Raw genomic sequence first — 57,671 nt, 5'->3', positions numbered from 1 at the left:
TTGTAGCGGTCCATGCGCTGCGACTGCCGGTACGGCGCGTGCGGGCCGCCGACCTCGGGGCCCTCGTCCCAGTCGAAGCCCAGCCAGCGCATCGAGTCGAGCAGCTGGTCGTAGGACTCCTCGGAGTCGCGGGCCGCGTCGGTGTCCTCGATGCGGAAGACCAAGGTGCCCTGGTGGTGCTTGGCGAACGCCCAGTTGAACAGGGCGGTGCGGACCAGGCCCACATGGGGGTTACCGGTGGGCGACGGGCAGAAACGTACGCGGACGGGTGCGCTAGCCACGCTTGACAACCTTGTTGGTGAGAGTGCCGATGCCTTCGATGGTGACGGCGACCTCGTCGCCGACGCCGAGGGGGCCGACCCCTGCCGGGGTGCCCGTGAGGATCACGTCGCCGGGCAGCAGCGTCATGGCCTCGGAGATGTTGACGATCAGATCCTCGATGGAGTGGATCATCTCGCTGGTCCGGCCGAGCTGACGCTGCTCGCCGTTCACGGTGAGCTGGATGGTGAGGTCGGACGCCTGCCGGAGGTCCAGGTCCGTCTCCACCCAGGGGCCCAGCGGGCAGGAGGTGTCGAAGCCCTTGGCCCGGGCCCATTGCTTCTCGCGCTTCTGCACGTCGCGGGCGGTGATGTCGTTGGCGCAGGTGAAGCCGAAGATCACGTCCTTCACGCGCTCACGCGGGACCTCTCGGCACATACGGCCGATGACGACGGCCAGTTCGGCCTCGTGGTGGAGGTCCTCGGTGAAGGAGGGGTACTGGATCTCGTCGCCGGGGCCGATCACCGAGGTGGAGGGCTTGAAGAAGGCGAACGGGACGTCCGGGACGTCGTTGCCGAGTTCCTTCGCGTGGTCGGCGTAGTTACGGCCGTACGCCACGACCTTGTTGGGGAGCACCGGCGGCAGCAGCCTGACCTTGCTCAGCGGCACCTTCGTGCCGGAGAGCTCGAAGTCCGCGAACGGGATGCCCTTGATGATGTCGAGGACGAGCTCGTCCGGCCTGTCGCCCTCGACCGCGCCGAAGGCGACGTTCCCGTCGATGGAGAATCTGGCGATGCGCACGGGATCTTCGCGCCCCTCACTGAGAACTGGTGTGCGTGTCGGTCGCCCGGACGGCCCGCGAGCCGACGCTGGACGCTCCAGGCTAACCGGTGAGGGGCTCGATCATCGGTCGGCGGGGCGCTCTACTCGGCGGCGGCCGCCGCGCCGACGGGGGCGTCCATCAGGATGGTGCGCCGCGGGTTGGCGGTCTGCGCGGGGAGGTCGACGGAGTGCTCCGGCTGCTGCGGGATCTGCAGTTCGTCGGCGTCCTCGAGGTGCGCCAGCGTCGTGCGCCGCGGGTTGGCTATGGTGCGGAACATCATCGTCGTCTTCACGGTTGTACCGAGTCCTGTCGTGACGAAGCGCCGGGGCGGGCCTGATGACGGCCTGCGGTCCGGCGCGGGTTGGCAGAATCATCCCTCTTGTAAAGCGTCAGGCTAAACATGCGATTCCCGCGAGATGCCGTGAAGACCCGCTGATCGGTATGTGAGTTTGCTCACGGGGCGGCGGATAATTCGGTCAATTCAGACCGGCAATTCAACCCGTCGAAACGGACATTGCACCCCTGAACCAATCATTCCGCTCCTGATCATGGCGACTGGGACACCTCTCGCGCACGAGTCACTCGCGGGCATAAGTCCGTTATGGGCGAGATTAGTTTCCACTCCTGGTAATCTCACCCTCACGTCGCGTCACGTATGTCACGGCTCGACCTCGGGCCTTGTTGGAGATCCTGCACTGTGCTGGAATTCCACGGACCGCCGCAGGATCGAGCCGGCGCACAGGGGGCGCATCGAGCGCCGACGTGGCGGCGAGAAGGGGGAGCCAGCGCCGGTCACTCACGACCATCAGGGAGCGTGTTCAGGACGCTCCCTAATACGCCGACACCGTGTCCGTCCGTTCACGCGGAAGGGCGCCTGGTCCAGAGGTTGCGACGCTAGTGCAGGGACGTTTCAAGAGGGATGGCAGCGCTTCGGCGGAGCCGGAGCACGGCGGGGCCGACCGAGGTCCCTCGCCCCAGCACGCCCAGAACCCGGGCCCGACCCAGTCCGTCGACGGTGGTGAGCGCTCCGGGCGCCCCGCCGTGTCGGCGTCGCCCGGTGCGGCGACCCCCACCCCACCCGCCAAGAAGCCCACGAAGAGCCAGGTCGGTCCGGGCTCGCGAATAGCCCTGCGCAACTGGCGCATCTCCACGCGTCTGGTGGCGCTGCTGACGCTCCCGGTGGTCGCGGCCACCTCGCTGGGCGCCCTGCGCATCAGCGACAACATGGACGACATCCAGCAGCTCGACAACATGCGGCTGCTGACGGACATGACCAAGCGGGCCACCGAGCTCGCCGCGGCGCTCCAGGAGGAGCGCGACCAGTCCGCCGGTCCGCTCGCGCACGGCGCCAAGGCGACCGACTACACGGTCAAGGGCTACCGGGACAAGTCGGACCGGGCGATGAAGAGCTTCATCGAGGCGTCCGAGGAGATCGACAACACCAGCAAGGACGGCAACCTCAAGGGCGTCCGCGACAACCTCGTCCAGCTGGTCGGCGACCTGAGCGACATCGCCAAGATCCGCAACACCGCCTACGAGGCCGAGAGCAACTCCACGCAGACGGTGGAGGCCTACCACCGGCTGATCACCAACCTGCTCGGTCTCTCCCAGGACATGGCGGAGGCCACCAGCAACCCGGAGATGATCCAGAGCACCCGTGCCCTGGCCGCCTTCTCCACCGCCAAGGAGTACGCCTCCATCCAGCGCGCGGTCCTCGCCGCGGCGCTGCCCGCGAACGACCGCTCCGTCGGCGACCTCTCCGAGAACGACCGGCTGTACGCCGAGTCGGCCGTGACGAGCCAGCGCTCGGAGCTGAAGAGCTTCCGCAGCATCTACGGCACCCAGGCCGCCGCCGACCTGCTGAAGTCGATCGAAGAGGGCAACCCGACGATCACGGCGAGCGACAAGTACGCCAACCGCGCCCTCGGCAACCCGAACGCACTGGTCGACCTGGAGAAGCGCTCGTACAAGGACTGGGTGGACGACAGCACCACCAAGATCCAGGGCATGCGCGCCATCGAGACCACGCTGCTGGAGGAGATGGAGCAGAAGGCCCGCGAGCTGCGCAACGAGTCCGAGCGCGAGGCGATCATCTCCGGTGCGCTGATCCTGCTCGTCCTCGGTGTCTCGCTGGTCGGCGCCTTCGTCGTCGCCCGCTCCATGATCCGCTCGCTGCGCCGCCTGGAGGAGACCGCCACCAAGGTCGCCCAGGACCGGCTGCCCGAGCTGGTCAAGCAGCTCTCCGAGTCCGACCCGCAGGACGTCGACACCTCCGTCGAGTCGGTCGGTGTGCACTCCCGGGACGAGATCGGCCAGGTGGCCGCGGCCTTCGACGACGTGCACCGCGAAGCCGTACGACTCGCCGCCGAGCAGGCCCTGCTGCGGGGCAACGTCAACGCGATGTTCACCAACCTCTCGCGCCGCTCCCAGGGCCTCATCCAGCGTCAGCTCTCGCTGATCTCCGAACTGGAGTCGCGCGAGGCCGACCCGGACCAGCTGTCCTCCCTGTTCAAGCTCGACCACCTCGCGACGCGTATGCGCCGTAACGGTGAGAACCTCCTCGTCCTCGCCGGTGAAGAGCCCGGCCGACGCTGGACCCGCCCGGTCCCGCTGGTCGACGTGCTCCGCGCCGCCGCCTCCGAGGTGGAGCAGTACGAGCGCATCGAACTGGCCGCCGTGCCGACCACCGAAGTGGCCGGCCGTGTGGTCAACGACCTCGTGCACCTCCTCGCCGAGCTGCTCGAGAACGCGACCTCCTTCTCCTCGCCGCAGACCAAGGTCAAGGTCACCGGTCACGCGCTGCCCGACGGCCGTGTGCTGATCGAGATCCACGACACCGGTATCGGCCTCTCCCCCGAGGACCTCGCGGCGATCAACGAACGGCTCGCCTCGCCGCCCACCGTGGACGTGTCGGTCTCCCGCCGCATGGGTCTGTTCGTGGTCGGTCGACTCTCGCAGCGGCACGGCATCCGCATCCAGCTGCGCCCGTCCGACTCCGGTGGTACGACCGCGCTGGTCATGCTGCCCGTGGACGTCGCCCAGGGCGGCAAGAAGCCCGCTCCGGGCAAGCCCGGCCAGAACGGCCCGGGTGCCTCCGGCGGTCCGGCCGCCGCGCAGGCCGCCGCCGGTGTGGCCGCCGCGCGTCGTCAGGCCCAGGCCGGTGGCGGCTCCCTCGGCGCGGGTGCGCCGGGTGGCGGTGCTCCCGGCGGTGCGCTCGGTACCGGTGCCTCCGGCGGTGGCCGACTCGGTGCCGGTCAGGGACCGCGGGCCGCGCTGCCCGGACGTGACGGTGGGCCGCAGGGCGGACCGGGTGCGCCGCGTGGACCGCAGGGTCCGGGCGCTCCGTCGCAGGGACGGCCGGCTCCGGCCGGCGCCGGCGCCGGGTACGGTGGCCAGGCTCCCGGTGCCCCGCAGGGCATGCAGGCCGCGGGCATGGGCATGGACGCCTTCGGTGACAGCCAGTTCGGCGGGAGCCGTGGCCCCAGCACTGGGCAGTCCCGCCCGGGCCCGGAGAGGCCGCAGTCGCCGCCTCCCGGCGGTGAGAAGGGCCGTCGTGGCCGCCAGCCGCAGCTGCCGCCGCGCGGTGGTGCGCGTGCCGAGCTGCCGGGCGGCAACCAGCGCCCCAGCTGGAGCGACGAGAACGCAACTCCGCCGGTGCCGCGCGCCTCGCTCGACACCCCGCGCGGGCACGACGAGGACCCGTCGCAGACCTCCCGGATGCCGCGCGTCGACGACCGGCAGGGCCCCGGCTCCACCTCGGAGTTCGCCCGCCCGGACTTCGACGCCGCGTCCCCCGGCAGCTACAACCCGCAGAGCACCGGCCAGTTCGTCCGCTCGGACGTCTTCGGTGCCCCGGGCTCCCAGACCGGCCAGTTCGGCGGACCGCAGGCGTACGACGGCAGCTCCACCGGCCAGCACGCGCTGCCCGACCGCCAGAACCCCGAGTCCACCGGCCAGTTCGAGCGGCCGCAGGTGAACGGCACCTACGGCGGCAACTCCGGCCTCGTCCCCCCGGCGCAGCCCCCGGCCCCGCCGCGTCCGCAGCAGCGGCCCGCGCGTCAGGAGCCCGAGGCCCTGCCGCCCGCGACGGGTCCCGGTGACGGGCGTACCCCGCTGTACGACACGCTGGAGACCAACTGGTTCCACGGCAGTCAGCAGGGACGTCAGCCCGGTTCGAACGGCTCGGCCCCGGCCCCGGCTCCCCGCCAGGAGCCGCAGGCCCCCGCGGAGCGGCCGCAGGCCTCCGCCCCCCAACGTCCCGCGTCGACCGCCTGGCGCAGCTCGCCGAACGACGACCTCGTCCGGCAGGCTGAACGCGCCAGGCAGCCGGCCGCGGGCGGCGTCACCACTTCCGGCCTGCCGCGCCGGGTGCCCAGGGCGAACCTCGTCCCGGGGACGGCTCAGCAGCAACAGCACCAAAGCGGTCCGCAGGTCTCGCGTACGCCTGACGACGTTCGCGGCCGGCTGACCAATCTCCGTCGGGGTATCGCGCAGGGTCGCCAGGCCGGCACCGGCCAGACCGGCAGCTTCCCGAGCCCCACTCACCAGCAGGAGCGTTAGTTGAGCCAGATGAGCCAGGCGGCACAGAACCTCAACTGGTTGATCACCAACTTCGTGGACAACACCCCCGGTGTGTCCCACACCGTCGTCGTGTCCGCCGATGGTCTGCTGCTGGCGATGTCGGAGGGATTCCCGCGCGACCGTGCCGACCAGCTGGCGGCCGTCGCGTCGGGTCTGACGTCGCTGACGGCGGGCGCCTCACGGATCTTCGACGGTGGCAATGTGGCCCAGACCGTGGTGGAAATGGAGCGGGGGTTCCTTTTCCTCATGTCGGTCTCGGACGGTTCGTCCCTCGCCGTCCTGGCACACCCCGAGTGCGACATCGGCCTCGTCGGCTACGAGATGGCGCTGCTGGTCGACCGCGCGGGCGCGGTGCTCACACCCGACCTGCGCGCCGAACTGCAAGGCAGTCTGCTCCACTGATCTCCCCGGATCCAACCCGTCTCACCAAATCACCGTCCGGCCGCCACAATCCCCCCACTGGCCCTCACCCAGACGGCTTGACTGACCGACTTGCTGTCCCAGCCCGGAGGATTCATGACCCCGCCCACCGCCTCTCATGATCCGTACGCGGAGCCGTACGAGGATGAGGGCGACCAGCCGCTGGTACGTCCGTACGCGATGACCGGCGGCCGGACCCGGCCGCGCTACCAGCTGGCCATCGAGGCTCTGATCAGCACCACGGCAGACCCGGCAGCACTCATGGGGCTCCTTCCCGAGCACCAGCGCATCTGCCACCTGTGCCGTGAGGTGAAGTCGGTCGCGGAGGTCTCCGCGCTGCTGTCCATGCCGCTGGGTGTGGCCAGGATCCTCGTCGCGGACCTGGCCGAGGCCGGCCTGGTCGCCATTCACCAGCCGGGCGGCGACGAGAACAACGGCGGCGCTCCGGACGTGACGCTGCTCGAAAGGGTGCTCAGTGGACTTCGCAAGCTCTGAACCAGGCCGGGCGACCACCTCCGCGAAGATCGTGGTGGCTGGTGGCTTCGGCGTGGGCAAGACCACGTTCGTGGGCGCCGTCTCGGAGATCAACCCGCTGCGCACCGAGGCCGTCATGACCTCGGCGAGCGCGGGTATCGACGACCTCACGCACACCGGGGACAAGACCACCACCACGGTGGCCATGGACTTCGGCCGTATCACCCTGGACCAGGACCTGATCCTGTACCTCTTCGGTACGCCCGGCCAGGACCGCTTCTGGTTCATGTGGGACGACCTCGTACGCGGCGCCATCGGCGCCGTCGTGCTGGTGGACACCCGCCGTCTCGCCGACTGCTTCCCCGCCGTCGACTACTTCGAGAACAGCGGCCTGCCCTTCGTCATCGCCCTCAACGGCTTCGACGGGCATCAGCCCTACACGCCGGACGAGGTGCGCGAGGCGCTGCAGATCGGCCCGGACGCGCCGATCATCACGACGGACGCCCGCCACCGGGCCGATGCCAAGAGTGCGCTGATCACCCTGGTCGAGCATGCGCTGATGGCGCGGCTGCGGTAGCGCAAGTCGATAGCGCCATACGGCAGTTGTCGTAGATGTGCCGGAGCCGACTGTGGCCTTTGACACGGTCGGCTCCATTGTTCATAACGTTTCGGCAGAGGAATCGGGTGGTACGGCCACTCGTCGCGGTCAAGCGGTCTCGCTGCGCGTACGAAAGCCCCGTCTTTTGACGGGGCTCGCTCTTTATGACCGTTTTATCTAGGGCTTACATCGCTCGGAATCTTCGTCTTCCACTGTTTGGAAGAGCGCAGGCCGTCGTGCTGGAATGCGAGAACTGCCCAATAGTCAAAGACGTACTCGTGAGTACTGCGTACTACTCGATGGCGAACTGGGCTCTGAGACACTGCGGCACATACGTAGGTGCCGACCCCGCCGGAAGGTTGTTGGTCGAGTGAGGCGAAGCAAGAACAGTCCCGAGCCGTCGGCCCGGGGCAACTTCACCCCGCCGCCGCGCGGAGCGGCGCCCGCCCCTGTGCCCGGATCGGAACCATCGGCGGCGCCCGCCCCGAGCGGCGGCCGTCTCTCGCCGCGCAACTGGCGCGTGCCGACCCGGCTGAACGCGATCCTGCTCATACCCGTGCTGGTCGGCCTCGTCATGGGCGGCTTCCAGGTGAAGAGCTCGATCGACACCTGGCAGGAGGCCGAGGACGCGGAGAACACCGCGCGTCTGGTCGCCGCCGCCTCCGCCTACGGCGACGCCCTGCTGGTCGAGCGCGACACCTCCGCCGCTCCCCTGCTGCAGGGCAAGGGCGAGGACGACCCGACGGTCGTGAAGGTCCGCGCCGCCACCGACAAGGCCGCCGACGCCTTCGACGAGGCCGCCCAGAACATGCCGGACCGGCCCAACCTGGAGCGCCGTCTGTCGCGCTTCCGCGAGGTCGAGCCGGACCTGACCGACCTGCGCGCGGCGGCGTACACCAACAAGCTCAGCGGTGTGCAGACCGAAGAGGGCTACGTCGAGGTCGAGCACCGGCTGCTCGAGTTCTCCAACGAGCTGGGCCTGGGCACCGGAAACATCACCAGCTACGGCCGTACGGTCTACGCCATCTCGCTCACCAAGGGCGCGCTCTCGCTGGAGCGCTCCATCGGTATGCACATGCTGGTCAAGCCCGGCCCCAAGGCCGCGGACCTGGCCAGGCAGCGCGTCGCCCTCTCCTCGTACGCCTACCTGGAGGGCATCGCCATCCAGGAGTACCAGAGCGGTGGCACCGAGGCGGACATCCAGAAGCTGGACGACGCCACCAAGGAGATCAAGGCCGAGGGCGCCGCGATGGCCACGGCGGCCAAGCAGAAGAACCCCGACTACGTGCCGCCGCCGTCCGACCCGGTGAAGATGGTCGGCGCGCTGGCGCAGCTCAGCTCCACGGACACCAGCGAGCGTGCCGCGCTCGCCCAGCAGGGCATCACCGCCGAGAACTGGTGGGCGGTGAACACCCTCAAGTACAACGCCTACCGCGACATCGAGAACGACCTCGCGAACACCGCGGTGAACGAGGCCGCCACGATCTCCGACGACGCCAAGCGCGACGCGCTGATCACCGGTGCGGTCGTCGTGGTCGCCCTGCTCGCCGCGTTCATCCTGGCCGGCATGGTGGCCCGCCAGATGTCCCGCGCGATGCGCCAGCTGCGCAACGCCGCCTTCGGCATCGCCGAGCAGCGCCTGCCGATGCTGGTCGACCAGCTCTCGCGCACCGACCCCGGCCGGGTCGACACCCGGGTCGCCCCGATCCCGATCAACACCCGCGACGAGATCGGCGAAGTCGCCCGTGCCTTCGACCAGGTCCACCGCGAGGCCGTCCGGCTCGCCGCCGAGCAGGCCCTGCTGCGGGGCAACATCAACGCGATCTTCACCAACCTGTCGCGCCGCAACCAGTCGCTGATCGAGGGCCAGCTGACCCTGATCACCGACCTGGAGAACAACGAGGCCGACCCGGACCAGCTGGAGAACCTCTTCAAGCTGGACCACCTCGCGACCCGTATGCGCCGCAACGGCGAGAACCTCCTCGTCCTCGCCGGCGAGGAGCCCGGCCGCCGCTGGGACCAGCCGGTCCCGCTGGTCGACGTGCTGCGCGCCGCCTCCTCCGAGGTGGAGCAGTACGAGCGCATCGAGCTCTCCGGCGTCCCGGAGGCCGAGATCCACGGCCGTGCCGTGACCGACCTCGTGCACCTGCTCGCCGAGCTGCTTGAGAACGCGACGACGTTCTCCTCCCCGCAGACCAAGGTTCGTGTGACCGCCACCCGTCTCCCCGACGGTCGGATCATGATCGAGATCCACGACAAGGGCATCGGCCTGACCGCCGAGGACTTCGCGGACATCAACCACAAGCTGGCCAACCCGCCGACCGTCGACGCCGCGATATCCCAGCGCATGGGCCTCTTCGTGGTCGGCCGGCTGTCCGACCGGCACGGCATCCGCGTCCAGCTGCGCCCCTCCGGCGAGCAGGCCGGCACCACCTCGCTGGTCATGCTCCCCGACGCCATCACGCACGGCGGTGGCGGCGAGCAGCAGCCCGCCCAGGACGAGTTCACCGTCTCGCAGATCATCCCGGAGCAGCAGGGCTTCCAGGGTGAGAACTTCAACCAGCAGCCGCTGCGTACGGCCGCCGAGCTCGGCTTCGACGACAGCCGCTACGAGGTCCCGGACGACATCCGCGACCTGGACCCGGTCGGCCGCTCCCTGATGCGCGAGGAGCGCCGGGCGGCCCTGGAGGCCCAGTCGCACGGCCAGCCGAACCCGGAGACCGCCGAGCTCCAGGCCTACGCCGACGACTTCCCCGGCTCCGGCCAGGGCGGCTACGACAACGGCCCGAACGGCTTCGTCGAGCAGCCCGGTCCCTACGACCGGCAGCCGACGTACGAGGAGCAGCAGCAGACGGCGTACGACGAGCCGCAGGCGCCCGCGTACGACGAGCAGCGCCAGGCGTACGACGACACGTACTACGCGCCGAACGGCGGCCTGCAGCGGAACGACACCTTCTCGTCCGGCGGCGGCTACCCCGAGCCCTCCTATCCGGAGCCGGTCCGCGAGGAGCCCGTGGCCTCCGCCCCGGAGAGCTTCCCGGCCTTCGAGCAGCGGCGTCACCAGGACGACTGGCCGCAGCAGGACGGCTACCGCAACGGCTACCCGGACCAGTACGCTCCGCAAGCGGAATCCGCACCGGCCGATGACGCGAACGATCGTGACCGCGTAGGCTTCGACCGTCCGGGACCGGCCCCCGCCGCAGGTCACACCATGACCGACGCCGGGCTGCCCCGCCGCGGTGCCGTCGGCGGGAACGCCGCCAACGGTTCGCGGCCCGCGCGGCAGGAACCGCCGGCCCCCACGCCGGAGAGCAACGGCGACAGCAGCTGGCGTTCACAGAACGACGACCGCTGGCAGCAGGCGTCGGCGCTCCGCAAGCCCAAGGCGGGCGGGGTCACCTCCTCCGGCCTGCCGCGGCGCGTGCCCAAGGCCAATCTGGTCGAGGGAGCCGCCGCAGCCACCCCCCAGGGCGGCCCACAGGTCTCCCGCGCTCCCGAGGACGTCCGGGGCAGGCTGAGCAACCTGCGCCGGGGTGTCCAGCGGGGCCGCAGTGCGGGAAGTGAAACGACGAACGGTCAGGGCTTCAATCCTGACAGCACCTACAACCAGGAGCGTTAGTGTGAGCCCGATGAGCCAGGCGGCACAGAACCTGAACTGGTTGATCACCAACTTCGTGGACAACACCCCCGGGGTGTCGCACACGGTGGTGGTCTCCGCCGACGGACTCCTTCTGGCGATGTCCGAAGGCTTTCCGCGCGACCGCGCCGACCAGCTCGCGGCCGTCGCCTCCGGTCTGACGTCTCTGACGGCAGGCGCCTCCCGCATCTTCGAGGGTGGCAGCGTGAACCAGACGGTTGTGGAGATGGAGCGGGGATTCCTCTTCATCATGTCCATCTCCGACGGTTCGTCCCTCGCCGTGCTCGCACATCCCGAGGCGGACATCGGCCTCATTGGGTACGAGATGGCGCTTCTGGTCGACCGTGCCGGTACGGTCCTCACGCCGGACCTTCGTGCGGAGCTCCAAGGCAGCCTGCTCAACTAACAGACAGTCGGTGCGTTTTGGCGTCCCGTGGCCGTAAGGTTTCGGGACGCGGCTCCACATGATGGGTGCCAGGCACAGTCGGAGGAGGAGAGAAAGTGGCAACACCCCCAGACGGTTCGTCATCGGGCAACTGGTCGTACGGCCCTGCCCAGGGCCACAACGACGGTTCCCAGAACCGGTACAACTTCCCCTCCCAGCCGAGCCAGCGGCAGCCGTACGCCCCGCAGGGCCCCGGGCCCTCGCCGTACGACCAGCCGCCCGCGCCGCGCATCCAGCCGGTGCAGCCGCAGCGACGCGCCCCTGAGCCGGCGCCCGCCGGGGCGTCGAACAACCCCCTGGTGCGCCCGTACGCCATGACCGGCGGCCGGACGCGCCCGCGCTACCAGCTCGCCATCGAGGCGCTGGTGCACACCACCGCGCAGCCGCACCAGATGCAGGGCCAGCTGCCCGAGCATCAGCGCATCTGCAACCTCTGCCGGGAGATCAAGTCGGTAGCCGAGGTCTCGGCTCTCCTCACGATCCCTCTCGGCGTGGCCAGGATCCTCGTCGCCGACTTGGCGGAGGCGGGACTGGTCGCGATCCATCAGCCCGGCGGCGACGAGAACGCCGGCGGCCAGCCAGACGTGACACTGCTCGAAAGGGTGCTCAGTGGACTTCGCAAGCTCTAGCGGCGGTCCTTCCCGCTCCACCACCTCGGCGAAGATCGTGGTGGCGGGTGGCTTCGGCGTGGGCAAGACCACGTTCGTCGGGGCCGTCTCGGAGATCAACCCGCTGCGTACCGAGGCCGTGATGACTTCCGCTTCGGCGGGTATCGACGACCTCACCCACACCGGGGACAAGACCACCACCACGGTGGCCATGGACTTCGGCCGTATCACCCTGGACCAGGACCTGATCCTGTACCTCTTCGGTACGCCCGGCCAGGACCGCTTCTGGTTCATGTGGGACGACCTCGTACGCGGCGCCATCGGCGCGATCGTGCTGGTGGACACCCGCCGTCTCGCCGACTGCTTCCCCGCCGTCGACTACTTCGAGAACTCGGGTCTCCCCTTCGTCATCGCCCTCAACGGGTTCGACGGGAACCAGCCGTACAACCCGGACGAGGTGCGCGAGGCCCTCCAGATCGGCCCCGACACCCCGATCATCACGACGGACGCCCGCCACCGCGCGGACGCCAAGTCGGCGCTGATCACCCTGGTCGAGCACGCCCTGATGGCCCGCCTGCGCTAGTCGGCACGTTTCGGTTGCGGCCCTCGTTCCTCCTGTGGGAGGGATGGGGGCCGTAAGTCGTTTTCGGGAGGGGCACGGGGATGAGCGCTGAGGTGGCCGCGTTACGGCTGGGGACGACCGTGGCGAGCACAGCCGCGCGGATCTGGCTGGGAGGCAGACGGCGCGAGCAGGAACGCCAGCTGTCCATCGAGGAGTTGGCCCGGGTGCGGGTGCCCGGGGTGAAGTTCTCGCGGAGTGTGAAGCGGCAGTTCGAGCAGATCGCCGACGCGGTCTTCGACCGTCTGGAGCCGTTCCTGGAGCATGAGTTCAGGGCTCTGGAGGAATCTGGCCGGGTGGCGGTCATCGACGCCGTGTGCGACACCTTCGCGGCGGCGGACCTCTCCGACGAGGCACTGCTCGCGGCGGACGCCCAGCCGGCCGAGCTGATCCGCCGGATCACCCGGGCGGTGCGGGCGCCGGTGGGGCTCGGCGAGGCCGAAAGCAGCCTGTACGAGCGGCTGTTCACCGAGTGCGTGGAGTACTACGTCCGGATCGTGCGCGGGCTGCCGGTGTTCGAGGAGCGGGCGGCGGCTGAGCTGCTGGTGCGGACCTCGACGCTGGGCGGCGAGGTGGCCCGCATCCTCGAACGGCTCCCGGACCGCTCCTTGTTCGCCCCCGACGGCACGGACCAGGACACGGCCTTCCGGCGGCGCTATCTGGAGCTGGTCAGCGAGAGCCTGGACGAGGTGGAGCTGTTCCGCCGCGCCTCCGACCGCGCCGCCGCCCAGGTACGGCTTTCGGTGGCGTACGTCAGCCTGCGCGCGACCGGGGACGACGGGACGTGGCGGCGTACGGCGCGCTCGCTGCCCCGGCTGAGGGCCGACATGAGCGACTGGGAGGAAGCGGGCGGCGAGGGCTCCGGGATGCGCGTGGAGGCCGCCCTGCGGGGCTCCTCCCGGGTTCTGCTGCGCGGCGAGGCGGGCTCCGGCAAGACGACCCTGCTGCGCTGGCTGGCGGTCACCGCGGCCCGTGGCGCCTTCTCCGGCGAGCTGACGGACTGGAACGGTCTGACGCCGGTGTTCGTGAAGCTGCGGGAGTACAGCGGCCGCGCGCTGCCCGCGCCGGAGGCCATGCTGGACGGAGTGGCGGCGCCGCTGACCGGAATCATGCCCCGGGGCTGGGTGGAGCGGCAGCTCGACAGCGGGCGGGCGCTGCTGCTGATCGACGGGGTGGACGAACTCCTCGACCGGGAGCGTCGGGCGGTGCGGGACTGGCTGCGGCGGCTGCTGTCGACGTACGCCGATGTGCGGGTGGTGGTCACCTCCCGTCCCGCCGCGGCGGGCGCGGACTGGCTGCGCCGGGAGGAGGTCGCGGCGCTGCACCTGGACCGGATGACTCCCCCGGACCTGGCGGCCTTCGTACGGCAGTGGCATCAGGCGGTACGGGAACTGGGCGACGAGCTGCCGTGCGCCGTGGACGAACTCCCGCAGTACGAGCAGTCGTTGCTGACGAGCCTTAAGGACCGGGCGCATCTGCAGTCTCTCGCCGGGACGCCGCTGCTGGCGGCGATGCTGTGCGCGATGCATCTCAACCGGGGGCGGCAACTGCCCCGGGACCGGATGGAGTTGTACCGCAGCGCACTGCACACGCTGGTCCATGACCGGGACGCGGACCGGAATGTGCCGAGTGCGGTGGACGGCGCGCTGAGCCTGGGCGACAAGCTGATCCTGCTACGTGACCTCGCCTGGCGGCTGTCGGACAACAACCGCAGCGAGATCGCGCTGGAGCAGGCGGCGGTGCATGTGGCCGCGCGGCTGCGGGCGATGCGGCATCTGGAGCCGTTGGACGGCGAGGAGGTGCTGCGGCAGTTGCGCGACCGGGCGGGTCTGCTCCGCTCCCCCGCGCAGGGCCGGCTGGACTTCGTGCACCGGACGTTCCAGGAGTACCTCGCGGCGGAGGAGGCCGCCGAGGAGGACCGGATGGGGAATCTGGTGGGGCGGGCGCATCTGGACCAGTGGCGGGAGACGGTCGTGATGGCGGCGGGGCATGCGAACACGCGCCAGCGGGAGGAACTGCTCGGGGGGATCCTGGACCGGGCGGAGGGGGAGCCTCGATATGGGCGGGTTTTGAGGCTGGTGGCGGCGTCGTGTCAGGAAACCTTGCCTTCGGTGTCGGAGGGGATGGCAGGGCGCCTGGAGGAGGCGATCTCGCGGCTGTTGCCGGCGCGGAGGGAGACGGATCCTCCGGTGTTGGCGGCGGTGGGGCCGAGTCTGTTGCGGTCGCTGTCTCGGTCGGGGGCGGAGCTGACGGAGAAGGCGGCGGTGCAGACGGTGCGGACTGCCGCGCTGATCGGCGGTGTGGAGGCGTTGGACCTGCTGGAGGGGTACACGCGGGATGAGCGCGAGGAGGTGATCAGTGCGCTGATCGACGCCTGGGCCTACTTCGACGCGGACAGCTACGTCGACCGGGTGCTGTCCCGGTTGGCACTCAGCGGCGAGCCCGTAGTGCTCACCCATTCCGCCCAGTGGCCGACTGTGACCCGGCTGAGTTCGCTCACCGATCTGGCCATCGACTATCCCTTCGCGGATTTCGCAGCCGTGACCGAGCTGCCGCCACTGGCCGGTCTGCGCGCCGATGAGCTACGCGGCGAGGTCGACCTTCTGGCGCTGCGAAGCCACCCGGTCCTGAACGTCCTCTCCCTGCTGGGCGACTTCTCGGTGAGCAACCTGCAAGTGCTGGGTGAGCTGGCGGAGTTGAAGTTGCTCTACCTCGACCTCAGCGGCACCCAGCAGGTCGACAGCCTGCCTGTCGGGCCGGAACTCTCCTACCTTGCCCTCTTGGGGCTGGGGGCGGCCACGGACCTCGCCTTCCTCGGCGACTGCTCACAACTGGAGATTCTCCAGTTGTACGCCGACGAGCCATGCATACCCAAGGGCCTGGACGCGGTTGCCGCGATCCCCGGCCTGCGCCTCGGCCTCAACAACATTGATGTCCGCGCCTGGCTGGCGTCCCCGGCATTCACACCCCCCAAGGTCCGTCGGCTCTTCCTCACCGGCTGCGTAATGCCGGACGACCCCGACACCCTGGACTTCCCAGGTACCGAGGTCGTCATCGGCTGAGCTCAGCGCCAGCTGTGCGGCGCCCTGAAGCCCGGCTCGCGCTCCAGGCGGCGCCAGCCGGCCCTCGGGCCGCCGCGGTGGGTCGGCTCGCTGGTCGGCTGGGCGGCGGCGCGGGCCAGGAGGATGGCCGTGATGGCGGCGACTTCCTCGGGCTCGGCGTGGCCCTTCTCGACGCGGATATCAGGGAGGTTCATGGGTGTCAGTCTCCGTGGCTAAGGTTTCCGCAGCGGTACCGGTGGGTTACTGCGGAGGGTTGCCGTGCTTGCGGGACGGCAGGTCCGCGTGCTTGGACTGGAGCATGGCCAGGGAGCGGACCAGGACCTCGCGGGTCTCCGCGGGGTCGATCACGTCGTCCACCAGGCCGCGCTCGGCCGCGTAATACGGGTGCATCAGCTCGGACTTGTACTCCTTGACCATGCGCGCCCGCATGACCTCGGGGTCCTCGGCGTCGGCGATCTGCCGGCGGAAGATGACATTGGCCGCACCCTCCGCGCCCATCACGGCGATCTCGTTCGTCGGCCAGGCATAGGTGAGGTCCGCACCGATGGACTGGCTGTCCATGACGATGTACGCACCTCCGTACGCCTTGCGCAGGATCAGCGAGATCCGCGGCACCGTCGCGTTGCAGTAGGCGTACAGGAGCTTCGCGCCGTGCCTGATGATGCCGCCGTGTTCCTGGTCGACGCCGGGGAGGAAGCCCGGCACGTCCAGGAAGGTGACGATCGGGATGTTAAAAGCGTCACACATCTGGACAAAGCGCGCAGCTTTTTCCGATGCCTCGATGTCCAGGACACCGGCGAGGGACTGGGGCTGGTTGGCCACGATGCCCACCACCTGGCCGTCGAGCCGGGCGAGCGCGCAGATGATGTTCCGCGCCCAGCGCTCGTGGACCTCCAGGTACTCGCCGTCGTCGACGATCTCCTCGATGACCTTGGCCATGTCGTACGGCCGGTTGCCGTCCGCCGGGACCAGGTCCAGCAGGACGTCCGACCGGCGGTCGGCGGCGTCCGTGGACTCCACCCGGGGCGGGTTCTCACGGTTGTTCTGCGGGAGGAGCGAGAGGAGGTAGCGCACCTCGGCGATGCACGTCTCCTCGTCGTCGTAGGCGAAGTGGCAGACGCCGCTCGTCTCGGCGTGCACGTCCGCGCCGCCCAGGCCGTTCTGGGTGATCTCCTCGCCGGTGACAGCCTTGACGACGTCCGGGCCCGTGATGAACATCTGCGAGGTCTCGCGGACCATGAAGACGAAGTCGGTCAGGGCGGGCGAGTAGGCCGCGCCGCCCGCGCACGGGCCCAGCATCACGCTGATCTGCGGGATCACCCCGCTCGCCTTGGTGTTGCGCTGGAAGATGCCGCCGTAGCCGGCGAGCGCCGAGACGCCCTCCTGGATACGGGCGCCGGCGCCGTCGTTGAGCGACACCAGCGGAGCGCCCGCCGCGATGGCCATGTCCATGATCTTGTGGATCTTGGTGGCGTGGGCCTCGCCCAGCGCGCCGCCGAAGATCCGGAAGTCGTGCGCGTACACGAAGACCGTGCGGCCCTCCACCGTGCCCCAGCCGGTGATGACACCGTCGGTGTACGGCTTCTTGGCCTCCAGGCCGAAGCCCTGGGCCCGGTGCCGGCGCAGCTGCTCGACCTCCCGGAAGGTGCCGGGGTCCAGGAGCAGCTCGATGCGCTCCCGGGCGGTCAGCTTGCCCTTGGCGTGCTGCGCCGCGGTCGCCTTCTCGCTCGGGCCGGCCAGCGCCTGCGCACGGATCTCGTGCAGCTCCGCCGTCCGCCCGCGGGCGTCGATCGGCTCACCCGGTGCCTCATCCAAAACGGTCATGTAGCGACCTTACGAAGGACGCGCGGGAAAGCGAGCCGTTGACTCCGTACAGTCCTCGGACCCTTTTCCTGGTACCCCTGAACAGAACCATCACCGGATGCAGCCTTTCCGACTGCTCAGAGGGCTTGCGGGTTGTGGGGGTCGTACAAAGCCGTCAGGCGAGAGCCACCTCACATCGGTGGGTCGCACATACCATCCCCGGAGTGATACGGACCCTCAGCCGGCGTCCGGTCGCGAGGATCTCGACCGAGTCGTCCGCCCGCAGGATCCGGCGTACGGGATGGTCCCAGACGATCTCCAGCGGCTCACCCGTGCGGGGCGGCTCGCTGACGCAGAGCGTAGCGGTACGGCCGTCGCGGCGGAGCAGGACACTCGCCCCGGAGGTGGCGGTGAGCGGGCCCGCCGTGCCGGGCTCCCAGAAGTTGGCGGCCGTCACCCCCAGAGCGGGCACGGCGACGGCCTGGCAGGCGGCGTCGTTGGCCAGGACCGACAGCCACCCCCGGTCGGCGGCGCGGGCGGCCACTTCGGCGCGGCGGGCGCCGGGCATGAGCAGATAGACGTAGGCCGCGTCGGTCGGGTCCGTGCCGTGGTCGAGCCACAGGGTCTGCCAGCGGCGGGTGCGGCGCTCGGTCGTGCTGGTGGTGTTGATGTCGGCCCAGGCGCCGGTGCGGTCCTCGCGCAGGGTGCGCAGTGCGCCGTACGGCACCACCCAGCCGCCATGGCCCTCCAGATGGGCCCAGCGGAGGCCGCGTACGAGGGCCTGGGTGCCGCCCTCCCCCAGGTTGCGGTTGTCGACGACCGTCTCGACGGGGACGCCGTCCGTGCAGGTGATCCCGGCTCCGAGGCAGACGATGGCGTCCTCGGCGCAGAACCACGACTTACGGGCTTCGAGGGTCGAGCCCAGCCCCTTCAGGTGCTGCCCGATCGCCGCGTACTCGCCGTCGGTCGTGCCGCCGACCCAGCGCACGGCGGGCTTGGGCTCGCCCCACTCGCCGCCCGCCTTGTCGGGGAGGCGGCGGGTGGAGACGGTGGTCCCGGGGAGGCGGTACCAGTCGACGGTCGGCCAGTACCAGTCGGTGTACTGGTCCCCCAGGCCGTCCGCCCACCAGGAGAGCATTCCGGCGCCGGTGTGCCAGCCGCGCGGGTTCTCGCCGTTGCCGCACTCGTAGTGGGCGATGCGGTCACTGGCCATGGCGATGCTCGCGACGAAGCGGGGCCGGCGGTGGACGGCCCGGTCCATGGCGGCGAAGAGGTGGTGGCCGGTGGGTTCCGGGGCCGCGGGGACCGACTCCGCCGCCACCGCGTGCAGTCGTGCCAGGTCGGCTGTATCGAACTGACGAGCCGTCAAGATCGGCGTCACCGTGTCCCGTTCGATCCATCCCTTGATCCGGCCGTACCAGCGCTCGCGTTCCGCCGCGCTCGCGCCGCCCGCTGTCGCCAGGAGGGCGATCGCGGCGATGAGGGCCTGGCCGTGGTAGTGGTCGCTGCGCATGACCTGACGGTCGTCGCTCTTGAGGTAACCCCGGCTGATGGCACGGCCGTTGACGGCGTCCATCATCAACCCGTCGTGGATGAGCGGCGCGTAGGCCCGCTCGACGCTGTCCAGGACGATCTGCCTGCCCGGGTCGGTCACCTCCCACTCCGAGCCCGCGAGCAGGGCGAAGAGGCGCCCGAGGCCGTCGAGGAGGACCTGGCCGTAGGTGCCGGAGTAGGCGACCCAGGTGTGCTGGACGAAGGAGCCGTCGGCGTAGAGGCCGTCGCCCTTGGTGACGTACGGGAAGACCGGCGAGAGCGCGTCGCGGGCGAGGGCGATCTTCGCCGGGGCGTGGCCGAGGATGCCGCGCAGGGCGACGCTGCGGCACAGGTCAACGCGGTTGGCGCCGGTGGAGGTGCCGGAGTAGTCGGTGAGCATGGCGTCCGGGATGAAGTGGTCGACGGCGGCGCAGGCGGCTTCCCGTTGGGCCTCGGTGAGGTGGTCGTAGAGGGCGGCCGTGATGTCCATCAGCAGGCGTGGGCTGCCGATCTGCCATTCCCACCAGTTGCCGTAGCGGGTGGTGGAGGGGTTGTAGACGGTGGCGGAGAGGTGGTCGAGGCCGCGCAGCACATCGGCGAGGAGGTCCGGGTCGGCGGTGGATCCGGTGCCCTGCTGGACGTAGGCCTGGGTCATCGTCCACAGCCGGCCGTAGCTCTGGGTGATGCCGGCGGGCGGGTCGAAGGGGTGGCCGGGCCAGAGGGAGGTGGAGGTCGGGGCCATGGTGGCCCGGAAGCCGCGGGCGAGGGTGCCGGTCTCGGCGAGACGGGAGGCGTACGGCTCGGCGGCGGGGTCGTAGCCGGTGCCGAGGACGATGTCGAGCCAGCGGCGGCGGAGGGCGTCGTAGGCGTCGCCGGGCATGGCGTGGGCGGCGGGAGCGGTCGTGGCGAGGAGCGCCGCCGCGAGGAGGACGGCTCGGCGGGTGGGTCGGGTGAGCCCTGTGCGCTGAGTGGTCATGTCCTGGGCATCTACCACCTCACCGTAATCACGCCAACACTTTGGGGATGATGTTGAAAGTCGAACGGAATAGGTCTACGGTCGGTGGCGTTGATGTAGTTCAAGATTCAACATAAGCGGTCGACGTCAGAGATTCGACCTCCGAGACTCGACATCAATCGCTATCGCTATCGCTTCGAAGGAGCACGTCATGGGGAACACCGACCTCTCCGCCCTGACCGGTGACTACACGATCGACACGGCCCACTCCACGATCGGCTTCACCGTCCGGCACGCCATGGTCACCAACGTCAAGGGCAAGTTCGTCGACTTCAGCGGCTCGCTGCACCTGGACGGCAGTGACCCGTCGGCGTCCACGGCCTCCATCGACGTCAAGATGGAGAGCATCGACACCGGCTCGGCGGACCGCGACGGGCACCTCAAGAGCGCGGACTTCTTCAAGATCGAGGAGTTCCCGACGATGACCTTCCGCTCCACCGCGGCGGAGTCCCTCGGCGGTGAGGACTACCGGATCACCGGCGACCTCACGATCCTCGGCACCACCCGGCCGCTCAGCATCGACCTGGAGTTCAACGGCGCCGCGAAGGACCCCTTCGGCAACGAGCGGGTCGGCTTCGAGGGCAAGGCGGAGATCCTGCGCTCCGAGTGGGGCCTGACCTGGAACGCCGCGCTGGAGACGGGCGGCGTGCTGGTCTCCGACAAGATCAAGCTGAACTTCGACATCTCGGCGATCAAGAACGCCTGAGGTATGGGGATTTCCGGGCGCCGGTGAGTTCTGCACTCACCGGCGCTGCGTCAACTCCCGCAGGATCGCGGCGACTTGGCCTTCCCGGGCGCCCGGGGTCCGGGCTTGCAGCAGGCCGAGCATCAGCTGGTAACGCTCCGTCCTGCCGAGCCCCTCGAAGGCCGCCCTGGCACCCGGATCCACCTCCAGCGCCCTCGCCAGCTCACCCGGCACCTCCGCCCTGCTCTGCGACTCGTACGCCGCCTCCCACCGCCCGTCCGCCTTCGCGGCGTCGACCTCGGCGAGGCCCGCAGGACGCATACGGCCCTCGGCGGCCAGTTCCGCCACGCGCCGCACATTGACCATCGACCAGAGGCTGCCGGGCCGGCGCGGGGTGATGCGCTGGGCGTAGTACGTCTCGTCGATCCCCTTGCGCTGCCCGGTGATCCAGCCGTGGCACAGGGCCAGGTCATTGATCTCGGCGGCTGTGACGGAGGGGATACCGGAGCCCTTCTTGGCGACCTTGACCCAAAGGCCGGGGTGCGGGGCGGGGTGGCCGGTCAGCCAGGTGTCGAGGGCGGGGGCGGAGGTGAAGGCGAGGGGCTGGGTGCCGTCGGAGGGGGTCATGGGAGCACGTTAGGCGGGAAAGAGGTCGGATCCTGTCCTAACCGAGCAGGGCTGCCGCCTCGTCACGGGCGTGCGCGATGGGGTCCGGGAAGATGTTCAGGCCGTGGGCGACCAGGGCTCCCTCGTGCAGGAGCAGGAGCGTCCGGCCCAGACGGTCCGCGTCATCCAGGGCGACGGCCCCGGCGAGACGGGTGAACAGGGCCAGCATCCACTCCTTCTGCCCGGCGATGACCGGGAAGGCCGGGTGGGCGGGGTCGCTGATCTCGGCGTGCGCGTTGACCATGCTGCATCCCTTGGAGCCGTGCTCGGCCGACCAGGCGCGGGAGGCGTCGAACACGGCCAGGACGCGTTCACGAGGCGTCATGCCCTCCGCGTCGAGATAGGGCGCGAGGAAGGCCCGCCAGCGTTCGTCGCGGGCGGTCAGGTACTCCACGACGATCCGCTCCTTGGAGCCGAAGCGGTCGTAGAGGGTCTTCTTGGTCACCCCCGCCTCCGCGGCGATGAGGTCCACCCCCACGGCATGGATGCCGCGCTCGTAGAACAGCCGCTCGGCGGCCTCCAGGACGCGTCGGGCGGCGCGCGTCATCATGACCCGCTGCGGCTGCTCCTCGGTGCTCATGACACACGAGTATACCGATCTGTATAGTCTCTGGTACGGAGCCGAGTAGACCGATCTGTTTAGTGGAGATGGTGGGCGTGAACGCTCTGCTGTCGATCGCCTTCGTGCTGTGCTGGAGCTCGGGGTTCATCGGGGCCAAGCTCGGCGCGGGCAGCGCGTCCGCGGTCACGATCCTGATGTGGCGGTTCCTGCCGCTCGCCGTGGTCCTGCTGGTCGTCGCCGCCCTGGTGGGCCGTGCGTCATGGCGGGGTCTCGGCGCGCGGGACGTCGTACGGCAGACCGTGATCGGCGCGCTGTCGCAGAGCGGCTATCTGCTCACCGTCTACTACGCCATCCAGCTCGGCGTCTCCAGCGGCACCACGGCACTGATCGACGGCGTCCAGCCCCTCGTCGCCGGCGCGCTGGCCGGGCCGCTGCTGCGGCAGTACGTCTCACGCCGGCAGTGGCTCGGTCTGTGGCTCGGGGTGGGCGGCGTCGTCATCGTCACCGCGGCCGACGCGACGGCGGCGACCGGCGTCGCCCTGTGGGCCTATCTCGTCCCGTTCCTCGGCATGCTCGCCCTGGTGGCGGCCACCTTCCTGGAGAGCCGCTCCCGGGCACCGGTGCCGCCCGGGGTGGCACTCACCGTCCACTGCGCCACCAGCGCCGTGCTGTTCACGGTGTTCGCCGTGAGCACCGGGGCGGCCGAACCCCCTGCCGAGGCCGCCTTCTGGGGCGCGGTCGTCTGGCTCGTCGCCCTGTCCACCTTCGGTGGGTACGGGCTGTACTGGATCATCCTGCGGCGGTCCGGGATCACCAAGGTCAACGCGCTCATGTTCCTCATGGCGCCGGTGACGGCGGTGTGGGGAGCGCTGATGTTCGGGGAGCCGTTCGGGGTGCAGACCGCTCTGGGGCTGGCTGTGGGGCTGGCCGCCGTCGTGATCGTGCAGCGCGGGGTTCGCGCGACGTCGCCACGGAAAACCGGTGGCTCCGCGTCGCGGGGTGCGCATAGCCTGCCTCCGTGTCCAGCCCCGAGGCCTCCAGACTCCGGCCACCGGCTCTCCGGTGGCTGTTCGTGATGTCGGGCTGATCAGGGCTCGCTCAGGGCTCGTTCCCAACACTCCGCTGCCGGACGGCCGTTCGACGTGCCGTTCTCACTTCGACTTCGGGTTGCGGAGTTTCTTCATGCCATTCGCTCTCTTTCTGCTGGGCGTCGCCGTGTTCGCACAGGGGACGTCCGAGTTCATGCTGTCCGGGCTGGTGCCGGACATCGCGCGGGACCTGGGGGTCTCGGTGCCCGCGGCCGGTGCGCTCACCTCCGCCTTCGCCGCCGGGATGGTGGTCGGGGCGCCGCTCATGGCGGGGCTCGCGAGGCGGTGGTCGCGGCGCGGGGCGCTGCTTGGGTTTCTGGGGGTGTTCCTCGCCGTCCATGTCGTCGGGGCGGTGACCGACAGCTTCGGGGTGCTGGTCGCCACCCGGGTCGTCGGGGCGCTCGCCAACGCCGGTTTTCTGGCCGTCGCGCTCGGCACGGCGGCCGGGATGGTCGCGCCGGAGGCCAAGGGGCGGGCCACGTCCACGCTGCTCGGCGGGGTCACGCTGGCCTGTGTGGTGGGGGTGCCCGCGGGGGCGCTGCTCGGTCAACTCTGGGGGTGGCGTGCGGCGTTCTGGGCCGTGGCGCTGGTGTCGCTGCCCGCGGTCGTGGCCGTGGCGAGGTCCGTGCCCGGCGGCTCGGCCGACTCCGGGCGGCCCGCGCTGCGCGGTGAACTGCGGTCGCTGCGTGACCCTCGGCTGCGGGTCGTGCTGCTGCTGGGCGCGCTGGTCAACGGGGCCACCTTCTGCACCTTCACCTATCTCGCGCCCCTGGTCACGCGGGTGACGGGCCTGGCGAGCGGCTGGGTGCCCATCGTCCTCGCGCTGTTCGGCGCCGGGTCGTTCGTGGGCGTCACCGTGGGCGGGCGTCTCGCCGATCGCCGGCCCGGCGCGGTGCTGGCCGGGGGCGGCGGCGCGCTGTGCCTCGGCTGGGTCGCCCTCGCGCTCGGCGCCGGGCGGCCGGCCGTCGCGCTCGGGCTCGTCCTGCTGCTGGGGGCGCTGTCCTTCGGGGTCGGGTCCACGCTCATCTCCCAGGCGCTGTACGCCGCGCCCGACGCCCCCACGCTGGTCGGCGGATTCGCGACCGCCGCGTTCAACGTGGGCGCGGCACTGGGGCCTTGGCTCGGCGGTACGGCCATCGGGGCGGGCCTCGGCCACCGGTCGCCGGTGTGGGTCAGTGCCGTGCTCGTCGCGCTGGCGCTGGTGACGGCGGGGTTCCGCACGGTGCGCCGTCGCCTCGTACGGGATCGGGACGGGGCGTCCGCGGCGGCCCTTCGGGCCTGAGCCGGCGAGTTCCTGAGCCACCCCGCCCGTGCTCGGCGGGTGGGGTGGCCGGAATCTGCCCCTTGTGGGGGCGCTCCCGCATTCCCATAATCCAGCACAAGAATTGACCGGCGCATGTCAGTAGGCGATCAGCGCGAGCGATCGCCCTTTTGATCTGACATGCCCCCAACATTTCAGCGCTCTCTCCACCTTCGTATGTCCAACCCCCCACGGAAGGCATCACGTTGAAGAAGCTCCTCACCGCGCTCAAGAGATGCGCGGCCCTCGGCGCCGCCGCTCTCGCGATCGTCAGCCTTCAGCCCGTCTCGGCCGCGCAGGCCGCCGACTCGCGTGTCGTCGGCGGAACCCGTGCCACGCAGGGCGAGTTCCCGTTCATGGTCCGGCTCTCCATGGGCTGTGGCGGCGCGCTCTACACCCAGCAGATCGTGCTCACCGCCGCGCACTGTGTGGGCGCGACCGGCGCGAACACCTCCATCACCGCCACCGCGGGCGTCGTGGACCTGCAGTCCACCAGCGGCCGGGTGCAGGTCCGCTCCACGTATGTGTACCGGGCCCCCGGCTACAACGGCGACGGCAAGGACTGGGCGCTCATCAAGCTCGCCCAGCCGATCAACCTGCCGACGCTGAAGATCGCCACGACCACGCAGTACAACACCGGCACCTTCACCGTCGCCGGCTGGGGCGCGGCCACCGAGGGCGGTGGCCAGCAGCGCTACATGCTCAAGGCCAATGTGCCGTTCGTCAGCGACGCCCAGTGCCGTTCCTACAGCGGCTACAGCGGTCTCATCGCGAACGAGGAGATCTGCGCGGGGCTGCCCCAGGGCGGCGTCGACACCTGCCAGGGTGACTCCGGCGGCCCGATGTTCCGCCGCGACGCGAGCAACGCCTGGATCCAGGTCGGCATCGTGAGCTGGGGCATAGGGTGCGCCCGGCCGAACGCGCCGGGTGTCTACACCGAGGTCTCGACGTTCGCGTCGGCGATCGCGTCGGCGGCGTCCTCGCTCTGATGCCTGAGTAACTGTCTCCGGAGTGCCGGGCGCTGCTGCGCCCGGCATTTCGCATTCACCTTCCGGCGTCTGCGAACTCTTTGCGCCACGAGCCGAAGTCGATGTCCGGTGACCCGAACTCCTCCAGCCAGTCCACGAACCGGACCCCGTACTTCCGGCCGCCCTCATCGAGGATCTCGTCCGCCTCCTCCTCGGTGGGCGGGGTCAGGCCGAACGTCTCCTTCAGCCAGGCCACGTATGCCTCGTGTCCGGGACTGTGCTCCTCCTCGGGGTCCGCCTCGCGCTCCTCGTCCCAGGCGGTGAACCACTCGTCGTCCATCGCGAGCAGCCGGAACAGGTCACGCAGCCCCTCGATGACATCGAGGTCGCCCTCGTCGCCGAAGCGGATGACGGGAAGCGTGGCGGGGTCGGTGCGATCGTCGCAGTGCCACAGGGCGTAGAACGAGCCGGAGCCGGTGGCCTGCGCGAAGGGAGTGAGCCGGTCGAGGTGGCCTCGGACCTCCTCTTCCCGTCCCTCCAGGCACAGCCACTCCAGCAGGCCGGCGTCGGGTCGGTCGTAGACGTAGAACTCGAACCCGTCCGAGAAGGCGTCCTCTCCGGGACCGTCGGAGAAGTCCTTGAGCAGGTTCAGTTCGGGTATGGGCGAGTAGGCATCGGTCATAGTGGCTGACGCTATCGCCGGGCACTGACAACGAAGGCCGCCCTCGTCCCTCGCTCAGAAGCCTCCCCCGTCGAACCCGCCCCCACCTCCGAAGTCCCCGCCCCCGAACCCTCCGCCGTCGAAGCCCCCGCCGAAGTCCCCGCTGTCGAAGTCCGCCCCGGAGACGTCGCCGCCCTCGTAGCCCCCGCCGCCGTAGCCGTACCCCGCGCCGTAGTCGGCCGCGTAGGCCGGGCTGGCCATCAGGGAGCCCAGCATCGTGCCGACGAGGAGGCCGGGGAGGAGGCCGCCGCCGAAGTAGCCGCCGGCCCAGGGGCCGTAGGCCGGGCCCGCCTCCCAGTACGGGCGGCGGCCCTGGTCGGTGTCGACCTCGCGGATCACGGGGTCGCGGCCCTCGGACAGACGGGTGCGGTCGGCCGCGCAGACCGGGACCTCGCGGGCGGCGCCGCCGGGTGGCGTCCAGGTCTCGTCGGCCACCGCCGGACCGTGCCGCGGGTCGAAGAAGCAGGGCGGTCGCCGCTCCGGCAGGGGCCGGTGCTCCCGGCGGGCGGCCAGCTGGGTGAGGGAGAACCGGCCGTCCTCCAGGGCTTGGGTGACCGCCTTGACCTCCTCCGGCCTTCGGGCGGAGTCCATCAGGCGTTTCGCCTGGTCGTAGGTGTCCAGGGCACGTTCGTAGTCCGCGCGCATCGCGTCGTCGGCGCCGGGCTCCGCCGGATGGAAGTCCAGGCGGTCGAGTTCCTCGCCGAACGCGGTGATGTCCTCGTCGACGACGACCCGCAGCTTCTCCAGCGCCGCCCGCTGCTCCGCCTCGTGGCGCCGCCGGTTGCGCCGGACCAGCGCGTAGGCGCCCGCGCCGCCCGCCGCCAGCACCGCGCCCGCGGCGATCAGGCCGCTGACATCCACGCCCGAGCCACCGCCGTCGCTCCAGCTGGCCGGCGCCGTGCCGCGCACATTGCGCAGTGCCGAGTCGACGAAGTCATTGAGCTGGGCCTTGGGGTCGCCCGCGCTCTGCACCGAGCCGACCAGGTTGTTCACCGCCCGCTGCGGCATCACCGAGGCGTCGGCCGCCCCGTCGAACCGGTCGCCGACGCGGACGCCGTACAGGCCGGTGACACCGGTCTCGGTACGGAGGTTCAGCAGGAGCTTCTCGGTCGGCTGGTCGGCCGGGAGGACGGCGACGAAGACCGGCTTGTCCGCGTCCTCGATCTTGTCGGCGAGCGCCTCGGCGTCGGCCGACGACAGCTGGTCCGAGGCGGCGGGGTCCACATACACGGGACCGTCGCGCAGCGCCTCGGCGACCTGTGAGAGGTCCGTGGCCGCATGTGCGCCGGGCGCGCCGGCCAGGAGCACCGCCGCGGTCGCGGCGACCGGCACGATCAGCGAGCGCATGAGGCCCCGGACGAGCGGAGTCCTCATACTTCGACGCTACCTGATGGCGCGGGCAAAGGCGCCGGTCGCGGCGGCCGGACCTGACTCATGGTCCATACCTTACTTAGCTCAAGTCTTGAGTTAAGCCTTGACGTGTACACGAGAGCGTCCTTTACTCAGGCCTCGCACGCCCCCAACCCCCACCTCTCAGAAGGGCGTTCCATGAGGAGATCCACTCGGACGCTCGGGCTGCTTCTCTCCGGGCTTCTCATCTCGGCCGGGTTCTCGGCCGCCACCCCCGCCCAGGCCGCGGGCGAGCAGGTCACCGCCTGGCTCACCACGACGGACGACTCCGGCGGGCGCCATGTGACCCGCGGGCTCCAGCCGCAGACGCCGTTCGCCTTCCAGGCGGGCTCGGGCGGCGGCGGCGAGAACATCACCGTGGACGAGAACACCCGCTATCAGTCCTTCACCGGCGGCGGCGCCTCCTTCACGGACACCGCCGCCTGGCTGATGGACGGCAGCGGGGCGCTGACGCAGGCCACGCGGGACGAGGCCATGCGCAAGCTGTTCTCTCCGACGGAGGGCATCGGGTTGTCGTTCCTGCGCAATCCGATGGGCGGGTCCGACCTCGCCCGGTTCGGTTACACGTACGACGACGTGGCCTCCGGACAGACGGACCCCGACCTCTCCGAGTTCTCGATCGGCCATGACCTCCAGGACGTCGTACCGCTGACCAAGCAGGCGCGTCAGCTCAACCCCGGCCTCACGGTGATGGCCTCGCCGTGGACCGCCCCCGCCTGGATGAAGGACAACGGGCAGCTCAACGGGGGCTGGCTGAAGGCGGAGTACTACGGGGCGTACGCCTCGTACTTCGTGAAGTACGTGCAGGCCTACCAGGCCCAGGGCATCCCGATCGCGTACGTCACCGCACAGAACGAGCCGACCTGTTGCTCGGGCTATCCCTCGATGAGCTGGAACGCCGGCGGGCTCGCGTACTTCACCAAGAACGAGCTGCTGCCCAAGCTCCAGGCGGCCGGGCTGTCCACCAAGGTGCTCGCGCACGACTGGAACTGGGACACGTACGACGCGTACGCCGCCCAGACCGTGGACGACGCGGCGGTCCGCAGCCACCCGAACTTCGGCGGGATCGCCTGGCACGGCTACGGCGGTGACGTCGCCAAGCAGACGCAGGTGCACAACCAGTATCCGCAGCTGGACGCCTTCGGCACCGAGCACTCGGGCGGCACCTGGATCGCCAACCAGCAGCGCGAGGACATGATGAACATCATCGACTACACCCGGAACTGGGCGAAGTCGGTGACGAAGTGGTCGCTGGCGCTGGACCAGAACCGGGGGCCGCACAACGGTGGCTGCGGGACCTGCGACGGTCTGATCACCGTCCACAACGGCGACTCCCGGCATGGACAGGTCGACTACACCGTCGAGTACTACACGATGGGCCATCTGACGAAGTTCGTGAAGCCGGGGGCACAGCGGATCGCCTCCACCGCGTCCTCGTCCGTGCCGAACGTGGCGTGGCGCAACCCTGATGGCTCCAAGGCGCTGATCGCCTACAACGACGCGTCGAGCGCGAAGACCGTGACGATCAACTGGGGTTCGCAGCACGCCACTTACTCACTGCCGGGCAAGACGTCGGCGACTTTCACCTGGTCGGGCACCCAGACCGAGGGACCCGCGCAGTCCGGGGCGCTGGTGGGGCTCGCGGGCAAGTGCCTTGACGTGGCGGGGGGTTCGACGGCCAATGGGACGGCGGTGCAGCTCTACGACTGCAACGGTTCGGAGGCGCAGCGGTGGAGTGTGCGGGCCGACGGATCGGTGCGGGCGCTGGGGAAGTGCCTGGACGTCACTGCCGGGGCGGTCGCGGACGGGGCGAAGGTGCAGTTGTACGACTGCAATGGTTCGGGGGCGCAGCAGTGGTCGTACAGCGCGTCCAGTGGGGACGTCGTCAATCGCGCGGCCGACAAGTGCCTCGACGTCACGGACAACTCCTCGGTGAACGGGGCGCGGGCACAGATCTGGAGTTGTACGGGGGCCGCGAACCAGAAGTGGCGTCTTCAGTGACGGATCAGGTGTACGGCTGGCCGACGCCCAGCAGGTTGCCCTCGCTGTCGTGGAACCAGGCGGCGCGCTCCCCGCGGAAGCCCTTGCTCGGGTAGTGCCCCTCGATGTCGGCGATGCCGTCGACGGTGCGCAGGCCGGGCACGTCGACCTCCTCGAACTCGACACCGCGCCGCCTGAGTTCCGTGACCACCGCCTCGACGTCCTCGACCTGCCAGCCCATCTGGGTGAAGGTCCCGGGGGAGGCTCCCGTCGACTGGTACACGGCGAATTCCGTGTCCCCGGCCCGGTACAGCAGTCCGCCGGGCCGTTCGTCGACGGGCTCCAGGCCGAGCTTCTCGGCGTAGAAGCGCCGGGCCCGCTCCAGGTCCTGGGCGGGCAGCCGGGTCGCCGTCCGCCCCAGGGCCAGGAATTTCCTTGCGTCCATGTCCTTGTCGTCCATGGCTCCACTGTGCCGTGGACGACGGCGGCGGGGCGGCGGCGACGTCCGTTCGGCCTACTCCGCCGGCGTCACCCCGGCCCGCAGCAAGCCGTACGTGTACGCGTCCTCCAGCGCCTGCCAGGACGCCGCGATGACGTTCTCGGCCACGCCCACCGTGGACCACTCCCCCGCGCCGTCGGACGTGGAGATCAGGACGCGGGTGGTGGACTGGGTGCCGTGGACGCCCTCCAGGATGCGGACCTTGTAGTCGACGAGGTCGAGCTTGGCGAGCTGGGGGTAGATCTTTTCCAGGGCGACGCGGAGGGAGCGGTCGAGGGCGTTGACGGGGCCGTTGCCCTCGGCCGTGGCGACGATGCGCTCGCCCTTGGCGAAGAGCTTGACCGTGGCCTCGTTGGCGTGGGTGCCGTCGGGGCGGTCCTCGACGATCGCCCGCCAGGACTCGACCTGGAAGTAGCTGAGGGGCTTGCCCTCGACCTCGGCGCGCAGGAGGAGTTCGAAGCTCGCGTCGGCCGCCTCGTAGGTGTAGCCCTTGAGCTCGCGTTCCTTGACGCGTTCCACCACCCGGCCGACCAGCTCGCGGTCGCCGCCGAGGTCGATGCCGAGTTCCTTGCCCTTGAGCTCGATGGAGGCGCGGCCGGCCATGTCGGAGACCAGCATGCGCATGGTGTTGCCGACCTGCTCGGGGTCGATGTGCTGGTACAGGTCCGGGTCGACCTTGATCGCGGAGGCGTGCAGACCGGCCTTGTGCGCGAAGGCGGAGACGCCGACGTAGGGCTGGTGGGTGGAGGGGGTGAGGTTCACGACCTCGGCGATGGCGTGCGAGATGCGGGTCATCTCCGCCAGGTGGCCGTCGGGGAGGACCTTCTTGCCGTACTTCAGCTCCAGGGCCGCGACCACCGGGAACAGGTTGGCGTTGCCCACGCGCTCGCCGTAGCCGTTGGCCGTGCACTGGACGTGGGTCGCGCCCGCGTCGACCGCGGCGAGGGTGTTGGCGACCGCGCAGCCGGTGTCGTCCTGGGCGTGGATGCCGAGGCGGGCGCCGGTGTCGGCGAGGACGGTGGAGACGACGGCCTGGATCTGGGCGGGGAGCATGCCGCCGTTGGTGTCGCAGAGGATGACGACGTCGGCGCCGGCCTCCGAGGCCGTACGGACCACGGATTTCGCGTACTCGGGGTTGGCGCGGTAGCCGTCGAAGAAGTGCTCGCAGTCGACGAAGACCCGGCGGCCCTGCTCACGGAGGTACGACACCGTGTCGCGGACCATTTCCAGGTTCTCGTCCAGGGTGGTGCGCAGGGCCAGCTCGACATGGCGGTCGTGCGACTTCGCGACGAGGGTGATCACCGGGGCGCCGGACGCCAGGAGCGCGTTGACCTGTGGGTCCTCGGCCGCCTTGCCGCCCGCTCGCCGGGTCGCGCCGAAGGCGACCAGCTGGGCGTGCTTGAAGTCGATCTCCTGCTGGGCGCGCGCGAAGAACTCGGTGTCACGCGGGTTGGCACCGGGCCAGCCGCCCTCGATGAAGCCCACACCGAACTCGTCCAGGTGCCGTGCGATGGCCAGCTTGTCCGCGACCGTGAGGTTGATGCCCTCCCGCTGCGCGCCGTCGCGCAGGGTGGTGTCGAAGACGTGGAACGAATCGTCGAGCTCGCTGGTTGCGGTCATGGTGTCAAGGCTCCTGCTGTTGGATCCCGTTGGATCGCGGTCTTTACCGGAATGACCGGCTCCACCGTCCTCCTATGATCCCTCGCGCTCTGCTTCCGGCTGAAGGTGGGCCAGAAAAGCGAAAAACCCCTCGCGGGTGCGAGAGGTCTGCGCGCGGGTCGAGGACGACGGTGTCCACCCGTACCTGGTCGTACGTGGTGGTCACTGCGGACCGGCGCGCCTGCTGCCAATAATCATGGCGAACGAGAGCACGGGGGAAGTCTGGCACAGACCGCCCCCGGGCTCACCGTCCGTCTCAGGATGCGAGCACTGCGTTGATCATCGCAGTCGGCGCAGGAAGCCGTCGCCCACGCCGTTGGTGTCCCCGGGGACCAGGTCGGGCGCGGTCGAGGTGAAGGACAGCAGACGGCCGTCGCGGGTGAAGGCGCTGGGTGCGGCATAGCCCTCGGGCTGCGGTCCGCCGGTGAGGGTGCGGGTGACGAGTTCGGTGCGGTCGGTGCGCAGGTCCCGCACATAGACGTTCTCGATGGTCGGTTCCTCGCCCAGCGGGGTCGTGGTGTGGAAGGCGAGCCTGCGGCCGTCGGGGCTGAGGACGCCGGCGCCGAGCCCGCCCTTGCCCTCGTGGGTCACCCACCGGGTCTTCCCCGTGCGGCGGTCGTAGAGGTACAGCTCCCAGGTGTACGGCGGTGGCCCGGGGACCGTGCTCTCGTCGAAGGAGGAGTACGCGACGAGGCTGCCGTCCGCGGAGAGCGAGGCGCCCACGGGTGAACCGTTGGTGGGGTCGCCCTCGGGTGTGGCGTTCACCAGTTTCTGCTCACCGGTCCGCAGGTCGGCGAGCCACAGCTCGTGGCGTCCGCCGCGCGGGTGGCGCTGCACATAGGCCAGGTGGCTGCCGTCGGCGCTCAGGGCGAGGCTGAAGACGTACCAGTCGGACGGGATGTGGTCGCTGATCCGCTTGACGGCGCCGGTGCGGCGGTCGAGGACGTAGGCGACGTTCTGGTTGTTCGGGTCGCCCTCCATCCGCTGCGAGGAGCCGTCGAAGGCGATGTAGCGGCCGTCCGCGGACATGTCCAGGTTGTCGAACACCCAGGCCGACCCGCCGTCCGGGGCGACGCTCACCCGTTCCGTGCGGCCGGTGCGGCGGTCGTGGACATAGACGTCGCTCGGGTTCCGGGGCGGTTCGGCCCAGTCGACGAGGTTGGTCGCCGAGGAGTCGAAGGCGACATAGCGGCCGTCTGCGCTGATCCGCGCGTAGGAACTGGAGCCGTCCGCCTGCGTCCCGTCCGACGCCACGTTGATCCGTTCGACGGTGCCCCGGCGCAGGTCCCGGACGAACACGTCGGTCCGCTCGTTGGTGTCGCCGGGCACCACCTGGGAGTCCCCGGTGACGAACACGGCATAGCGTCCGTCGGCACTGAGTCCCGGGCCGCCCGTCCCCTTCTGGAGCTGCTCCCCGGTCGAGGAAAGCGTGATGCGCTCGGTCCGCGGCGTCGTCGGCGCCGGGGCCGCGGAGGTCCCCGACAGGATGACCATCGCCCCCGCGAGCACGGCGACGGCTGTCCCCCGCATGGTTGTGAACAAGATTCCCCCTGTTGTTGCGTGTGTTGCGTGTGGTCTGTCCTGGTCCGGCGGGTTCATCGTCCCGTTCGCCGGAAGACGTCGGACACGCCGTTCGTGTCGTCGGGTACGACGTCCGTGTCGGCCGTGGAGTAGACGACCGCACGGCCCTTGTCGGATATCGCCCCTTCGACGGCGCTGCCATGGCCCACGTAGGCCTGGCGTCCGCCGTGGAGGTCGCGCAGCCACAGGTCCTGCTGCCCGTCCTGGAGCAGGACCCGGCGCCCGTCCGGGCTGACGGCCCGTACGTCGGCGTCGGGGAAGTGCTGGACGCGGCCGGTGCGCAGGTCCCGTATGTACGAGCCGTCCGCCGAGTCCATCGCCAGCGTGCGGCCGTTGGCGCTCAGCTGGACGACGGTGGAGCGGGTGTCGTCGTCGGCCTCGGTCTGGGTGCCGGCGGTGCGGTCGGCGACCCACACGTCGCCGCTGCCGTTGTCCTGGTAGGCGATGTATCGGCCGTCGCCGCTGATGGACGGGTCGTCCATGTCCCGTGCGGAATCGGCCGGGCCCGCGCTGACCGTCTCGCGGGTGCCGGTGACCCGGTCGTAGAGGTCGATCCGGGTCGGGAACTGCGGGTGCCCGGACCAGCGGTAGGCGATGTAGCGGCCGTCCGCGCTGATGGCGGGCGCGTAGGTGCTGTCAGCGCCGCTGCCCTCCCCGACCCGGATGCGGTCGCCCGTGCTCAGGTCGGTCAGGAAGACATGGATGTTGCGGCTGCCCCAGTCGATGTACGTGGCGTAGCGGCCGTCGGCGCTGAGTTCGGGCGTGCTGAGCGCTCGCTCGATCTTGGTGAGATGGCCTGTTCTCAGGTCACGGATGTAGGAGTAGGTGCCCGGATGGGTGATGCCCTCGGGCACGAGGTTGGTCGCCGAGGAACGGAAGCCGACGAAGCGGCCGTTCGGCGTGATCATCGCGGCGGTGGAGGCGCCGTCGGCCTGGGTGCCGTCGGCGGCGGTGCTGATCCGTTCGGTGTGCGGGGCGGGCGCGGCGGCCGCGGTCGTCGCGGTGAGCGCGAGCAGCAGCGCCGCGGCTAAGGAAACTCCGGACACCCGTGCGACTTTGGACATGTTCCCCCCTGTGCTCCCCATGGCCCCCCGGCCCGCGCCGAGGGCTCCCCATGAGGCAAACGCACCATCCGCTACAGGGTCAATCCGCAAAATTGCGTACAACCAGGGCGTGGGCTCAGGAGTCCGCGAGGAGGCTGTCGTCCAGGAACTCCCGTACATGGCGCAGAACTTGCGCCCGGTCCGTGCCGCGCAGTCCGATGGCCACATGGATGGAGAAGCCGTCAAGGAGCGCCCGCAGCCGGGCGGCGAAGCGGTCGGGGTCGATCGTGCGGAACTCGCCGTGTGACACCCCCTCCGCCAGCAGCGCGACCAGGTCGCGGTGCCAGGCGCCCTCGATGGCGGCCTGGCGGTCGCGGGCGTCGTCGTCGGCGTTCTGCGAGCGGTTCCAGACCTCCATCCACAGCGTCCAGTGCGGGTCGCGATGGCCCTCGGGGACGTACAGGTCGACGTAGGCGTCGAGCCGCTCGCGGGCGGAGGCGGTGCGGGTCAGCAGCCGGCCGCGCTCGCCGCCGAGCCGGCCCTCGCTCCACTCCAGGGTCCGCAGCAGCAGCTCGTCCTTGGAGTGGAAGTAGTAGAGGAGATGGCCGCTGCTCATCCCGACCTCGCGGCCGAGCGCCGCCATGGTGAGTTTCTCCAGACCGCGCTCGGCGATCATCTCCATGGCGGCGGCGAGGACCTCGTCGCGGGGCGGCGCCTGCCTGCGCCCACCGGCCATCTGTGCTCCTAGATCTTCGGCTGCTGCTGTGTGATGCAGTGGATGCCTCCACCACCCGCGAAGATCGTACGGGCGTCGACGAGCGTCACCGTCCGCTTCGGGAACAGCCGCCGGAAGATACCGGCCGCGATCTCGTCGCGCGGGTCGTCGAAGCCGCAGAGCACGACGCCGCCGTTGCAGAGGTAGTGGTTGATGTAGGAGTAGTCGGCCCAGTGTCCGTCGGCCTCGAGGACGGTGGGCGCCGGGACCTCGACGACCTCCAGGCGGCGGCCCCGCGCGTCGGTCTGCGCCCGCAGCAGTCCGATGACCTCCTTGGTCACCTCGTGGTCGGGGTGGGCGGGGTCGGGCTGAGAGTGGGCCACGACCACGCCGGGGCGGGCGAACGCGGCGACGATGTCGACATGGCCAAGGGTGCCGAAGCCGTACGGCGGATAGTCGCCGGTGAGGCCGCGCGGGAGCCAGATCGCCTTGCGGGTGCCGAGCCTGGCGTGGATCTCGGCCTCGACCTGCTCGCGGGTCCAGCCGGGGTTGCGACCCGCGCCGAGCTGGACGGTGTCGGTGAGAAGCACCGTGCCCTCGCCGTCGACGTGGATCGCGCCGCCCTCGTTGACCAGCGGCGAGGACAGCACCGGTACCCCGGCCAGGTCCGCGACATGGCGGGCGATCTTGGAGTCGTTCTCCCAGCGGGCCCAGCCCTGGGCGCCCCAGCCGTTGAACACCCAGTCCACCGCGGCCAGTTGACGACCGTCGCTGACGAAGGTCGGGCCGATGTCGCGCATCCACGCGTCGTCGAGCTCCCGCTCCGCCAGGTCGATGTCCGGGCCGAGCAGCGCACGCGCCGACTCGCCCTGCCCAGGCCCGTGCACCATCGTCACCGGCTCGAAGCGGCGGACGGCGCGGGCGACGGACGCCCAGGCCAGCCTGGCGGCCATGAGGTCCTCGGCGTCCTCGAAGGTCGCGTTCGGCCCCGGCCAGGCCATCCAGGTGCGCTCGTGCGGGGCCCATTCGGGGGGCATGCGGTAGGTCATCAGCAGTCCTAGAGGAAGTAGAGGCGGTTCAGGGCGACCGAGTCGGCCGGCTGTGAGCGCAGGGGTTCGCCGTCGAGGGTCACCAGGCCGGTGCGCTGGTCGACATCGACCGTTCCGGTACGGGAGTTCAGGCGCAGATCCGCCGGTCCGATGCCGCGCGTGCCGCGCACGGCGACCCTGCGGCGCCGGGTCGGCATGGTGTCGTGGCCCTGGTCGAGGGCGGCCCGGGCCACGAAGGCGACGGAGAGGTCGGCGGGGGTGGCGCCGTACGACCCGAACTGCGGGCCCAGGACGAGGGGTTCGCAGGTGTCGGTGGCGGCGTTCGGGTCGCCGGTCACGCCGTACGCCGGGAAACCGGACTTGAGGACAAGCTGCGGCTTGGCGCCGAAGTACTCCGGCCGCCACAGCACGATGTCGGCGAGCTTGCCGACCTCCAGCGACCCCACCTCGTGGGCGAGGCCGTGGGCGATGGCCGGGTTGAGGGTCAGCTTGGCCATGTAGCGCAGGACGCGCTCGTTGTCGTGGCTGTCGTCCGGGGCGCCGAACTCGGCCTTCATCTTCCCGGCCATCGCGAAGGTGCGGCGCACGGTCTCGCCGGCCCGTCCCATGCCCTGCGCGTCGGACGAGGTGATGCCGATCGCGCCCAGGTCGTGCAGCACGTCCTCGGCGCCCATGGTCCCGGCGCGGATGCGGTCGCGGGCCATGGCGGCGTCGCCGGGCAGGTCGGTCTTCAGGTCGTGGACGGAGACGATCATGCCGTAGTGCTCGGCGACGGCGTCCCGCCCGAAGGGCAGGGTGGGGTTGGTGGAGGAGCCGATGACGTTCGGCACGCCGGCCATCTTCAGCACGTTCGGGACGTGTCCGCCGCCGCAGCCCTCGATGTGGAAGGCGTGGATGGTGCGCCCCTCCAGGACCCGCAAGGTGTCCTCCACCGACAGGCATTCGTTCAGCCCGTCGCTGTGCAGGGCGACCTGGACGTCGTGCTCCTCGGCGACCCGCAGGGCCGTGTCCAGCGCCCGGGTGTGGGCGCCCATGTCCTCGTGCACCTTGAAGCCGGACGCGCCGCCCTCGGCGAGGGCCTCCACCAAGGGGGCCTGGTCGGAGGACGAACCCCGGCCCAGGAAGCCGATGTTGACCGGCCAGGCGTCGAAGGCGTTGAAGGCGTGCCGCAGCGCCCAGGGCGAGTTGACGCCGACGCCCCACACCGGCCCGAACTCCTGCCCGATGATCGTGGTCACCCCGGAGGCGAGCGACGCCTCCATGACGCGCGGCGACAGCAGATGGACGTGGGTGTCGACGGCCCCGGCGGTGGCGATGAGCCCCTCGCCGGACACGATGGACGTGCCCGTGCCGACGACGACGTCGACCCCGTCGAGGGTGTCGGGGTTCCCGGCCCGCCCGATCGAGCAGATCCGGCCCTCCCTGATGCCGATGGAGACCTTGCGGATCCCGAGGGCCGCGTCGATCACCACGACATTGCTGATCACGACGTCACAGGTGTCCCGGACGGCGGCGGCCTTGAGGTGCAGCCCGTCCCGGGCGGTCTTGCCGAACCCGGCGAGGAACTCGTCGCCGTAGCGCTGCGAGTCCTCCTCGACCCGGATCGTCAGCCCGGAGTCGCCGAGCCGGACACGGTCGCCGGCGCGGGGGCCATGGGTGGCGGCGTACTCGTACGGGTTCACTGCTCGACTCCCAGATATCCGCAGGCGGCGGCCCTGCGCAGGGCCTCTTCCTTCACCCCCGGCGCGTCCAGCGCCCCGTCGACGAGACCGGCGAACCCGACGGCGATCCGGTCACCCCCGATCGGTATGAGCCCGACCTCCACGCCCTCCCCCGGCCCGAACCGCACGGACGACCCGGCGGGCACGGCGAGCCGCATCCCGTAGGCCGTCGCGCGGTCGAAGTCGAGTCGCGGGTTGGCCTCGAAGAAGTGGAAGTGCGAGGTGACGGAGACGGGCACGGTGGCGGTGTTGACGACCGTCAGCCTTACGTCCGCCTCCGGCTCGGCGTGCCGCGGGCCCGGCAGCAGCGCGCCAGGGGCCTCGGGGCCGAGCCCGCCGCCGAGCGGATCGGACACGACCGCGAGCCGTGAGCCGTCGTCGAAGACCGCCTCCACATGCACCTCGGTGACGACGTCCGCGACGCCCGGCAGGACATCGTCCGGGCCGAGCACACCGCGCGCCCGCTCGATCGCCTCGGCGAGCCGCGCCCCGTCCCGGGCGGCCTCGCACACGGTGTCCGCGATGACCGCGGTCGCCTCGGGCACGTTCAGCCTGAGCCCTCTGGCCCGGCGTGCCCGGGCCAGTTCGGCGGCTCCGAAGAGCAGCAGCCGGTCACGTTCCGTGGGGGTCAGTCTCACGACGCGGCACCTCCTTGCAGACTCGACTTTAGAGCATCACTCTAAACATGAAATTCCACCGACCGAAAGGTTGACAGCAAACCTGGCGCACCTCAGATTGAACGTCACTCAAACCGAGGCAGCCGAGGGAGCCACCCATGCCGATGGAACAGCGCGGAGTCGACACCATCCCCGAGGAGGAACGCACCAGCGGCCCACGGGACCTCGTCTCGATCCTGCTCGGGTCGAACCTCTGCCTCGGAGTGATCGTCTTCGGCTGGCTGCCGCCGTCCTTCGGCCTGGGCTGGTGGGCGTCGGTGAGCTCGATCGTGGTGGGCACCGTGGTCGGCACGGCCCTCACCGCCCCGCTGGCCCTGATCTCCCTGCGCACGGCGACGAACCTGTCCACGTCATCCGGCGCCCAGTTCGGCGTGCGCGGCCGCCTGGTCGGCTCGGTGGTCGGCCTGCTGCTCGCCCTCGGCTACACCGCCCTGACCGTGTGGATCGGCGGCGATGTGATGGTGGGCGTGCTGGGCCGGCTGTTCGGGATGCCGGCGAGCGGGGTGTCGTACGGCGTGGTGTACGGGCTGCTGGCCGCGGCGACCGTCGCGGGCGCGGTGTACGGCTATCGCGTGCTGCTCGCCATGTCGAGGATCCTCGCGGTCGGCATGACGGCCCTGCTGCTCCTCGGCGTGATCGCCTACGCCCCGCACTTCACGACCGACGCGCTGCCGGAGGCGGGCGGCTATCTGCTGGGCGGGTTCTGGCCGACCTGGCTGCTGGCGGCGGTGGCGGCGGGGCTGTCGGGCCCGATCGCCTTCATCACCCTCCTCGGCGACTACACCCGCTACATCTCACCGGCCCGCCACACCTCCCGCCGGGTACTGCACGCGACCTGGCTCGGCCTGCTGCTGGGGCTGCTGGTCCCCCAGCTCTTCGGCACCTTCACGTCGTACGCGGCACGCGCGGCCCTCGACTACGCCGGTCCCCTGGTCGACGCCTCCCCCGCCTGGTACCTGCTGCCGCTGCTGCTCGCCGCCTCGGCCGGCTCGGTCGGCAACGCGGGTCTGATGCTCTACTCCATGGGCCTCGACCTCGACGCCATCCTGCCGCGCGCCTCCCGCGCCCGCGCCACCTGCACCGTCGCGGTCGTCGCCACGGTCTGTGTCTTCGTCGGCCACTACGCCTCGACCGCTCAGGACGCGATGACGTCCTTCGTGCTGCTGCTGACGGCGATCGGCACCCCATGGGCGGTCATCACCCTGATCGGCTTCGCACGCTGCCATGGCGTCTACGACGCGGACGCCCTCCAGGTCTTCAACCGCCGGGCGCGCGGCGGGATCTACTGGTACCGGGGCGGGTGGAACATCCCGGCGACGGTGGCCTGGGGACTGGGCGCGGCGGTGGGTCTGCTCGCCGTGTCCCTGCCGTCGTACGAGGGGCCGCTGCTGGGGCTGACCGGCGGGGTGGACTGCAGTTTCCTGGTGTCGGGGGTCGTGGGGGGCGTGGTGTACGTGCTGCTGACACTCGGCAAGTCCTCTCAGTCGCACGAAAGGGCCACCACGGACACGGAGTCCGTGGCGGCCCTGACGGTCACGGCCGAGAACTAGCCCAGCTTGTGCATCCACCCGTGCTGGTCGTCGGCCTTGCCCCGCTGAATGTCGAGGAGGGCCTGGCGCAGCTTCAGCGTCACCTCGCCGGGCTCGCCGTCACCCTGGCGCCACTCGGCGCCCGTGCGCTTGACGATGCCGACCGGCGTGATGACGGCGGCCGTACCGCAGGCGAAGACCTCGGTGAGGGTGCCGTTCTCGGAGTCGCGCTGCCACTGGTCGACGGAGACCCGGCCCTCCTCCGCCTCGTAGCCGAGGTCACGGGCGACGGTGAGGAGGGAGTCGCGGGTGACGCCCTCCAGGATGGAGCCGGTGAGGGAGGGGGTGACGATCTTGTCGCCGTACACGAAGTACAGGTTCATGCCGCCGAGCTCCTCGACCCACTTGCGCTCGACCGCGTCGAGGTAGCAGACCTGTGCGCAGCCCTCGGCGGCGGCCTCGGCCTGGGCGAGCAGGGACGCGGCGTAGTTGCCGCCCGTCTTGGCGTCGCCCATGCCGCCGGGCACCGCGCGGACGTGGTCCTCGGAGACCCAGATGGAGACCGGCTTCACACCACCGGGGAAGTAGGCGCCGGCCGGGGAGGCGATGACGATGAAGAGGTACTCGCTGGCCGGCTTGACGCCCAGGCCGACCTCGGTGGCGAACATGAAGGGGCGCAGGTAGAGGGACTCCTCGCCGCCGTGCGCCGGCACCCACGCCTCGTCCTGTCCGACCAGCGCGTCGCACGCCTCGATGAACGTCTCGACCGGCAGCTCCGGCATGCCGAGCCGGCGGGCCGACGCCTGGAAGCGCTTGGCGTTCTTCTCGGGGCGGAAGGAGGCGACGGACCCGTCGGGCTGGCGGTAGGCCTTCAGCCCCTCGAAGATCTCCTGCGCGTAGTGCAGGACCATGGTGGCCGGGTCGAGGGAGAGCGGCGCGTACGGCACGAGCTCGCCGTCGTGCCAGCCGCGGCCCTCGGTCCACTTGATCGTCACCATGTGGTCGGTGAAGTGGCGGCCGAACCCCGGGTTGGCCAGTATCGCCTCGCGCTCGGCGGCGGAGAGCGGGCTGGCTGAGGGCTTGAGCTCGATCGTGGGCGTCGTCATGAGTGGATGTCCTTCACCGGTTTTGATTGTGGCGGGCCGCGCTCACGCCAGTACTGCCAGTGGCCAGTGCTAGGACGTCCGAGCATTCCCTGATTCCGCGGCTCCGCGTTCGATTATCGCAAGCGGAAGCCGTGGAAGAAATCGGCCTGATCGGCGTGATCCGGCGTGTATCGCGACCCAAGGGCTGATGGTGCCACCCGGCGGCGGGCATGGGGAAGCCGCCGGGTACGGAGTGACCCGACGGCTTCGAAAGGATTCGAGTGAGCGGTGGGGGTCCCCCCACGCCGTTAAGGCAGTGGGGGAGGGTCAGCCGGCTACTCGTACGGCCAGCGCGTCGCCGATCTCCGACGTCGAGCGGGCGGGCTTGCCGGTGCGCTCGGCGAGGTCCGCGGAGACGGCCTCGTCGATCCGGGCGGCCTCGGCGTCGTAGCCGAGGTGCCGCAGGAGCAGGGCGACGGACAGGACCGTGGCGGTGGGGTCGGCCTTGCCCTGGCCGGCGATGTCGGGCGCGGAGCCGTGGACCGGCTCGAACATCGACGGGAAGTCGCCGCTCGGGTTGATGTTGCCGCTCGCCGCGACGCCGATGCCGCCGGAGACGGCCGCGGCGAGGTCGGTGATGATGTCGCCGAAGAGGTTGTCGGTGACGATGACGTCGAACCGCTCGGGCTGGGTGACCAGGTAGATGGTCGCGGCGTCGACGTGCATGTACTCGGTGGTGACGTCGGGGAATTCCTCGGCCACCTTGTTGAAGACGTTCGTCCACAGGTGACCGGCGAAGGTCAGCACGTTGTTCTTGTGGATCAGCGCCAGCTTCTTGCGCGGCCGGGCCTGGGCGCGGGCGAACGCGTCACGCACCACGCGCTCGACACCGAAGGCCGTGTTCACGGAGACCTCGGTGGCGACCTCGTGCTCGGTGCCCTTGCGGATGGTGCCGCCGTTGCCGGTGTACGGGCCCTCGGTGCCCTCGCGGACGACGATGAAGTCGATCGACGGCTCGCCCGCCAGCGGGGTGGCGACACCCGGGAGCAGCTTCGACGGACGCAGGTTGACGTGGTGGTCGAAGAGGAAGCGGAGCTTCAGCAGGAAGCCGCGCTCCAGGACACCGGACGGCACCGACGGGTCGCCGATGGCGCCGAGCAGGATCGCGTCGTGCTTCTTCAGCGCGTCGACGTCGGCGTCGGTGAGGGTCTCACCGGTGGCGTGGTAGCGCCGGGCGCCGAAGTCGAACTCCTTGGTCTCCAGCTTCACATCCTGCGGGAGGACGGCGGAGAGGACCTTGAGCCCTTCGGCCACGACTTCCTGCCCGATGCCGTCACCGGGAATCACTGCGAGATTGAGGCTGCGAGACATGTCGGCACCCTACTCCTCGTCCCATGGAATGACATGCGGTGTCCGCCATGCGGACGGCCGGACGGGGGACAGCACTTGCGCTTCGACGGGCGTTCACCCGTATGAGGGGCGGGTGTTGGCCTCTACTGAACCTGCGCTGGGAACTTCTCCCCCATGGACATCCCCGACTTCGGCATCCCGCCCCAGCTCGCCCGCCGAATGAGCATGGCGGAGCAGCACGAGTATCTGCGCACCAAGCTGACCCGGCGCCGCACGCTGGTGACCGCGGGCGCGGTGGCGGGCGGGCTGCTGACGGGCTGCTCGGGGTCGGAGAAGCCGGGGGGCACGGCCGGCACGCGGCCCTCGCCGTCCGTCTCCACCAAGGTGCCGGGCTCCGCCGTCGCCCCCTTCGGCCGTCATCTCGCCTTCGGCGCCGACCCGAAGTCGCAGATGCGGATCTCCTGGCAGGTACCGGCCGCGGTGAAGAAGCCGTTCGTCCGGATCGGTCTGCGGCCCGACGACCTGAGCCGCAGGATCGACGCCGAGATCCGCGATCTGTACACCCCCGGGCTGCAGGGCATCCGCGCGGCGCTGGAGCAGTACTACGTCCACGCGGCACTGGACTCCCTGCGCCCCGGCACGACGTACTACTACGGCGTGGGCCATGACGGCTTCGACCCGGCGGCCCCGGCGAACCGCGCCACGATCGCCTCCTTCCGCACGGCTCCCGCGAGCCCGGAGGCCTTCACCTTCACGGCCTTCGGCGACCAGGGCGTCAGCGAGGCGGCCGCCACCAACGACAAGCTCCTGCTGGGCCAGAACCCCGCCTTCCACCTCCACGCCGGCGACATCTGCTACGCCAACGTCAGGGGGTCGGGCGAGAAGTCGGACGGCTACGACCCCGGCTTCTGGGACGGTTACCTCAAGCAGACCGAGTCGGTGGCCAAGTCGGTGCCCTGGATGGTGACGACCGGCAACCACGACATGGAGGCCTGGTACTCGCCGGACGGCTACGGCGGCCAGCTGGCCCGCTGGTCCCTGCCGGACAGCGGCTTCGACGCCCGTACGGCGCCGGGCGTGTACTCCTTCACCTACGGCAACGTCGGCGTCGTGGCGCTGGACGCGAACGACGTGTCGTACGAGATCCCCGCCAACCAGGGGCACACGGACGGCCGTCAGACCAAGTGGCTGGACGAGCGGCTCGGCGAGCTGCGGGCGGCGAAGGGCGTCGACTTCATCGTCGTCTTCTTCCACCACTGCGCCTACTCGACGTCCTCGCACGCGTCCGACGGGGGTGTGCGGGCCGAGTGGGTGCCGCTGTTCGCCCGGCACCAGGTGGACCTGGTGATCAACGGGCACAACCATGTCTACGAGCGGACGGACGCCATCAAGAACGGCGAGGTCGGCGCGCAGGTGCCCATCGGCGCCTCGACGGACCCGACGCGGGACGGCATCGTGTACGTCACGGCGGGCGGGGGCGGCAAGGAGCTGTACGGCTTTCCCTCGGGCGTCGAGGAGAGCTACGAGGGGCATGTCACCGAGCGGGAGTCGGTCGACACCTTCATGTGGACCAAGTCACGGAACTCAAAGGCGGAGACCGTTCAGTGGTCGCGGGTGCGCTATCGGGGCTTCTCGTTCCTCAGCGTGGCGGCGGAGGGTGGCGCGAAGCCCCGGCTCAAGGTGTCGGCACTGGCGCAGAACGGCGAGCGCATCGACCACTTCGAGGTGCGGCGCGGCAGCTGACCGACCCGGGCGGCGCCTACGCCGCCTGGTGGCCGGTGGCCCCGCCGTTGTCCCTGCGGTCGAGGGCGCGCTGGAGGGCGGCCGCGGCGTTCTTGCGGTCGGACTCGCTCGTACGGGAGAGGTGACGGACTCGACGGCGGGCGGTCGTCTCGGCCATGGGAAATCGACTCCTTCGACAATCCGGGAGTGCACAGAGGGGTTTCGAGACTCCCCCACTGCCTTAAAGGCGTGGGAGGTACCCCCACGGTGGGGCGAGGAGCGTGGCCGCAGGGGTTGCCTGCACGGGGCCCGGCTCACGACCGCCATTCGCTTGATCGAGCGAGACGTTCGGCTTCTACAAAGCTAAGGGAGGACGCCGCGTCTGTCTCCACAATTACTCGGACTTCCTACTATCTGAGACGGTGGAGTGGGTCACACACCACTGACCTGCGCCTTTTACCTCAGCCCGGTCACAGCACATCCCCGTCCCGCCAGTCGAAGACCAGCTCGAAGGCGGGGTCGAGCGACCCGGCGAGCGCGGTCCGCACGAAGGTGCTGCCCTCCTCGTCGGGGAGGTGCACCACCCCGTCGAGCCCGAGCGCGCAGACCCGCCCGGGCCACACCTCCCAGCCCCGGGCGGTGTACAGCGCCGCCCCCTCGTCGCCGGCGGACAGCATCCCCGCGTCATAGGCCCGGTCGACGATCCGCTCCAGCTCGGCCATGACGCGCCCGCCCAGCCCACCGCGGCGCGCGTCCGGCCGTACGCCGACCGCCTCGACGTACCCGACCCGCAGCCACCGCTCCCGGTGCCGCACCCGCCGCATGATCACCGATCCGTGGGCGGCGAGCCGCCCTGCGGCGTCGTGGACGAGGGCGTGGATGCCGCCGAGTCCGTGCTCGAAGTCCTCCTCGGAGAAATCGCCGTCGAAGGCCTCGTCCAACAGGGCGCGGATCGCGCGCACTTCGGCGGGGGCGAGGTCCGCGGTGTGTGCGGTGCGCACGGTGAAGGCGGATGCGAGGGTAGTCATCGGACCAGTATCGGACCGGGGCGTGGATCGCCCACTCGGCTGATCCTCCGCGCGGCCCGGGACAGACGGTCATGGTGAGGGGAACGGTGAGGTCATGAACGACACCGCGAAAGTGTTCCTGGAGGGCGGCCCGGACGATCTGCCCGAACGGATCGTCCCCACCCCCTCCCCCGGTCCGGACGTGAAGATCGAGCTCCGGAACGGCTACGAGCACTTCCGGCCGACCGGGCGCCGGGCGAACACCCCGGAGGGCGCGCTCCCCGTCTTCGAGTGGTGGGAGCGGACGGAGATGCCGGGCTAGAGCGGCGGCTCACCTCAGCGCCGTCGCCACCGCCTCCCGGAAGCCCTTCGGGTCCTCCACCCACGGCAGGTGCCCGGCGTCCGGCAGGATCACCCGGTCCGCCCTCGGCAGCGCCCGCTCCAGCGAGTCCACCGCCGAGCGCGGCCGGATGTCCCGGGCGCCGTCGACGATGAGCACGGGCAGGTCGAGGGCCCGGCAGGCGGCGTACAGCCCGGGCCTGCGGCGGTTCTCGGCGTTCAGGGCGACGTTGCACTCGGTGTTGATGCCGAACCACGGGTCGGCCATCCGCCCGGCGTGGTCCAGCGCCCGCGCCCGGTCCTCGAACTCGGCGGACCACTGGAGCACCGCCCGCTCCCGGTCGCCCTCGGGCAACTCCCGCCAGCGGGCCAGCCGTTCGGGGTCCTCACCCAGCCGCGCGACGAGGTTCTCCTCGTATGCCGGGCGCCACTCGTCGACCGGCCCGATACCCGTCCCGGCCACGTACACCAGGGTGCTCACCCGCTCCGGATGCGCCAGCGCGTAGGCGAGCGCGAGTTGCGCCCCCCAGGAGTGCCCGAGCAGCGCCATCCGCTCCAGCCCGAAGTGCTGTCGTACGGCGTCGAGATCGGCCACGAACCGGTCCGTCGTCCACGGGCCCGCGCACCGCTCCGAGCGCCCGCATCCGCGCTGGTCCCAGCGGACCACCGTGGTCAGTTCGCCGAGCATCTCCGCGACGTCCTCGAACATGTCCCACAGGCCGGGCCCGCCGTGGCACAGCACCAGCGGCTCGCCCTGCCCCGATGCGCTCGCCCACAGTCGTACGCCGTCGTCCGCAGTCACCGTCATGGCCGTATTGTCGCAACACGGCAAAGGCCGGGTCCGTCAAGACCCGGCCCTTTGCGCTGAGTTGGCGAGTGTCAGCCCATGTGGGGGTACGTGTAGTCGGTCGGCGGGACCAGCGTCTCCTTGATGGCGCGGGTCAGGGTCCAGCGCATCAGGTTCTGCGGGGCGCCGGCCTTGTCGTTGGTGCCGGAGGCGCGGCCGCCACCGAAGGGCTGCTGGCCGACGACGGCGCCGGTCGACTTGTCGTTGATGTAGAAGTTGCCGGCGGCGTAGCGCAGCTTGTCCATGGTGTGGGCGGCCGCCGCGCGGTCACCGGCGATGACGGAGCCGGTCAGGGCGTAGGCCGACACCGACTCCATCTGCTCCAGCATCTCGTCGTACTTGTCGTCCTCGTAGACGTGCACGGCGAGGAACGGGCCGAAGTACTCGGTCGTGAAGACCTCGTTCGCCGGGTCGGAGCACTCCACGACGGTCGGGCGGACGAAGTAGCCGACGGAGTCGTCGTAGGAGCCGCCCGCGACGATCGTGCAGGTCGGGTCGGACTTGGCGCGGTCGATCGCGGCCTTGTTCTTGGCGAAGGCACGGTCGTCGATGACGGCGCCGACGAAGTTCGACAGGTCGGTGACATCGCCCATGGTGATGTAGTCGACCTCGGCCGCGAACTCCTCCTTGAAGCCGGAGTTCCAGATCGACGCCGGGATGTACGCCCGGGAGGTCGCCGAGCACTTCTGGCCCTGGAACTCGAAGGCACCGCGGGTCAGCGCCGTCTTCAGGATGGCCTTGTCGGCGCTCGGGTGGGCGACGACGAAGTCCTTGCCGCCGGTCTCGCCGACGATGCGCGGGTAGGAGCGGTACTTCTCGATGTTGTTGCCGACCGTCTTCCACAGGTACTGGAAGGTCTTGGTCGAGCCGGTGAAGTGGATACCGGCGAGGTCGCGGTGCTCCAGGGCGACCTTGGAGACCTCGATGCCGTCGCCGGTGACGAGGTTGATGACGCCCTTGGGCAGCCCGGCCTCCTCGAGCAGCTGCATGAGGAGTACGGCGGCGTGGGTCTGCGTCGGGGACGGCTTCCAGACGACGACGTTGCCCATCAGCGCGGGCGCGGTGGGGAGGTTGCCCGCGATCGCCGTGAAGTTGAACGGCGTGATCGCGTAGACGAAGCCCTCCAGCGGGCGGTGGTCGAGACGGTTCCACACACCCGGGGAGTTGGCGACCGGCTGCTCGGCGAGCAGGTCACGGGCGTACTTGACGTTGAAGCGCCAGAAGTCGATCAGCTCACAGGGGCAGTCGATCTCGGCCTGCTGGGCGGTCTTGGACTGCCCCAGCATGGTGGAGGCGGCCAGCGTCTCGCGCCACGGGCCGGACAGCAGCTCGGCCGCGCGCAGGATGATCGCGGCACGGTCGTCGAAGGACATCGCACGCCAGGCCGGCGCGGCGGCGAGGGCCGCGTCGATGGCGTCCTGGGCGTCCTGCTGGGTGGCGTTGCCGTAGGTGCCGAGGCGGGCCTTGTGGTTGTGCGGCTGCACGACATCGAAGCGCTCACCGCCGCCCAGCCGCTTCTCGCCGCCGATGGTCATCGGCAGGTCGATGGGGTTCTCGGCGAGCTCCTTGAGCTTGACCTCAAGACGGGCACGCTCGGGAGAGCCGGGGGCGTAGCCGTGCACCGGCTCGTTGACGGGGGTGGGGACCTGGGTCACAGCGTCCATGAGATCCGTAACTCCTTGAACTTGAGCGGGTGTTGGGGCTCAGCCCTTGCTGAGGATGCTTCGGGCGAAGAAACGCAGGTTCGCCGGCTTCTCCGCGAGCCGCCGCATGAAATATCCGTACCAGTCGGTGCCGTACGCCGTGTAGACGCGCATCCGATGGCCCTCGGCGGCCAGTCGCAGATGTTCGTCGCTCCTGATGCCGTACAGCATCTGGAACTCGTACTCGTCGAGCTTGCGGCCGGCACGCCGGGCGAGTTCCTGGGCGATGGAGATCAGGCGGGGGTCGTGGGAGCCGATCATCGGGTACCCGGCGCCCTCCATCAGAATCCTCAGGACCCGGACGTATGCCTTGTCGATCTCGTGTTTCTGCTGGTAGGCGACCTCGGCGGGCTCCTTGTAGGCGCCCTTGACGATCCGCACCCGGCTGCCGGCGTCGGCGAGGCGGCGGGCGTCGTTCTCGGTGCGGAAGAGGTAGGCCTGGATGACGCAGCCGGTCTGCGGGAAGTCCTTCCGCAGCTCCTCGTGGATGGCGAACATCGAGTCGAGGGTGGTGTGGTCCTCGGCGTCGAGGGTGACGGTGGTGCCGATCTCGGCGGCGGCCTCGACGACGGGCCGGACGTTGGCGAGCGCGAGCTCATGGCCGCCGTCCAGCGCCTGTCCGAACATGGACAGCTTGACGGACATCTCGACGCTGTCGCCCAGGCCGAGCTCACGCAGCCGGTCGATGAGCGCCAGGTAGGCGTCGCGGGCGGCCGCCGCCTGCTCGGGGGTGGTGATGTCCTCGCCGACGACGTCCATCGTCAGCTCCAGGCCCTTGGCCGTGAGCTCCTTGATGATCGGCACGATGTCGCCGACGGTCTCACCGGGGATGAAGCGGTCGACGACCTGCTTGGTCACCGGGGCCGCCGAGATCAGGCGTCGCATCCGGTCGCTGCGCGACGCGGCAAGAATCACGGGACCCAGCACGGGGCACCTCCACAAACCAGCAGATAGAACCACCGTGAAACCTAAGGATCCCCCCGATCCTCGACCATCGACAGCTGTCACGCATCCGTGCCACAGATCTCAGACAGATGTATGAAGGGCCTGCGAAAATGCGGGAGAATGGCGGAGTGACGGCGGACTACAAAGGCGATTACCAGGAGCTGGTCGACGAGATCTCGGAGCTCCTCGGCGCCCCCGCGACCCTGGAGAACCGGGACTTCGAGCTGATCGCCTTCGGTGCCTACGACAGTGAGGGCGACCTCGACGCCTCCTCCCTGGACCCGGTGCGCACCCGCTCGATCCTGACGCGGCGTTCCACGTCCGCCGTCCGCACCTGGTTCGAGGGCTTCGGCATCACCCGCGCGACCGGACCGGTGCGGATCCCGCGCACCCCGGAGGCGGGGGTGTATCGCGGACGAATCTGCCTGCCGGTACGCCATAGGGGTGTCGTGCTGGGCTATGTCTGGCTCCTCGACGACGATCCGGGTCCCACGGACCGGCAGCTGACGGCGGCCATGGAGGTGACCGCCCGGATCGGCGCCCTCCTCGCGGACGAGGCGCAGCACGGCGCGGACCTCAGCCGGGAGCTGCGGGCCGCGCTGACCGCCGAGCGCGGCTGGCAGGGCGACGCGGCGGTCGCCGAGCTGCGCACCGCGCTGGGCGCACGCGCCGACGGCGTCCATACGGTGGTCTGCGTGGCCCCCTGGCCGTCGGCCGACCCGGACGAGGCCCCGTCGGTGCGGACGGTGCCGCACGCCACCGCGCTGTGCACGGTCCCGTGGGGCACGACGGGCCAGAGCCTCGCCGCACTGGTCCGGCTGCGCTCACCCGAGGTGCGTACGGCGGCGCTGGCTGCGGCTACCCGGCTGCTGAAGGAGAGCCCGGCGGGGATTCGGGTGGCCGCCGGACTCGGCGAACCGCGCACCGGCCTCGCCGACCTCGGCACCGGCTGGCGGGAGGCGTCGGCGGCGGCCCGCGCCGCCCTGGCGGAACCGCGGTTCGGCCCGGTGGCCGAGTGGTCCCGCATCGGCCCGTACCGCCTGCTGACCTCCCTGGCCCCGGAGACGGTCCACGACCCGGCGGTCACCCCGCTCCTCGCCCCCGCCCACCGCGATCTCGCCCGCACCGCCGAGGTCTACCTCGACTGCGCGGGCCAGGCGGGCCGCACCGCCGCCGAGCTGGGCATCCACCGCCAGACCCTGTACTACCGCCTGTCCCGGGTCGAGCAGCTCACGGGCCTGGATCTGGACGACGGGGAGGACCGGCTGCTGCTGCACATGGCCTTGAAGGGGGCGCGGCTCTAGTCGCTACCCGGCCGTGGGCTCCGAGCGGTCGGCCCTGCCCTGCCAGTGGGTGACGTTGTCCCGGATGAGGCGCAGGTCCTCGTCGTCGAAGCCCAGGGGCCGCAGATCGTGGTCGAGCAGCCCGGCGTACGCGGCGGCGGCTCCAGCCGCGTCCCCCGCTTTCCCGCGCAGTACGGCGACGAACCAACGGGTGGTGAGGACATCGGGGTCGCCAGGGCCGAGGCGGCGTTCCATCTCCTCCAGCCGCGCCTCGTAGGCGGGGAGGGTGCCGGGGTGGTCGGGGCAGAGCACGGGGTACTGGCTGGTGCGCGCCTCGACGGAAGCGGCGGCGGCGCCCGGCGCGTCCCCCGCCGTCTCGCGCCAATGGGCGAGGCTGTCGCGGGTGGCGAGCGTGGCGGCGTGGTGGGGGCCCAGGGCGCGTTCGTAGTCGGCGCTCAGTTCGGCGAAGGCTGCGGCGGCTCCGTCCACGTCCCCCGACTCCCCCTGCAGCCAGGCGAGTTCGTACCGCGTGTCCAGGACTTCGGGGTCGTCGGGTCCGAAGGCCCGTTCCTGGTCGGCGAGCAGTTCACGGAACGCCGCGATGCCTCCCGCCACATCACCCGACCTCGCCCGGAGCCAGGCGAGGTTGTGCCGGATGCCGAGGGTGCCGCGGTCGTCCGCGCCCGCCACCCGCTCCACGTCGACGAGCAGTTCCTCCAGAACGGCCACAGCTCCGGCGAAGTCCTGCGCCTCGCTCAGCAAGTGGGCGACATGGGCCCGGGCGGAGAGGGTCTCGGCGTCGTCGGCGCCCTTCTCCCGCTCCAGGTCCGCGATCTTCCCCTGCCAGTCGGCCGCGACCGAGGTGAGCACCTCCGGCTGCTTCGCCAACTCGCCGGGCGTCTTCAGAGAGGCGAGCCAGTCCGGCAGGTCCGCGCGCTGGTGGCGGCTCGTCTGTGGCAGGAGGTCCTCGACGAAGTGGACGCGCCAACTGTGGTGGGCCTTGCGGTACAGGACGTCCTCGTCGGTCCACATGAAGGGCCCGTACGAGGGTGCCAGCACCTCTTCGCGCATGCGCTGGACGTAGAACTGGACGAACGGAACGCGCATCGCGGTGGTCATCAGGCGGCTCGCGGCGTCGTCGTCGCCGCGCCGGAACGAGATGTCCGACAGGACCGCGATCGCGGAGTAGTAGGCCTCACAGGCCTCGGTCGCGCGCCGCGCGCTGTGCCAGGCGGTGAGTCCGAGCTGCGCCTTCCACTGAAGGCGCTTCAGGACGCCGAGAATGCCGGTGGGACGCTCGTTCAGCATGAGCCAGGTGCCCAGGAAGTAGTTGAAGCAGCTGGTGAACGTCGCCGCGTCGGCCGTGAGTTCCTCGTTCTCCTCGGCGGAGATCCCCAGCAGGGGGGCGATCTGCTGCGAGAGCAGAGCGGTCGTCGTGCGGTTCTCCGCGGGAAGCAGGTCCCCGTTGTCGATGTGCGCCAGTTCGTGGGCGAGGGCGAAGGCGGTCGCCGCGTCGTAGAAGTCCCGCGGTCCCCGCCCGTGCGACCACTTCCCGGGTCCGGCGGGGTGCGTCATCGCGAGGTTGAGCATGCCCATGGGCACGGGCCCTTCACCGGCGCCTTCCAGGTCACGGATGTACCTGCTGATGCTCAGTGCGAGCGACTCCTGGGCGTGCATCGTGGCCGCCTCCCATCCCTTGGGGAGTGCCTTGGCCATGTAGGGGTGCGCGCCGTTCAGTCCCCAGGCGATCTCGCCGGTCAGCTGGACCGCGATCGGGGAGATGCCGATGAGATACCCGGTGGCCTCTCCGGGGTTCTCGAAGACACGCGACTCCACCGCGGCCGAGGGAAGGGCGAACGCCTCCACGGAGCCCGCCAGCGCTTCCGCCCGCTCGCGCTCCTCCGGCGGGAACGTCCCCAGCAGCCCGTCCAGGACCCGCCGGACCTGGGGTTGGGTGTGGGCGAAGTGCGCTTCCCACGCCCGGTCCGGATCGTCCTCGCCGCTGAGCCTGCGAAGGTAGGAGTAGTCCGCGAACGCCATGCTCATCTCGCGCGCCTCGGCCGCGAGCGCCGGATTCTGATACCGGTCGAAGAGGATGCTGCGCCCCGGGTCACGTCCCTCGTCAGGCATTGCCGGACCCGCCGGTGCCCGCCCCGTCACCGCCCCGTGCCGGGAGGGCGTTGCCGACGATGTCCGCGAGGCCGGCCCCGTCGCGGACGGTCACCTCACCGGACTTGGAGCGCACGACGACCACACCGCGGGGCAGCGCCGGGTCCTGGCGGATGGTCATCTGCCTGCCGATCGCGTCGACGACGACGCCCTTGCTCCACGCCTTGCGCAGGGTGTTGATCAGATAGGCGAGGGCATGCGTCGCCACCGAGCCGATCAGCAGCACGTCCCCGAGCGGAACGGTCCCGCGCGCGTCGACGCCCTTGCCCACACTGTCGGCCGCGGCGAACGCCTCCAGGGCGGCGGCGCGCGACTCGGGATCGCCGGGAGCGAAGACGTTCACCCTGATCCGCTCGGTTTCCACCACGTCCACCCGACCCCCGTTGAGCGCGCGAGCAAAGCCAACTCGACTGTAGCCCGGATCACTTCGGGACGTCCGCCGAGATCGCGGACCCGAGCACACGCGGAGCACACCCGGAGCACACCCAAACCGATTACTGGAAACGATTGTCATCATGCTACGGTCACAGCAACCGCTCTCTTGACCTCCCCTTTACCCGTCCTGTGACCCGGAGGGTCCCGTGCGCCTGCCCGCCCGCCGTCTGCTCCCCGCCACCGCCCTCACCGCGGCCTCCACCCTGCTCACCGGCTGCTTCTCCGGCGCGGAGTCCGCCACGGACGCGGAGGAGGGCGGCAAGCGTGTCCGCGTCGCGATGATGCAGCCCCCGCGCTCCGGGCTGTCCCCGCTCACCGACGACGCGTTCAAGCTGTCCCGCTGGTCCACCGCCGAGACCCTCGTGCGGCTCGACGAGGACGGCGACGCCCGTCCGGCGCTGGCCGCGAAGTGGCAGCAGTCCGGCCGGACCTGGACCTTCGAGATACGCGACGGCGTCACCTTCCACGACGGCACGAAGCTGGACGCCGACGCCGTGGTCCGCTCCCTCACCAAGGCGGCCACGGCCTCCCCCAAGCCCCGCATCCTCGACGGCGTCGACCTGACCGCGAAGGCCGCCGACACCGGCACGGTCACCGTCACCACGGCCACCGAGGACCCCCTGGTCCCGCAGCGCCTCAGCTCCCCCCAGCTGTCGATCCTGGCGGCGAAGGCCTACCAGGGGAAGACGGTGAACCCCGTCGGCGCCGGCACCGGCCCCTTCGAGCTCACGAAGGTCAACGGCACCGCCTCCGCCACCCTCGACCGCTACGAGGCCTACTGGGGCGGCAAGGCCAAGGCCCCCGGCATCGACGTGAAGTTCGTCCCCGACGGCACGGCCCGCGCGGCGGCGCTGCGCAGCGGCGAGGCGGACATCGTGGAGGCGATCCCGGTCTCGCAGGCCGCCGTCCTCGACCAGGACCTGATCACCGAGGTCCCGATGCCGCGCACCAACACGCTGTACCTGAACACCGCGAAGGGCGCCTTCAAGGACGCCTCGCTGCGGGCGGCGGCCCGCGAGGCGATCGACGCCGAGGCGATCGTGAAGGGCGTGTACGAGGGCCGCGCGGATGTCGCCGAGGGGCTGCTCGGCCCGGCGCTGCCGTGGGCGGCGGAGCTGCGCGAGCCGGTCGCACGGAACGCGGAAGCCGGTGACCCGACCGGCAAGGCGATCACCATCGGGACGTACACGGACCGCTCGGAGATGCCGGAGGTCGCGGCGACGCTGCAACAGCAGCTCCAGAAGGCCGGGTTCAAGGTGAAGCTCGACGTCCGCGAGTACAGCAACATCGAGGCGGACGCCCTCGCGGGCCGGTTCGACGCGTTCGTCCTGTCCCGCGCCACCGTCCTCGACTCGGGCGACCCGGCCGCGTACCTCTACAGCGACTTCGCCTCCAACGGCACCTTCAACCTGTCCCAGTTCGCGGACAAGGGCGTGGACGAGGCGCTGCGGAAGGCGGGCGACACCAAGGTCGGCGATGACCGCCGCGCGGCGGTCATCGCGGCCGAGGCCGCCGTACTGGCCACCGACGCGGCCGTGCCCATGCTGCACGAGCGGGTGATCCAGGGCGACGCGACCGGTGTCGTGGACGCCGCGCACGACCCGCGCGAGCGCGAACTCGTCACGGTGGACACGTACGTCAAGTGAAGCTCACCGCACACCGGTCAGCCGCCCTGACCCGGATCGTCAGCCTCGTCGCCGTCGTCGCGACGGTCGGCCTGCTCCCCTGGCTCTCCCACCGCGATCCGGCGCTCACCGTCCTGCGCGCCCGTTCCGCCGAGCGGGAGCCGACCGAGGAGGCCCTGTCCGCGATCAGGGCGGACCTCGGCCTGGACGCCGGCCCCCTCGCCCTTCTTCGCGGCTGGGCCGCAGACCTGCTGCACGGCGACCTCGGCACCTCCTGGGTGTCGGGCACGGACGTGCTGCCGTCCGTCGTCGCCGGGCTCCAGGTGTCGCTGGGCCTGATGGGCGCGGCACTCGGCATCGCGGTCGCGCTGGCGGCCGTACTGGTGGCGCCGGTGCTGGTACGGGGCCGGGGCTCGGCAGGCGCCTTCGCCGCGATGCTGGCCGCCGTACCGGAGTTCCTGCTGGCCACGGTCGCGCTGCTGGTGTGCGGGGTGTGGCTGGGGTGGCTGCCGACGGCGGGCTGGGCGGGCCCGGAGTACCTGGTCCTGCCCGCGCTCGCCCTGGGCGTCCCGGCGGGCGGGCTGCTCGGCCGGCTGGTCGCGGACGCGCTGCCCGCAGTCCTCGACGAACGCTGGGTGGAGCTGTGGCGGGGCGCGGGAGTGCGCCGTACGGCGATCTCGGCGGCCGCCCTGAAGCGCGTACTGCCGCCGCTGGTACCGCAGTTCGGGATGGTCGCCGTCGGCCTGACCGGAGGCGCGGTCGCGGTGGAGATGGTCTTCGCGGTACCCGGCATCGGCCGTACCGCCCTCGGCGCGGCCAAGTCCCAGGACCTGCCCCTGCTCCAGGGCTCGGTGCTGGCCCTTCTGCTGCTCGGCCTGCTCACGGGCGGGGTGGCGGTGGCCGTACGGCATCGCCTGCTGGGCCCCGCCCTGCGCGATGCGGGCCTGACGCTGCCGCCACCACGCCCGGTCCGCGCCCACCCGGCGATCCCCCTGACCCTCGCCGCCGTTCTGGCGCTCACCATCGGCTGGGGCCTGCTGCGCGACCCGTACACGCTGAACACGGCCGCCCGCCTCGCCGCCCCCTCCTGGGCGCACCCGCTCGGCACGGACGCCCTCGGCCGCGATGTGCTGGCCCGCCTCGGCCACGGCGCCGCCTCGACGGTCGGCACGGCCGCCGCCATCTGCGCGCTGAGCCTGCTGCTCGCCCTCGCGCTGGGCTTTCTGCCCGGCGTCGCGGCGGGCGCGGCGGACATCGCCAACGCCCTGCCCCCGGTGATCGTCGGCATCCTGGTCGCCGCGGCGACCGGCCCCGGCACCGGCGGCGCGGCCCTCGCCGTGGCCCTGATCTCCTGGCCTGCCCTGTCCGCCCATGCGGCGGCGCTGGTGCAGGAGGTACGGGCGTCGGCGTTCCTGACGGCCCAACGGGCCATGGGCGCGACCCCGTTCTGGATCCTCACCCGCCACGTCCTCCCCTCGGTCGCCGCCCCGGTCGCCCGCCACGCCCTCCTCCGCCTCCCCGGTATAGCCCTCGCCCTGGCCTCCCTGGGCTTCCTGGGCCTGGGCGCCCAGCCGCCCACCCCCGAGTGGGGCCTGCTGCTCGACGAGTCCCGCGCCTACGTCGAACGCGCCCCCTGGGCGGCCCTCGCCCCAGCGGTCGCACTGGCCCTGCTCGCCGGCCTCGCCGTGTCCGGAGCAGCAGCCGCACAGGGACGACGCCGAACACCGAAGGAGACGACCGTTGCCCTCCGCTGACCCACTCCTCACCGTCCGGAACCTGCGCATCGCCTTCGACGGCATCGAGACGATCCGCGGCCTGTCCTTCGACGTCCGCCCACGCGAAGTCCTGGCGATCGTCGGCGAATCGGGCGCGGGCAAGTCCCTGACCGCGCGGGCCCTGCTGGGCATGGTGCCGCGGGGCGCGACGAGGAGCGGCACGATCGAGCCGGACCTCGCAGCGCAACGGGGCCGGCGCATCTCCCTGGTCCCGCAGGACGCCCTGTCCGCCCTCTCCCCCGTGCACCGGGTCGGCGACCAACTCGCCGCCGCCGTACGGTCCGTGGCCCGGGTCCCCCGCAGGGAGGCCCGGCGCCGGGCGGTCGCCGCGCTGGATCGGGTCGGCATCCCGGACGCCGAGCGGCGGGCGCGGGCGTATCCGCACGAGTACTCCGGCGGCATGCGGCAGCGTGCCGTCATCGCCATGGCGACGATCAACGAACCCGACATCGTCGTCGCCGACGAGCCCACCACGGCCCTGGACGAGGAGCACCGCGACCAGGTGCTCCGGGTGCTCGCCGAGCGCAGTGAGGCCGTCGGTGCCGCGCTGGTGCTGGTCACGCACGACATGGAGGTCGTACGGGCCCACGCGGACCGAGTGCTCGTGATGTACGCCGGCCGCCTCACCGAACTCGGCCCGGCGGACGAGGTACTGACCCGCCCCCGCGCCCCCTACACCGCGGGCCTGCTGGCCTCCCTCCCCGAGCACGCACCCCGGGCCCGCCGCCTCCCCTTCCTGCCCGGCACCCCGCCCGCCCCCGGCACCCTCCCGCCGGGCTGCGCGTTCGCGCCCCGCTGCCCGCTCGCCGCGGGCCCCTGCCACGAGACGGAACCAGAGCCCCAACAGGTCGAGGAACGCACACTGGCCTGCCACCACTGGCCCGAACTCCCCCACCCGGCCACGGAGTTGTTCCATGAGTGACGCCGCCCTGCTCGACGTCCGCGACCTGGTGGTCCGCTATGGCGACACGACCGCCGTGGACCACGTCTCCTTCACACTGGCCCCCGGCGAGACCCTGGCCCTCAACGGCCCGTCGGGCTGCGGCAAGTCCTCGACCGCCCTGGCGGTCCTCCAGCTACGCCGCCCCGACTCCGGCGAAGTCCGCTTCGAGGGGAGGGAGTTGACGACCCTCACCGAGTCCGAACTACGGCCGGTTCGCCCGCGCATGCAACCGGTCTTCCAGGACCCGTACGGCTCCCTCAGCCCCCGCCACCGCATCCGCGACGCGGTGGCGGAACCCCTGCGCATCCAGGGGCAACGCCCCACGCGCACCCAGATCGCCGAACTCCTCGACCGGGTCGGCCTGGACCCGTCGTACGGCGACCGCCGCCCCCACGAACTCTCCGGCGGCCAGTGCCAACGCGTCGGCATCGCCCGCGCGCTGGCCTCGGAGCCCCGCCTGCTGGTCCTGGACGAACCGGTGTCGTCCCTTGACCCGTCGGTCCGGGCCGGCGTGCTGAACCTGCTCGCCGACCTCCAGGACGACCTCGGGCTCGGCTACCTGTTCATCTGCCACGACCGGGCGGTCGTACGGCATTTCGCGCATCGGGTGATCGAGATGCGGGACGGCCGGATCAGCTCCGGTTGACGTCCTCGATGACCCGGCGCAATCCCTCGGTGAGCTGCTCTGCGCCGGGCGCGGTCTTCGGGTCGAAG

Annotated in this window: 50 protein-coding genes (2 of these 50 running past the window's edge); 22 read left to right on the top strand and 28 right to left on the bottom strand. The window is 70.7% G+C overall.

Features of this window, described 5'->3' with window-relative positions:
- The 3 genes from gltX to IE325_RS28530 form a co-directional block, all read right to left on the bottom strand.
- Positions 1-290, bottom strand: the 5' end (the start) of a protein-coding gene (gene gltX, locus IE325_RS28540) for a glutamate--tRNA ligase (protein ID WP_190072966.1). The gene continues 1,195 nt to the left of window position 1, outside the view; the window shows 290 of its 1,485 coding nt (coding positions 1-290); its start codon is at positions 288-290; its stop codon lies beyond the left edge, outside the window.
- Positions 274-1,059, bottom strand: a complete 786-nt coding sequence (locus IE325_RS28535; RefSeq protein WP_190072965.1) for a fumarylacetoacetate hydrolase family protein — start codon at positions 1,057-1,059, stop codon at positions 274-276. The genes gltX and IE325_RS28535 overlap by 17 nt, the downstream gene beginning before the upstream one ends.
- Positions 1,060-1,181: 122 nt before the next feature.
- Positions 1,182-1,373, bottom strand: a complete 192-nt coding sequence (locus tag IE325_RS28530; protein WP_190072964.1) for a hypothetical protein — start codon at positions 1,371-1,373, stop codon at positions 1,182-1,184.
- Positions 1,374-1,978: 605 nt separating this feature from the next.
- Between IE325_RS28530 and IE325_RS28525 the strand changes: the two genes are divergently transcribed.
- The 9 genes from IE325_RS28525 (at position 1,979) to IE325_RS28485 (ending at position 15,525) form a co-directional block, all read left to right on the top strand.
- Positions 1,979-5,641 (top strand): sensor histidine kinase, encoded by a 3,663-nt coding sequence (locus IE325_RS28525; protein WP_190072963.1) that lies wholly within the window; start codon positions 1,979-1,981, stop codon positions 5,639-5,641.
- Between the two features lie 9 nt (positions 5,642-5,650).
- Entirely contained in the window at positions 5,651-6,064 is a 414-nt protein-coding gene (locus tag IE325_RS28520; RefSeq protein WP_048580707.1) for a roadblock/LC7 domain-containing protein, read from the top strand.
- 114 nt (positions 6,065-6,178) lie between these two features.
- Entirely contained in the window at positions 6,179-6,577 is a 399-nt protein-coding gene (locus IE325_RS28515; RefSeq protein ID WP_003997626.1) for a DUF742 domain-containing protein, read from the top strand.
- Positions 6,558-7,133, top strand: coding sequence for a GTP-binding protein (locus IE325_RS28510; RefSeq protein ID WP_030051303.1), 576 nt, complete (start codon positions 6,558-6,560; stop codon positions 7,131-7,133). Before IE325_RS28515 ends, IE325_RS28510 begins: the two co-directional genes overlap by 20 nt.
- Positions 7,134-7,524: 391 nt before the next feature.
- Positions 7,525-10,773, top strand: coding sequence for a sensor histidine kinase (locus IE325_RS28505; protein WP_190072962.1), 3,249 nt, complete (start codon positions 7,525-7,527; stop codon positions 10,771-10,773).
- A gap of 10 nt (positions 10,774-10,783) precedes the next feature.
- Complete coding sequence (locus tag IE325_RS28500; protein ID WP_004983065.1) at positions 10,784-11,197, top strand: roadblock/LC7 domain-containing protein; 414 nt, start codon at positions 10,784-10,786, stop codon at positions 11,195-11,197.
- Between the two features lie 95 nt (positions 11,198-11,292).
- Positions 11,293-11,865 carry a DUF742 domain-containing protein gene (locus IE325_RS28495; RefSeq protein ID WP_190072961.1) on the top strand — a complete coding sequence of 191 codons (573 nt, stop codon included), beginning with the start codon at positions 11,293-11,295 and terminating at the stop codon, positions 11,863-11,865.
- A complete protein-coding gene (locus tag IE325_RS28490; RefSeq protein WP_026248371.1) occupies positions 11,846-12,427 on the top strand; it encodes a GTP-binding protein in 582 nt (193 codons plus the stop codon). Before IE325_RS28495 ends, IE325_RS28490 begins: the two co-directional genes overlap by 20 nt.
- Before the next feature lie 80 nt (positions 12,428-12,507).
- Positions 12,508-15,525 carry an NACHT domain-containing protein gene (locus IE325_RS28485; protein ID WP_190072960.1) on the top strand — a complete coding sequence of 1,006 codons (3,018 nt, stop codon included), beginning with the start codon at positions 12,508-12,510 and terminating at the stop codon, positions 15,523-15,525.
- 2 nt (positions 15,526-15,527) lie between these two features.
- Here the strand turns inward: IE325_RS28485 and IE325_RS28480 are convergent, their stop codons facing one another.
- The 3 genes from IE325_RS28480 to IE325_RS28470 all read right to left on the bottom strand — a co-directional run bounded on the left by IE325_RS28480 (position 15,528) and on the right by IE325_RS28470 (position 19,837).
- On the bottom strand, positions 15,528-15,719 hold the full coding sequence (locus IE325_RS28480) for an acyl-CoA carboxylase subunit epsilon (RefSeq protein ID WP_190072959.1): 192 nt from the start codon (positions 15,717-15,719) through the stop codon (positions 15,528-15,530).
- Between the two features lie 46 nt (positions 15,720-15,765).
- Positions 15,766-17,349, bottom strand: coding sequence for an acyl-CoA carboxylase subunit beta (locus IE325_RS28475; RefSeq protein WP_190072958.1), 1,584 nt, complete (start codon positions 17,347-17,349; stop codon positions 15,766-15,768).
- Between the two features lie 154 nt (positions 17,350-17,503).
- Positions 17,504-19,837, bottom strand: a complete 2,334-nt coding sequence (locus IE325_RS28470; RefSeq protein ID WP_190072957.1) for a polysaccharide lyase 8 family protein — start codon at positions 19,835-19,837, stop codon at positions 17,504-17,506.
- A gap of 190 nt (positions 19,838-20,027) precedes the next feature.
- Here IE325_RS28470 and IE325_RS28465 point away from each other — a divergent pair, with 190 nt between their 5' ends.
- A complete protein-coding gene (locus IE325_RS28465; RefSeq protein ID WP_190072956.1) occupies positions 20,028-20,582 on the top strand; it encodes a YceI family protein in 555 nt (184 codons plus the stop codon).
- A 36-nt stretch (positions 20,583-20,618) separates the two neighbouring features.
- On the opposite strand, the gene IE325_RS28460 is transcribed toward IE325_RS28465, so the two are convergent.
- Together IE325_RS28460 and IE325_RS28455 are read right to left on the bottom strand one after the other, a co-directional pair.
- Entirely contained in the window at positions 20,619-21,188 is a 570-nt protein-coding gene (locus IE325_RS28460) for a YdeI/OmpD-associated family protein (protein WP_190072955.1), read from the bottom strand.
- 37 nt (positions 21,189-21,225) lie between these two features.
- Positions 21,226-21,807, bottom strand: a complete 582-nt coding sequence (locus tag IE325_RS28455; protein ID WP_229912095.1) for a TetR/AcrR family transcriptional regulator — start codon at positions 21,805-21,807, stop codon at positions 21,226-21,228.
- A 77-nt stretch (positions 21,808-21,884) separates the two neighbouring features.
- On the opposite strand from IE325_RS28455, the gene IE325_RS28450 reads away from it, so the two are divergent.
- From IE325_RS28450 to IE325_RS28440, 3 genes are all read left to right on the top strand, one after another.
- Positions 21,885-22,865 (top strand): DMT family transporter, encoded by a 981-nt coding sequence (locus IE325_RS28450; protein WP_190072954.1) that lies wholly within the window; start codon positions 21,885-21,887, stop codon positions 22,863-22,865.
- Between the two features lie 106 nt (positions 22,866-22,971).
- Positions 22,972-24,159, top strand: coding sequence for a Cmx/CmrA family chloramphenicol efflux MFS transporter (locus IE325_RS28445; protein ID WP_190072953.1), 1,188 nt, complete (start codon positions 22,972-22,974; stop codon positions 24,157-24,159).
- 224 nt (positions 24,160-24,383) lie between these two features.
- Positions 24,384-25,166, top strand: a complete 783-nt coding sequence (locus tag IE325_RS28440) for a S1 family peptidase (protein WP_190072952.1) — start codon at positions 24,384-24,386, stop codon at positions 25,164-25,166.
- Positions 25,167-25,221: 55 nt separating this feature from the next.
- Here IE325_RS28440 and IE325_RS28435 read toward each other — a convergent pair whose 3' ends face one another.
- Together IE325_RS28435 and IE325_RS28430 are read right to left on the bottom strand one after the other, a co-directional pair.
- A complete protein-coding gene (locus IE325_RS28435; protein WP_190072951.1) occupies positions 25,222-25,827 on the bottom strand; it encodes a hypothetical protein in 606 nt (201 codons plus the stop codon).
- Positions 25,828-25,881: 54 nt separating this feature from the next.
- On the bottom strand, positions 25,882-27,240 hold the full coding sequence (locus IE325_RS28430; RefSeq protein ID WP_190072950.1) for a hypothetical protein: 1,359 nt from the start codon (positions 27,238-27,240) through the stop codon (positions 25,882-25,884).
- A gap of 174 nt (positions 27,241-27,414) precedes the next feature.
- On the opposite strand from IE325_RS28430, the gene IE325_RS28425 reads away from it, so the two are divergent.
- A complete protein-coding gene (locus tag IE325_RS28425) occupies positions 27,415-29,277 on the top strand; it encodes a lectin (RefSeq protein WP_190072949.1) in 1,863 nt (620 codons plus the stop codon).
- Positions 29,278-29,281: 4 nt separating this feature from the next.
- On the opposite strand, the gene IE325_RS28420 is transcribed toward IE325_RS28425, so the two are convergent.
- The 8 genes from IE325_RS28420 to ureA all read right to left on the bottom strand — a co-directional run bounded on the left by IE325_RS28420 (position 29,282) and on the right by ureA (position 38,161).
- A complete protein-coding gene (locus tag IE325_RS28420; protein WP_229912094.1) occupies positions 29,282-29,716 on the bottom strand; it encodes a VOC family protein in 435 nt (144 codons plus the stop codon).
- A 54-nt stretch (positions 29,717-29,770) separates the two neighbouring features.
- Positions 29,771-31,375, bottom strand: coding sequence for a citramalate synthase (gene cimA, locus IE325_RS28415; RefSeq protein ID WP_190072948.1), 1,605 nt, complete (start codon positions 31,373-31,375; stop codon positions 29,771-29,773).
- Positions 31,376-31,693: 318 nt separating this feature from the next.
- The gene (locus tag IE325_RS28410) at positions 31,694-32,944 is read right to left on the bottom strand and encodes a TolB family protein (RefSeq protein WP_190072947.1); all 1,251 of its coding nucleotides are present in this window, start codon (positions 32,942-32,944) and stop codon (positions 31,694-31,696) included.
- Positions 32,945-33,009: 65 nt separating this feature from the next.
- The gene (locus tag IE325_RS28405; protein ID WP_229912093.1) at positions 33,010-34,041 is read right to left on the bottom strand and encodes a TolB family protein; all 1,032 of its coding nucleotides are present in this window, start codon (positions 34,039-34,041) and stop codon (positions 33,010-33,012) included.
- Between the two features lie 133 nt (positions 34,042-34,174).
- Positions 34,175-34,774, bottom strand: a complete 600-nt coding sequence (locus IE325_RS28400) for a TetR/AcrR family transcriptional regulator (protein WP_190072945.1) — start codon at positions 34,772-34,774, stop codon at positions 34,175-34,177.
- Between the two features lie 8 nt (positions 34,775-34,782).
- A complete protein-coding gene (locus tag IE325_RS28395) occupies positions 34,783-35,802 on the bottom strand; it encodes an agmatine deiminase family protein (protein WP_190072944.1) in 1,020 nt (339 codons plus the stop codon).
- Positions 35,803-35,810: 8 nt separating this feature from the next.
- Positions 35,811-37,484, bottom strand: coding sequence for an urease subunit alpha (locus tag IE325_RS28390; RefSeq protein WP_190072943.1), 1,674 nt, complete (start codon positions 37,482-37,484; stop codon positions 35,811-35,813).
- A complete protein-coding gene (ureA, locus tag IE325_RS28385; protein ID WP_190072942.1) occupies positions 37,481-38,161 on the bottom strand; it encodes an urease subunit gamma in 681 nt (226 codons plus the stop codon). The genes IE325_RS28390 and ureA overlap by 4 nt, the downstream gene beginning before the upstream one ends.
- Positions 38,162-38,298: 137 nt before the next feature.
- On the opposite strand from ureA, the gene IE325_RS28380 reads away from it, so the two are divergent.
- Positions 38,299-39,750, top strand: coding sequence for a cytosine permease (locus IE325_RS28380; RefSeq protein ID WP_190072941.1), 1,452 nt, complete (start codon positions 38,299-38,301; stop codon positions 39,748-39,750).
- On the opposite strand, the gene IE325_RS28375 is transcribed toward IE325_RS28380, so the two are convergent.
- Positions 39,747-40,835 (bottom strand): branched-chain amino acid aminotransferase, encoded by a 1,089-nt coding sequence (locus IE325_RS28375; RefSeq protein ID WP_190072940.1) that lies wholly within the window; start codon positions 40,833-40,835, stop codon positions 39,747-39,749. The two genes, IE325_RS28380 and IE325_RS28375, sit on opposite strands and share 4 nt — an antisense overlap.
- Before the next feature lie 306 nt (positions 40,836-41,141).
- Positions 41,142-42,185, bottom strand: a complete 1,044-nt coding sequence (locus tag IE325_RS28370) for a 3-isopropylmalate dehydrogenase (RefSeq protein ID WP_190072939.1) — start codon at positions 42,183-42,185, stop codon at positions 41,142-41,144.
- A gap of 153 nt (positions 42,186-42,338) precedes the next feature.
- Between IE325_RS28370 and IE325_RS28365 the strand changes: the two genes are divergently transcribed.
- Positions 42,339-43,907 (top strand): purple acid phosphatase family protein, encoded by a 1,569-nt coding sequence (locus IE325_RS28365; protein ID WP_190072938.1) that lies wholly within the window; start codon positions 42,339-42,341, stop codon positions 43,905-43,907.
- Between the two features lie 16 nt (positions 43,908-43,923).
- On the opposite strand, the gene IE325_RS28360 is transcribed toward IE325_RS28365, so the two are convergent.
- The gene (locus IE325_RS28360) at positions 43,924-44,064 is read right to left on the bottom strand and encodes a hypothetical protein (RefSeq protein ID WP_107083653.1); all 141 of its coding nucleotides are present in this window, start codon (positions 44,062-44,064) and stop codon (positions 43,924-43,926) included.
- Between the two features lie 292 nt (positions 44,065-44,356).
- Positions 44,357-44,914 carry a GNAT family N-acetyltransferase gene (locus IE325_RS28355; RefSeq protein WP_190072937.1) on the bottom strand — a complete coding sequence of 186 codons (558 nt, stop codon included), beginning with the start codon at positions 44,912-44,914 and terminating at the stop codon, positions 44,357-44,359.
- A gap of 94 nt (positions 44,915-45,008) precedes the next feature.
- Between IE325_RS28355 and IE325_RS28350 the strand changes: the two genes are divergently transcribed.
- A complete protein-coding gene (locus IE325_RS28350) occupies positions 45,009-45,215 on the top strand; it encodes a DUF5988 family protein (RefSeq protein WP_190072936.1) in 207 nt (68 codons plus the stop codon).
- A 9-nt stretch (positions 45,216-45,224) separates the two neighbouring features.
- On the opposite strand, the gene IE325_RS28345 is transcribed toward IE325_RS28350, so the two are convergent.
- From IE325_RS28345 to IE325_RS28335, 3 genes are all read right to left on the bottom strand, one after another.
- Positions 45,225-46,040, bottom strand: coding sequence for an alpha/beta fold hydrolase (locus tag IE325_RS28345; protein ID WP_190072935.1), 816 nt, complete (start codon positions 46,038-46,040; stop codon positions 45,225-45,227).
- 71 nt (positions 46,041-46,111) lie between these two features.
- Positions 46,112-47,743, bottom strand: coding sequence for an L-glutamate gamma-semialdehyde dehydrogenase (gene pruA / locus IE325_RS28340; protein ID WP_190072934.1), 1,632 nt, complete (start codon positions 47,741-47,743; stop codon positions 46,112-46,114).
- A gap of 39 nt (positions 47,744-47,782) precedes the next feature.
- Positions 47,783-48,709, bottom strand: coding sequence for a proline dehydrogenase family protein (locus tag IE325_RS28335; protein WP_190072933.1), 927 nt, complete (start codon positions 48,707-48,709; stop codon positions 47,783-47,785).
- Between the two features lie 128 nt (positions 48,710-48,837).
- Here IE325_RS28335 and IE325_RS28330 point away from each other — a divergent pair, with 128 nt between their 5' ends.
- The gene (locus tag IE325_RS28330) at positions 48,838-50,031 is read left to right on the top strand and encodes a PucR family transcriptional regulator (RefSeq protein ID WP_190072932.1); all 1,194 of its coding nucleotides are present in this window, start codon (positions 48,838-48,840) and stop codon (positions 50,029-50,031) included.
- Positions 50,032-50,034: 3 nt separating this feature from the next.
- On the opposite strand, the gene IE325_RS28325 is transcribed toward IE325_RS28330, so the two are convergent.
- Both IE325_RS28325 and IE325_RS28320 read right to left on the bottom strand, forming a co-directional pair.
- A complete protein-coding gene (locus tag IE325_RS28325) occupies positions 50,035-52,140 on the bottom strand; it encodes a tetratricopeptide repeat protein (protein ID WP_190072931.1) in 2,106 nt (701 codons plus the stop codon).
- The gene (locus IE325_RS28320) at positions 52,133-52,552 is read right to left on the bottom strand and encodes a hypothetical protein (RefSeq protein ID WP_190072930.1); all 420 of its coding nucleotides are present in this window, start codon (positions 52,550-52,552) and stop codon (positions 52,133-52,135) included. The genes IE325_RS28325 and IE325_RS28320 overlap by 8 nt, the downstream gene beginning before the upstream one ends.
- A 208-nt stretch (positions 52,553-52,760) precedes the next feature.
- On the opposite strand from IE325_RS28320, the gene IE325_RS28315 reads away from it, so the two are divergent.
- The 4 genes from IE325_RS28315 to IE325_RS28300 are packed head-to-tail and all read left to right on the top strand — an operon-like array spanning position 52,761 to position 57,603.
- Entirely contained in the window at positions 52,761-54,260 is a 1,500-nt protein-coding gene (locus IE325_RS28315; RefSeq protein WP_190072929.1) for an ABC transporter substrate-binding protein, read from the top strand.
- Positions 54,257-55,993, top strand: a complete 1,737-nt coding sequence (locus IE325_RS28310) for an ABC transporter permease subunit (protein ID WP_190072928.1) — start codon at positions 54,257-54,259, stop codon at positions 55,991-55,993. Before IE325_RS28315 ends, IE325_RS28310 begins: the two co-directional genes overlap by 4 nt.
- Positions 55,980-56,936, top strand: a complete 957-nt coding sequence (locus IE325_RS28305) for an ABC transporter ATP-binding protein (protein ID WP_190072927.1) — start codon at positions 55,980-55,982, stop codon at positions 56,934-56,936. The genes IE325_RS28310 and IE325_RS28305 overlap by 14 nt, the downstream gene beginning before the upstream one ends.
- Positions 56,929-57,603 carry an ATP-binding cassette domain-containing protein gene (locus tag IE325_RS28300; RefSeq protein ID WP_190072926.1) on the top strand — a complete coding sequence of 225 codons (675 nt, stop codon included), beginning with the start codon at positions 56,929-56,931 and terminating at the stop codon, positions 57,601-57,603. Before IE325_RS28305 ends, IE325_RS28300 begins: the two co-directional genes overlap by 8 nt.
- Here the strand turns inward: IE325_RS28300 and IE325_RS28295 are convergent.
- Positions 57,590-57,671 carry the final stretch of a TetR/AcrR family transcriptional regulator gene (locus IE325_RS28295; protein ID WP_190072925.1) on the bottom strand. Its footprint extends 497 nt past the window's final position, so only the last 82 of its 579 coding nucleotides appear in the window; the start codon falls outside the window, past its right edge; it ends in the stop codon at positions 57,590-57,592. The two genes, IE325_RS28300 and IE325_RS28295, sit on opposite strands and share 14 nt — an antisense overlap.

It is taken from the genome of Streptomyces lanatus (assembly GCF_014655715.1).
Lineage (GTDB): Bacteria > Actinomycetota > Actinomycetes > Streptomycetales > Streptomycetaceae > Streptomyces > Streptomyces lanatus.
This window is presented reverse-complemented; position numbering and strand designations above follow the sequence as displayed.

Excerpts from the sequence above, each read along its gene's own strand:
- IE325_RS28380 (WP_190072941.1), top strand. The coding sequence starts at position 38,299 with ATGCCGATGGAACAGCGCGGAGTCGACACCATCCCCGAGGAGGAACGC.
- cimA (WP_190072948.1), bottom strand. The coding sequence starts at position 31,375 with ATGACCGCAACCAGCGAGCTCGACGATTCGTTCCACGTCTTCGACACC.
- IE325_RS28430 (WP_190072950.1), bottom strand. The coding sequence starts at position 27,240 with ATGAGGACTCCGCTCGTCCGGGGCCTCATGCGCTCGCTGATCGTGCCG.
- IE325_RS28395 (WP_190072944.1), bottom strand. The coding sequence starts at position 35,802 with ATGACCTACCGCATGCCCCCCGAATGGGCCCCGCACGAGCGCACCTGG.
- IE325_RS28370 (WP_190072939.1), bottom strand. The coding sequence starts at position 42,185 with ATGTCTCGCAGCCTCAATCTCGCAGTGATTCCCGGTGACGGCATCGGG.
- IE325_RS28425 (WP_190072949.1), top strand. The coding sequence starts at position 27,415 with ATGAGGAGATCCACTCGGACGCTCGGGCTGCTTCTCTCCGGGCTTCTC.
- IE325_RS28465 (WP_190072956.1), top strand. The coding sequence starts at position 20,028 with ATGGGGAACACCGACCTCTCCGCCCTGACCGGTGACTACACGATCGAC.
- pruA (WP_190072934.1), bottom strand. The coding sequence starts at position 47,743 with ATGGACGCTGTGACCCAGGTCCCCACCCCCGTCAACGAGCCGGTGCAC.
- IE325_RS28300 (WP_190072926.1), top strand. The coding sequence starts at position 56,929 with ATGAGTGACGCCGCCCTGCTCGACGTCCGCGACCTGGTGGTCCGCTAT.
- IE325_RS28400 (WP_190072945.1), bottom strand. The coding sequence starts at position 34,774 with ATGGCCGGTGGGCGCAGGCAGGCGCCGCCCCGCGACGAGGTCCTCGCC.
- IE325_RS28480 (WP_190072959.1), bottom strand. The coding sequence starts at position 15,719 with ATGAACCTCCCTGATATCCGCGTCGAGAAGGGCCACGCCGAGCCCGAG.
- IE325_RS28375 (WP_190072940.1), bottom strand. The coding sequence starts at position 40,835 with ATGACGACGCCCACGATCGAGCTCAAGCCCTCAGCCAGCCCGCTCTCC.
- IE325_RS28470 (WP_190072957.1), bottom strand. The coding sequence starts at position 19,837 with ATGACCACTCAGCGCACAGGGCTCACCCGACCCACCCGCCGAGCCGTC.
- IE325_RS28435 (WP_190072951.1), bottom strand. The coding sequence starts at position 25,827 with ATGACCGATGCCTACTCGCCCATACCCGAACTGAACCTGCTCAAGGAC.
- IE325_RS28365 (WP_190072938.1), top strand. The coding sequence starts at position 42,339 with ATGGACATCCCCGACTTCGGCATCCCGCCCCAGCTCGCCCGCCGAATG.
- IE325_RS28520 (WP_048580707.1), top strand. The coding sequence starts at position 5,651 with ATGAGCCAGGCGGCACAGAACCTCAACTGGTTGATCACCAACTTCGTG.
- IE325_RS28330 (WP_190072932.1), top strand. The coding sequence starts at position 48,838 with ATGCGGGAGAATGGCGGAGTGACGGCGGACTACAAAGGCGATTACCAG.
- IE325_RS28420 (WP_229912094.1), bottom strand. The coding sequence starts at position 29,716 with ATGGACGACAAGGACATGGACGCAAGGAAATTCCTGGCCCTGGGGCGG.
- IE325_RS28515 (WP_003997626.1), top strand. The coding sequence starts at position 6,179 with ATGACCCCGCCCACCGCCTCTCATGATCCGTACGCGGAGCCGTACGAG.
- IE325_RS28355 (WP_190072937.1), bottom strand. The coding sequence starts at position 44,914 with ATGACTACCCTCGCATCCGCCTTCACCGTGCGCACCGCACACACCGCG.
- IE325_RS28410 (WP_190072947.1), bottom strand. The coding sequence starts at position 32,944 with ATGCGGGGGACAGCCGTCGCCGTGCTCGCGGGGGCGATGGTCATCCTG.
- IE325_RS28360 (WP_107083653.1), bottom strand. The coding sequence starts at position 44,064 with ATGGCCGAGACGACCGCCCGCCGTCGAGTCCGTCACCTCTCCCGTACG.
- IE325_RS28350 (WP_190072936.1), top strand. The coding sequence starts at position 45,009 with ATGAACGACACCGCGAAAGTGTTCCTGGAGGGCGGCCCGGACGATCTG.
- IE325_RS28325 (WP_190072931.1), bottom strand. The coding sequence starts at position 52,140 with ATGCCTGACGAGGGACGTGACCCGGGGCGCAGCATCCTCTTCGACCGG.
- IE325_RS28485 (WP_190072960.1), top strand. The coding sequence starts at position 12,508 with ATGAGCGCTGAGGTGGCCGCGTTACGGCTGGGGACGACCGTGGCGAGC.
- IE325_RS28475 (WP_190072958.1), bottom strand. The coding sequence starts at position 17,349 with ATGACCGTTTTGGATGAGGCACCGGGTGAGCCGATCGACGCCCGCGGG.
- IE325_RS28455 (WP_229912095.1), bottom strand. The coding sequence starts at position 21,807 with ATGAGCACCGAGGAGCAGCCGCAGCGGGTCATGATGACGCGCGCCGCC.
- IE325_RS28500 (WP_004983065.1), top strand. The coding sequence starts at position 10,784 with ATGAGCCAGGCGGCACAGAACCTGAACTGGTTGATCACCAACTTCGTG.
- IE325_RS28345 (WP_190072935.1), bottom strand. The coding sequence starts at position 46,040 with ATGACGGTGACTGCGGACGACGGCGTACGACTGTGGGCGAGCGCATCG.
- IE325_RS28445 (WP_190072953.1), top strand. The coding sequence starts at position 22,972 with ATGCCATTCGCTCTCTTTCTGCTGGGCGTCGCCGTGTTCGCACAGGGG.
- IE325_RS28460 (WP_190072955.1), bottom strand. The coding sequence starts at position 21,188 with ATGACCCCCTCCGACGGCACCCAGCCCCTCGCCTTCACCTCCGCCCCC.